At 58.2% G+C, this 57,671-nt stretch carries 45 protein-coding genes and 4 pseudogenes; 24 read left to right on the top strand and 25 right to left on the bottom strand.

Translation table 11 applies throughout. From position 1 onward, the window contains the following. Positions 1-64: 64 nt before the first annotated feature. The 4 genes and pseudogenes from ACP3TY_RS11635 to rfaH form a co-directional block, all read right to left on the bottom strand. Positions 65-2,377 (bottom strand): GumC family protein, encoded by a 2,313-nt coding sequence (locus ACP3TY_RS11635; protein WP_426620026.1) that lies wholly within the window; start codon positions 2,375-2,377, stop codon positions 65-67. A 2-nt stretch (positions 2,378-2,379) separates the two neighbouring features. Continuing rightward, positions 2,380-2,912 (bottom strand): annotated as a pseudogene (locus tag ACP3TY_RS11640) (polysaccharide biosynthesis/export family protein). 12 nt (positions 2,913-2,924) lie between these two features. After that, positions 2,925-4,085: an outer membrane beta-barrel protein gene (locus ACP3TY_RS11645; RefSeq protein ID WP_426620027.1), complete on the bottom strand. Its 1,161-nt coding sequence runs from the start codon at positions 4,083-4,085 to the stop codon at positions 2,925-2,927. Positions 4,086-4,122: 37 nt separating this feature from the next. Beyond that, positions 4,123-4,656, bottom strand: a complete 534-nt coding sequence (gene rfaH, locus ACP3TY_RS11650) for a transcription/translation regulatory transformer protein RfaH (RefSeq protein WP_426620464.1) — start codon at positions 4,654-4,656, stop codon at positions 4,123-4,125. A 604-nt stretch (positions 4,657-5,260) separates the two neighbouring features. Here rfaH and ACP3TY_RS11655 point away from each other — a divergent pair. Further along, the gene (locus ACP3TY_RS11655) at positions 5,261-6,238 is read left to right on the top strand and encodes an NAD-dependent epimerase/dehydratase family protein (RefSeq protein WP_426620028.1); all 978 of its coding nucleotides are present in this window, start codon (positions 5,261-5,263) and stop codon (positions 6,236-6,238) included. Between the two features lie 75 nt (positions 6,239-6,313). Here ACP3TY_RS11655 and ACP3TY_RS11660 read toward each other — a convergent pair whose 3' ends face one another. The 3 genes and pseudogenes from ACP3TY_RS11660 to ACP3TY_RS11670 all read right to left on the bottom strand — a co-directional run. Further along, positions 6,314-6,760 carry a potassium channel family protein gene (locus ACP3TY_RS11660; RefSeq protein ID WP_426620029.1) on the bottom strand — a complete coding sequence of 149 codons (447 nt, stop codon included), beginning with the start codon at positions 6,758-6,760 and terminating at the stop codon, positions 6,314-6,316. After that, positions 6,754-7,806, bottom strand: a complete 1,053-nt coding sequence (locus tag ACP3TY_RS11665; protein WP_426620030.1) for a DUF2955 domain-containing protein — start codon at positions 7,804-7,806, stop codon at positions 6,754-6,756. The genes ACP3TY_RS11660 and ACP3TY_RS11665 overlap by 7 nt, the downstream gene beginning before the upstream one ends. Then, positions 7,796-8,386 (bottom strand): annotated as a pseudogene (locus ACP3TY_RS11670) (HlyD family secretion protein); the annotation flags it as partial. The gene ACP3TY_RS11665 and the pseudogene ACP3TY_RS11670, both read right to left, overlap by 11 nt. Positions 8,387-8,401: 15 nt before the next feature. Between ACP3TY_RS11670 and ACP3TY_RS11675 the strand changes: the two are divergent. After that, a pseudogene (locus ACP3TY_RS11675) lies at positions 8,402-8,842 on the top strand (DJ-1/PfpI family protein); the annotation flags it as partial. Between the two features lie 63 nt (positions 8,843-8,905). Here ACP3TY_RS11675 and ACP3TY_RS11680 read toward each other — a convergent pair. Beyond that, positions 8,906-10,039 carry an aminotransferase class V-fold PLP-dependent enzyme gene (locus ACP3TY_RS11680; RefSeq protein WP_426620031.1) on the bottom strand — a complete coding sequence of 378 codons (1,134 nt, stop codon included), beginning with the start codon at positions 10,037-10,039 and terminating at the stop codon, positions 8,906-8,908. A 192-nt stretch (positions 10,040-10,231) separates the two neighbouring features. On the opposite strand from ACP3TY_RS11680, the gene ACP3TY_RS11685 reads away from it, so the two are divergent. Then, positions 10,232-10,858 carry a dTMP kinase gene (locus ACP3TY_RS11685; RefSeq protein ID WP_426620032.1) on the top strand — a complete coding sequence of 209 codons (627 nt, stop codon included), beginning with the start codon at positions 10,232-10,234 and terminating at the stop codon, positions 10,856-10,858. Here the strand turns inward: ACP3TY_RS11685 and ACP3TY_RS11690 are convergent. Both ACP3TY_RS11690 and ACP3TY_RS11695 read right to left on the bottom strand, forming a co-directional pair. Beyond that, positions 10,825-10,953 carry a DUF2256 domain-containing protein gene (locus tag ACP3TY_RS11690; protein ID WP_159811761.1) on the bottom strand — a complete coding sequence of 43 codons (129 nt, stop codon included), beginning with the start codon at positions 10,951-10,953 and terminating at the stop codon, positions 10,825-10,827. The two genes, ACP3TY_RS11685 and ACP3TY_RS11690, sit on opposite strands and share 34 nt — an antisense overlap. Next, positions 10,950-12,488 (bottom strand): cryptochrome/photolyase family protein, encoded by a 1,539-nt coding sequence (locus ACP3TY_RS11695; RefSeq protein WP_426620033.1) that lies wholly within the window; start codon positions 12,486-12,488, stop codon positions 10,950-10,952. The genes ACP3TY_RS11690 and ACP3TY_RS11695 overlap by 4 nt, the downstream gene beginning before the upstream one ends. Positions 12,489-12,731: 243 nt before the next feature. Between ACP3TY_RS11695 and ACP3TY_RS11700 the strand changes: the two genes are divergently transcribed. The 4 genes from ACP3TY_RS11700 (at position 12,732) to ACP3TY_RS11715 (ending at position 16,636) form a co-directional block, all read left to right on the top strand. Beyond that, entirely contained in the window at positions 12,732-12,980 is a 249-nt protein-coding gene (locus tag ACP3TY_RS11700; RefSeq protein ID WP_053120194.1) for a CsbD family protein, read from the top strand. Positions 12,981-13,067: 87 nt separating this feature from the next. Continuing rightward, positions 13,068-14,183, top strand: a complete 1,116-nt coding sequence (locus ACP3TY_RS11705) for a Rieske 2Fe-2S domain-containing protein (RefSeq protein ID WP_426620034.1) — start codon at positions 13,068-13,070, stop codon at positions 14,181-14,183. Between the two features lie 75 nt (positions 14,184-14,258). Further along, a complete protein-coding gene (locus ACP3TY_RS11710; protein ID WP_426620035.1) occupies positions 14,259-15,830 on the top strand; it encodes a gamma-glutamyltransferase family protein in 1,572 nt (523 codons plus the stop codon). Between the two features lie 113 nt (positions 15,831-15,943). Next, on the top strand, positions 15,944-16,636 hold the full coding sequence (locus tag ACP3TY_RS11715; protein WP_426620036.1) for a GntR family transcriptional regulator: 693 nt from the start codon (positions 15,944-15,946) through the stop codon (positions 16,634-16,636). Here the strand turns inward: ACP3TY_RS11715 and ACP3TY_RS11720 are convergent. The 4 genes from ACP3TY_RS11720 to ACP3TY_RS11735 are packed head-to-tail and all read right to left on the bottom strand — an operon-like array spanning position 16,633 to position 22,399. Beyond that, positions 16,633-17,859, bottom strand: coding sequence for an amidohydrolase family protein (locus ACP3TY_RS11720; protein ID WP_426620037.1), 1,227 nt, complete (start codon positions 17,857-17,859; stop codon positions 16,633-16,635). The two genes, ACP3TY_RS11715 and ACP3TY_RS11720, sit on opposite strands and share 4 nt — an antisense overlap. Then, positions 17,856-20,336, bottom strand: coding sequence for an ATP-binding cassette domain-containing protein (locus ACP3TY_RS11725; protein WP_426620038.1), 2,481 nt, complete (start codon positions 20,334-20,336; stop codon positions 17,856-17,858). The genes ACP3TY_RS11720 and ACP3TY_RS11725 overlap by 4 nt, the downstream gene beginning before the upstream one ends. Continuing rightward, positions 20,333-21,202 (bottom strand): branched-chain amino acid ABC transporter permease, encoded by an 870-nt coding sequence (locus ACP3TY_RS11730; protein ID WP_282351804.1) that lies wholly within the window; start codon positions 21,200-21,202, stop codon positions 20,333-20,335. Before ACP3TY_RS11730 ends, ACP3TY_RS11725 begins: the two co-directional genes overlap by 4 nt. Positions 21,203-21,205: 3 nt before the next feature. Further along, positions 21,206-22,399 carry an ABC transporter substrate-binding protein gene (locus ACP3TY_RS11735; protein ID WP_426620039.1) on the bottom strand — a complete coding sequence of 398 codons (1,194 nt, stop codon included), beginning with the start codon at positions 22,397-22,399 and terminating at the stop codon, positions 21,206-21,208. Positions 22,400-22,721: 322 nt separating this feature from the next. Between ACP3TY_RS11735 and treS the strand changes: the two genes are divergently transcribed. Next, positions 22,722-24,788 carry a maltose alpha-D-glucosyltransferase gene (gene treS, locus ACP3TY_RS11740; RefSeq protein WP_426620465.1) on the top strand — a complete coding sequence of 689 codons (2,067 nt, stop codon included), beginning with the start codon at positions 22,722-22,724 and terminating at the stop codon, positions 24,786-24,788. Between the two features lie 48 nt (positions 24,789-24,836). Here the strand turns inward: treS and umuC are convergent, their stop codons facing one another. From umuC to ACP3TY_RS11765, 5 genes are all read right to left on the bottom strand, one after another. Continuing rightward, the gene (umuC, locus tag ACP3TY_RS11745) at positions 24,837-26,117 is read right to left on the bottom strand and encodes a translesion error-prone DNA polymerase V subunit UmuC (protein WP_426620040.1); all 1,281 of its coding nucleotides are present in this window, start codon (positions 26,115-26,117) and stop codon (positions 24,837-24,839) included. Continuing rightward, on the bottom strand, positions 26,104-26,535 hold the full coding sequence (locus ACP3TY_RS11750; protein ID WP_053120212.1) for a LexA family protein: 432 nt from the start codon (positions 26,533-26,535) through the stop codon (positions 26,104-26,106). The genes umuC and ACP3TY_RS11750 overlap by 14 nt, the downstream gene beginning before the upstream one ends. A gap of 108 nt (positions 26,536-26,643) precedes the next feature. After that, positions 26,644-26,967, bottom strand: a complete 324-nt coding sequence (locus ACP3TY_RS11755) for a hypothetical protein (RefSeq protein WP_212549517.1) — start codon at positions 26,965-26,967, stop codon at positions 26,644-26,646. A gap of 87 nt (positions 26,968-27,054) precedes the next feature. Further along, the gene (locus ACP3TY_RS11760) at positions 27,055-27,867 is read right to left on the bottom strand and encodes a DUF1206 domain-containing protein (RefSeq protein ID WP_426620041.1); all 813 of its coding nucleotides are present in this window, start codon (positions 27,865-27,867) and stop codon (positions 27,055-27,057) included. A gap of 139 nt (positions 27,868-28,006) precedes the next feature. After that, the gene (locus ACP3TY_RS11765; protein WP_053120216.1) at positions 28,007-28,225 is read right to left on the bottom strand and encodes a hypothetical protein; all 219 of its coding nucleotides are present in this window, start codon (positions 28,223-28,225) and stop codon (positions 28,007-28,009) included. A 1,659-nt stretch (positions 28,226-29,884) separates the two neighbouring features. On the opposite strand from ACP3TY_RS11765, the gene ACP3TY_RS11770 reads away from it, so the two are divergent. Further along, the gene (locus ACP3TY_RS11770; RefSeq protein ID WP_426620042.1) at positions 29,885-30,415 is read left to right on the top strand and encodes a YkgB family protein; all 531 of its coding nucleotides are present in this window, start codon (positions 29,885-29,887) and stop codon (positions 30,413-30,415) included. A gap of 41 nt (positions 30,416-30,456) precedes the next feature. Here ACP3TY_RS11770 and ACP3TY_RS11775 read toward each other — a convergent pair whose 3' ends face one another. The 4 genes from ACP3TY_RS11775 to ACP3TY_RS11790 all read right to left on the bottom strand — a co-directional run bounded on the left by ACP3TY_RS11775 (position 30,457) and on the right by ACP3TY_RS11790 (position 35,376). Next, positions 30,457-32,859, bottom strand: coding sequence for a TonB-dependent siderophore receptor (locus ACP3TY_RS11775; RefSeq protein WP_426620043.1), 2,403 nt, complete (start codon positions 32,857-32,859; stop codon positions 30,457-30,459). Between the two features lie 67 nt (positions 32,860-32,926). Beyond that, complete coding sequence (locus ACP3TY_RS11780; protein WP_426620044.1) at positions 32,927-33,874, bottom strand: FecR domain-containing protein; 948 nt, start codon at positions 33,872-33,874, stop codon at positions 32,927-32,929. Continuing rightward, a complete protein-coding gene (locus ACP3TY_RS11785) occupies positions 33,874-34,383 on the bottom strand; it encodes a sigma-70 family RNA polymerase sigma factor (RefSeq protein WP_426620045.1) in 510 nt (169 codons plus the stop codon). The genes ACP3TY_RS11780 and ACP3TY_RS11785 overlap by 1 nt, the downstream gene beginning before the upstream one ends. A 96-nt stretch (positions 34,384-34,479) precedes the next feature. Then, positions 34,480-35,376: a helix-turn-helix domain-containing protein gene (locus ACP3TY_RS11790; RefSeq protein ID WP_426620046.1), complete on the bottom strand. Its 897-nt coding sequence runs from the start codon at positions 35,374-35,376 to the stop codon at positions 34,480-34,482. A 162-nt stretch (positions 35,377-35,538) separates the two neighbouring features. On the opposite strand from ACP3TY_RS11790, the gene ACP3TY_RS11795 reads away from it, so the two are divergent. From ACP3TY_RS11795 to ACP3TY_RS11815, 5 genes are all read left to right on the top strand, one after another. Then, on the top strand, positions 35,539-36,897 hold the full coding sequence (locus ACP3TY_RS11795) for a glutamine synthetase family protein (protein WP_053120225.1): 1,359 nt from the start codon (positions 35,539-35,541) through the stop codon (positions 36,895-36,897). A gap of 152 nt (positions 36,898-37,049) precedes the next feature. Beyond that, complete coding sequence (locus ACP3TY_RS11800; protein ID WP_282357739.1) at positions 37,050-38,138, top strand: polyamine ABC transporter substrate-binding protein; 1,089 nt, start codon at positions 37,050-37,052, stop codon at positions 38,136-38,138. Next, positions 38,135-39,436 carry an NAD(P)/FAD-dependent oxidoreductase gene (locus ACP3TY_RS11805; RefSeq protein ID WP_426620047.1) on the top strand — a complete coding sequence of 434 codons (1,302 nt, stop codon included), beginning with the start codon at positions 38,135-38,137 and terminating at the stop codon, positions 39,434-39,436. The genes ACP3TY_RS11800 and ACP3TY_RS11805 overlap by 4 nt, the downstream gene beginning before the upstream one ends. Positions 39,437-39,638: 202 nt before the next feature. Further along, positions 39,639-41,294 (top strand): intermembrane transport protein PqiB, encoded by a 1,656-nt coding sequence (locus ACP3TY_RS11810; RefSeq protein ID WP_426620048.1) that lies wholly within the window; start codon positions 39,639-39,641, stop codon positions 41,292-41,294. A gap of 17 nt (positions 41,295-41,311) precedes the next feature. After that, positions 41,312-41,863 carry a PqiC family protein gene (locus tag ACP3TY_RS11815; RefSeq protein WP_053120233.1) on the top strand — a complete coding sequence of 184 codons (552 nt, stop codon included), beginning with the start codon at positions 41,312-41,314 and terminating at the stop codon, positions 41,861-41,863. Between the two features lie 16 nt (positions 41,864-41,879). Here ACP3TY_RS11815 and ACP3TY_RS11820 read toward each other — a convergent pair whose 3' ends face one another. Then, on the bottom strand, positions 41,880-42,725 hold the full coding sequence (locus ACP3TY_RS11820) for a site-specific integrase (protein ID WP_426620467.1): 846 nt from the start codon (positions 42,723-42,725) through the stop codon (positions 41,880-41,882). Positions 42,726-43,171: 446 nt separating this feature from the next. On the opposite strand from ACP3TY_RS11820, the gene arnB reads away from it, so the two are divergent. The 9 genes and pseudogenes from arnB to ACP3TY_RS11865 form a co-directional block, all read left to right on the top strand. Further along, positions 43,172-44,320: a UDP-4-amino-4-deoxy-L-arabinose aminotransferase gene (gene arnB, locus ACP3TY_RS11825; RefSeq protein WP_426620049.1), complete on the top strand. Its 1,149-nt coding sequence runs from the start codon at positions 43,172-43,174 to the stop codon at positions 44,318-44,320. Beyond that, a complete protein-coding gene (gene arnC / locus ACP3TY_RS11830; RefSeq protein WP_212550999.1) occupies positions 44,317-45,339 on the top strand; it encodes an undecaprenyl-phosphate 4-deoxy-4-formamido-L-arabinose transferase in 1,023 nt (340 codons plus the stop codon). The genes arnB and arnC overlap by 4 nt, the downstream gene beginning before the upstream one ends. Further along, complete coding sequence (arnA, locus tag ACP3TY_RS11835) at positions 45,336-47,327, top strand: bifunctional UDP-4-amino-4-deoxy-L-arabinose formyltransferase/UDP-glucuronic acid oxidase ArnA (RefSeq protein WP_426620050.1); 1,992 nt, start codon at positions 45,336-45,338, stop codon at positions 47,325-47,327. The genes arnC and arnA overlap by 4 nt, the downstream gene beginning before the upstream one ends. After that, complete coding sequence (gene arnD, locus ACP3TY_RS11840; protein ID WP_426620051.1) at positions 47,327-48,211, top strand: 4-deoxy-4-formamido-L-arabinose-phosphoundecaprenol deformylase; 885 nt, start codon at positions 47,327-47,329, stop codon at positions 48,209-48,211. The genes arnA and arnD overlap by 1 nt, the downstream gene beginning before the upstream one ends. Then, a complete protein-coding gene (gene arnT / locus ACP3TY_RS11845; RefSeq protein WP_426620052.1) occupies positions 48,208-49,860 on the top strand; it encodes a lipid IV(A) 4-amino-4-deoxy-L-arabinosyltransferase in 1,653 nt (550 codons plus the stop codon). Before arnD ends, arnT begins: the two co-directional genes overlap by 4 nt. Continuing rightward, positions 49,857-50,201, top strand: a complete 345-nt coding sequence (gene arnE, locus ACP3TY_RS11850) for a 4-amino-4-deoxy-L-arabinose-phosphoundecaprenol flippase subunit ArnE (protein ID WP_426620053.1) — start codon at positions 49,857-49,859, stop codon at positions 50,199-50,201. Before arnT ends, arnE begins: the two co-directional genes overlap by 4 nt. After that, positions 50,198-50,602, top strand: coding sequence for a 4-amino-4-deoxy-L-arabinose-phosphoundecaprenol flippase subunit ArnF (arnF, locus tag ACP3TY_RS11855; RefSeq protein ID WP_159812238.1), 405 nt, complete (start codon positions 50,198-50,200; stop codon positions 50,600-50,602). Before arnE ends, arnF begins: the two co-directional genes overlap by 4 nt. Further along, positions 50,599-51,978: a UDP-glucose dehydrogenase family protein gene (locus ACP3TY_RS11860; protein ID WP_426620054.1), complete on the top strand. Its 1,380-nt coding sequence runs from the start codon at positions 50,599-50,601 to the stop codon at positions 51,976-51,978. The genes arnF and ACP3TY_RS11860 overlap by 4 nt, the downstream gene beginning before the upstream one ends. Next, positions 51,951-52,280, top strand: a pseudogene (locus ACP3TY_RS11865) (glycosyltransferase); the annotation flags it as partial. The gene ACP3TY_RS11860 and the pseudogene ACP3TY_RS11865, both read left to right, overlap by 28 nt. Positions 52,281-52,486: 206 nt before the next feature. Here ACP3TY_RS11865 and ACP3TY_RS11870 read toward each other — a convergent pair. Continuing rightward, positions 52,487-56,185 (bottom strand): hypothetical protein, encoded by a 3,699-nt coding sequence (locus ACP3TY_RS11870; protein WP_426620055.1) that lies wholly within the window; start codon positions 56,183-56,185, stop codon positions 52,487-52,489. A 268-nt stretch (positions 56,186-56,453) separates the two neighbouring features. Here ACP3TY_RS11870 and ACP3TY_RS11875 point away from each other — a divergent pair, with 268 nt between their 5' ends. Continuing rightward, complete coding sequence (locus ACP3TY_RS11875) at positions 56,454-57,632, top strand: MFS transporter (RefSeq protein ID WP_426620056.1); 1,179 nt, start codon at positions 56,454-56,456, stop codon at positions 57,630-57,632. The last annotated feature ends 39 nt before the right edge of the window (positions 57,633-57,671 follow it).

Genomic DNA, 57,671 nt, shown 5'->3' on the forward strand with positions numbered 1-57,671 from the left:
GGCAGAGGTGACGCGAATAAGTGATGGCGAAACGGGGCGTAGCGGCAGGCGTGTCAGCCCGCAATTATCTGGGCGCGAAGTCGTAGTCGTAGAACGCCCGGGAGTGGTGATAGCCGTACTTGCGTGCCTTGCGCAGATCCACCTGGTTGAGGACGGAGCCAAACACCGGCACCTGACTCTGCTGCAACATGGCGATTCCCCGCTGTACCTGGCTGACTGGCGTGCTGTCGGCCTTGACCACGTAGATCACGGCATCCGAATGCTTGGCCAGCAGCAACGCGTCGCTGATCATCTCGGCAGGTGGAGAATCGATAATGATGTGGCGATACCGCGACCGCAGCACCTCCAGCATCCGCGCCATGCGCGGCGAGCTGAGCAAATCCTGCGGTGGTGGCTGCAGCGCCGGGTTGAGCGCAGCGGCAGGGGATGGCAAGCGCGGCGCCGCGAGCATGTCCAGCGCAGGCGGGAGGACTTTTCCGGCCGGCAACATGTCCAGATTGCCCACCGAAACAATGCAGTCTTCAAGTCTGGCGGTGCCAGCTATGACGTTCGCCAGTCCCGGGCTGTCCGGTGGGAAATCAAAGTTCAGCGAGAGGGTGGGCTGACGCATGTCGGCGTCGATCAACAGCACACGCTCGAGCGACGTCAGGGAACTGGCCAGATTGGTGGCGATGGTGCTCTTACCTTCACCGGCAACCGTCGACGTCACCAGAACAACCTGCGAAGGCATTTCACTGCTTTGCAGCATTAGCCAGGTGCGCAGATTACGGATGGTCTCGGAAAAGCGCGGGTTGTCGTTGTCGGCAAACAAGCGTGCCAGTTGCCGGCGGGTTTTCTTGGTCACCAACGGCACGACGCTGAGCAACGGAATGTTCAGCATGCTCTCGATCGACTCGTCGGTTTTGAAGGTGTTGCTCAGACTGTCGAACAGCAGCGCCAACGCGACACCGATCACAGCCGCGATCAAACCGACGATGGCGACGATCAGCGTTTTACGCGGTTTGCTCGCGTCGACTGGAACGATGGCCGGGTCGACGATGCGGACTTTTGTCGAGTCCATGTCGGCGGTGGCAGTGGTTTCTTTCAAGCGGGTGACGAAGGTTTCATAGAGCGCTCGTGAGCTGTCGACCTCGCGCTGGAACTCGCGCAACTGAAACTCTTTGCGCGCGATGTCCTGAATTTGCGCCTTGTTGCTGTTAAAGGATTGGCGCAGTGACGCCTCGCTGGCCGTGGCGAGTTGGTATTGCCGCTCGATCCCGGCCACCACTTGTTGTACCTGTAATTGCAGGCTGGTGGTCGCGGTACGCAGTTCGGATTGCGCCGAGAGCAGGCTCGGATGTTTGGGGCCGTAGCGTCCCGCCAGTTCATCAACCTTGGCCTGGGCGAGGGCGCGATCCGCCTGGAATTTCTGTACCAACGGATTGCTCAAGACCGCCGGCACGCTGGACAGTCGGCTCAGATCGCCATTGCCCAACGCCTTCGCCTGGCGGTACTCGCTTTCCGCTTCTGCGCGGTTACGCCGGGCATCAACCATGCGATTACCGGTCATTTCCAGTTCATTGGCGCTGATGGTGGCCACCCCGCCAACGTCGACCAGACCTTGCTCTTCGCGATAGCCCTGAAGCTTTTTCTCGGCAGCACGCAAATTGTCGCGCAGCTTGACCAGCCGGGTGTTCATCCAGGCGGTGGTGGTTTGCGACGACTTCTCGCTGGTGTCGAGCTGGCTGTCGGTAAAACCCTGAGCCAGCGCATTGGCTGCCGCTGCTGCCAGAGCGGGATCGGGCATCTCGACCTCGATCTCGAGCAATTGGCTCTTGCCGACGAACTTGACGCTGGTGTGCAGCATGAGGTTTTGCGTGACCTCATTGAAGGCGTCTTCTTCAGTCGGTGCCTCGTTGGGCGGCAAAAAGCGGCTCCAGCCCGGGATCCATTGGTCAAGGTCAAGCCCGCCCAGCCAATCGCGCGGCGTAAACCAGGGCTTCGGTTGCTGACGCGGGTCGGTGATCGGGTTGGTGGTCAGGCCGAGTTTTTTCACCGCGCGCTCGGCTAGATCGCGCGATTGCAGCAGCGCTTGTTGGGTCTGCAGATAGTCAGTGGCGTTGCCGCTGGAATCCTTGACCTGCTGGAAGGACATCAGCGGCGGCGTTTTATCGTTGAACAGCAGGGTGGTGCTGCCGATGTATTGCGGGGTGATGGTGGAAACCACCGCGGCCGCGAGCAGCGCGCTGAGCACAACCCCCCAGCCGATGGCCCATTTGGCGCGCCAGATGACCCTCCAGAGTTTGAGAAGATCCAGGGTGTCCTTGTCTTCGCTGTACTGCTGATGCAGATGCGCTTGGAGAGGACGTTCGACGTAGGTGCTAGGGCTGTTGTCCATGATTAGAAAAAGCCTTGTGCAATGGAAATGGTGTCGCCGGGAGCAATCGTGGTGTTTCGCGTACGTTATCGGTGAGGGTCGAGCCACCGTCGCCGCGCATGATGGTCACGCGCTTGATCGAGGCCCGCTCGGTCAGGCCGCCGCCCAACGCGATGGCTTTCTCCAGTGTCAGGCCCGGTACGAAGGGGTAGCTGCCGGGTTTTTGCACTTCGCCATTGATGTAGAAAGCCCGGTATTCAATCTGGCTCAGGCTGACTTTCGGATCGATCAGGTAACCCTGTTTGAGCCCGTCCACGATGATTTTTTCAACCTGGCCCGGGGTCAGTCCTTTGGCGGAAATCTCGCCCAGAAACGGATAGGAAAAGGTGCCCGCATCGCTGAGGCGGATCTTTTTGAGGCTCAACTCCGGCTCACCGAACACAATGATGCGCAAGACATCGCCGGCAGCCAGTTTGTATTGAGTGCCCGGATCCGCAGCAAAAACGGAGGGTACGAACGCCAGCGCAAACAAAAAGAAAAGACCGTGCCTGTTCATGTCGATACCCTCTTAAAGGCTGACGTTGAAGCTGATCTGAAACACGTTGCGGGTGAAGCTTTCATCGTCGGCATCGGAATCGTTGTCGCGATATCGATAGCCGAGTTCGATGTCCAGCCATCGGCGCATCGCGTACACCACCGCCAGGTTGTAGTCCTGAAAGTTGTCGGTGCGGCTTTGGCCTTCGTAGACATAACGGCCGATCCCGGCCTGCGCCACCGTGGTGATCCGTTCCGTCCAGCCATGACGCCAACCGACCTGGGTGAACGTCGACTTCACTGCCTCCGCGCCATCGTCACCCTCGGCGAGTGCCTGGCGGGCGACAAAGGTAAACGTTGAATAAGTGCGCGGTTTCCATTGCAAATCCACCTGCCAGGTGGGGTTGTCGAGGTCTTTGGACTCGCTATTGTCGAAGTTCTTTTTTTCATAGCCCACACGCACTTTGCCGGTCGTGCGTGCCGTGAAATCCCAGACGGCACCGGCCAGTACGGCGTCGGAGTTACTGCTGCGCGGACTGTCGGCTTGCAGGTAATCAAAATGGGTGTGGTCATATTCCAGCAAGCCTCGGGTGTTACTACCGATACGGTGGTACCAGGTGCTGGTGAGTGCGGTGGTATTGCGTTCTTTGTCGTCGTTGATGCCGTCGCCATTGTCGTAACGAAGTTCGGCGTAATTGGCCCCGACATCGATCTGATTGTCCGCGCTCTTGGCGCCAAAGGTATAAAGCCCGCCGACGCGTTTGTTGTTGAGCTTATCGTTGATGCCTTCCACCGCCGTCGATTCGGTGCGCTCCCATTTGCGGTATTCCGCTTCGAGCTTCAGGCGATGGCGATCGGTGAACTCCATGACACTTTCCGCGCGCACGCGCTGTGCGGTGTTCGAGGCATCCGACTCGTCGTGATAAATGTAGCGAGTGGGCTGCCAGATCAATCGTGTGGCGCTGTTGCGATCTTCGGCCTTGAGTTCGAAGGTGGGCGCCAACTTGGTGATCATTGAGGACTTGTTGTTGTTTTCCACTTCGCGAAAGTTGTCGTCGTAACTTTCCGAGAACAGGAAAGATGGCGTGAAGTCGAACCCGTACACATCAATGGCTTGTGGATTAATGCTCCAGGCCATTCCGGGATAGAGAGAGGCCATAATCAGTGCGACAGGGCATCGTGACTTCAAGGCCATGTTTAAGCTCCTGAGCAAAGGCAGAAAAGACACGTCATCAGGGGTAGGGCTGAAAGGCGCGCGGTTGACGCCCGATAACGCTGCGTGGCAAGCAGACCGATTGCTCCCGGTTGAGAAACTGCAGAAGCAGCATCACGCGGTCGTTGCCGTGTAAAGCGAGGAAGACAGCCTCGAGTGGCGATAGCGGGCCACTGATGATTTGCAAAGGCTCGCCGGGCCGCAGGGCCTCGTCTGTCGCCATCTCCGACGCCAGGCAACGTCCACGCAGATGCTCGATGACGTGCTCTGCCACCGTCGCAGGATCATTATTGAATTCGACAACTCGACTGACGCCACGCGTGGAACGCAAGGGTGCCCAGTTGTCATTTCGACTGAGCTGGATAAACAAATATCCGGGGAACAGTGATTCCGACACCCGCTGTCGTTTCCCGCGAATAACGCGCTCACGGACGAGCCGGGGGTGGTAAACCACGTAATTCTGCTGAAGCAGATTCAGGTGGGCACGTTCATCCTGACGGGGTTTGCATTGCAACAAGTACCAATTAGGTCGATCCGGGCTGGTGACTGGCATGCTGGTAAACTCTGGAATGATCGAAAGTTTAAGCAGGCAGGCGCTCAATTGAGGGCGATGAAGAGACCATTGGCAAAAGATTGTTTTTATGATGTAACGCGAGAAGTGTTTCATTAATGAATCAATTAACGAGTCATTAAGGTGCATAGCGGATGAGTGTGACGCTATTGTGTGCGGTGTAGCAGGTATTGGGTCTAGCCCAACTTCTTTAGAGACAAAGCTACCGCACGGTCTGCATATTGCAGTACAGGGAAGGTGTCGCTAAGTCGTTGTCTCTATAATGCCGTTTGTCGAGTCAATATAAACTCGCGCCTTATACAGCGAGACCTCGGTAGTTATCGGCCAGTCTGTGCAATCTGTCAAACGTTAGCAGTCAAAAAACTCGCCATTTGTCAAATGGCGAGCTCGTTCGATCATAGGCTGTTGAATCTATTATTTATTTTTTTCTGGCATATCGAACAAAATTTTCTGTGTTTAAGGGGCGCGGCTATTGGAAGAATGCGATAGCTGGTTTCCCATAGTTGGGGATCAATATAAAGTCTGGACGTCATTTCCCTAACGACGTTATAACTAATCGTCTACCAGATTGATGGGAGCAGGGACTATGACCGTTCTTGTGACAGGTGCTGCGGGCTTCATCGGATATCACACGGTCAAACGATTGTCTCTGGAGGGCCATACAGTAATAGGCATCGATAACCTCAATGACTATTACAGCGTGGCGCTTAAACAGGCACGGCTCAACGAGTTGACCGACGTAAAAGGATTCCGTTTCCAAACGATGGATATTGTTGATAAACCGGCCTTGATGGCGCTGTTCGAGGAGGAAGGTTTTAGCGAGGTTATCCACCTCGCCGCACAGGCAGGTGTTCGTTACTCCCTGGATAATCCGGATGTGTATGGGCAATCGAATCTGGTGGGGTTTTTGAATGTACTGGAAGCCTGCCGACACTATCCGCCCGCGCATCTGATCTACGCGTCGAGCAGTTCCGTTTACGGTGCCAACAGCAATTTACCCTACCGGGTCGATGACGCAGTGGAACTGCCGGTTTCCCTGTATGCCGCGACCAAGCGCGCCAACGAGTTGCTTGCCGCCAGCTACTGCCATCTCTACGGCCTGAAGGCCAGCGGACTGCGGTTTTTTACCGTTTACGGGCCTTGGGGACGACCGGACATGGCGCTGTTCAAATTCACCGAAGCGATCCTCGGCGGCCTGCCGATTGATATTTACAACCATGGCCAGATGGCGCGGGACTTCACCTACGTCGATGACATTGTCGAAAGCATCGCCCGACTGTGTCCAAAGCCGCCGTTGCCAGCCAAGGACGCCGCGGGCGTCAACCGGATTTTCAATATCGGGCGCGGCAGCCCGGTCGCGTTGCTGGACTTTGTTGATTGCCTGGAGAGGGCCTTGGGCAGAAAAGCTCAGCGCAACTTTTTGCCGATGCAGGCGGGCGATGTCGTCAAGACCTGGGCTGACGTTTCGGCGCTGGCCGAGTGGATCGGCTTTTCTCCGCAGGTGGAAGTCGAGGCGGGCGTGGGGGAGTTCGTCAGGTGGTATCGCCAGTTTTATCAGGTTTGAGTCTTGGCGGTGATGCTGTTCATTAGCGGTCGTACGCTTAATGCAGCGACTGCTCTTCGAGGCAGGCGCAATGTTTCAAGGCGAACGCTCCGGTTCGCCAGTCGCGTTATGTTTGATGATGTCCATGACGGCAGCGGTCATGATTGCCGTGGAAACACCGAACATAAGAATGCCATTAGCCGCCTCCAGCGGGCTGAGCAAGCGCCATTGCGGGCTCAGAACCACATCGCCATAGCCCAACGTGGAGAAGGTCACGCCGGAAAAATACAGCGCGCTGGTGAAGTCTTTGAACTCGCCTAGCAGCAGGAACAGCAAGGCCCACAGGGCCATTTGCACATAGTTGCCGATGAGCATCACCACCATGACCATCGACAACAAACGCACGTCATCTGTCTTGGAGTGGCACGCCTTCATCTTGCGCCGCTGCGACGCATAACGCCGCGCACACAGGGCCAGGAACACCGCCTGCAAAACCACGCAGAGCACGATCACCGGCAGGCCCACGAGGAAATTGATCAGCATGTGCGATCCTCTGTAGAGGTTGGGTTAGAGGCGTTGCGACGTCGCCGGCGATTATCAAGCAGATAAACCATCGCACAGGCATACAGCGTGACCAGAATGAACAGCCCCATGCGGATCGCGAAGGCGGTATAGACATCCTTGCCGGCGGCGCTGTCCTGCACCGACTGGCCGAGCAGAATGATCATGGTCATCAGGCTGTTGAGCCAGAAACCCGGCGTGTAGCGGCCAGGGCTCAGCCCATAGAGTTTTCGGGCCACTAGCAGCCCGAACAGCAGCATCCACAGGAAGAACATCCACAGATTGACGAACAGGCCCAGGGCGAACCAGAAGATAATCGCCAGCAGGCCGCCGAGCAGGGTTGAGCCGAGCAGTTCCCGCCCGGCAGATCGCGCGCTGGTAACGGTGCTCTGTTGGCCGAGGTTGACCGACTTCATGATGATCGGCATGTAGCTGGCCGGATCGATCAGCGCCAACAGGAAGGCAGGCATCACCACCAGCGCGGCGCGCAACGCCAGCCAGTTGACCTCATCTGCCGACAGGGTCGGTGCGGGGGCGGGTGGTCGTGTATCGATGGGATCCGGGAACAGCCAGTGGCTGATCGACACCGCCGTGAGCGCCAGCAGCATGCCTTTGACCAACGAGACCACCACCTGCAGGGCCAGATCGAAGTCGGTGGCGCCGGCCGCGCTGATCATCGTCAAGCCAACCACCATGAAGGTGGCGACCAGCGCGCTGCCGCCTCGCATGCCATAGCGGAACACCAGAAACAGGCCCAGGCAAACCAGCATCACGCCGACCGCCGCGTAATACTGCAACAACGGTATCAGCAGCAAGCCGCTGCCGGTGGTGATCATCAGCACCAGGGCCAGGCCCAGGCTGGCCTTGAACGGCAGCGGTCGGTTCATCGCCGCCAGGATCGTCAGCGCCAGCATCGGTGCGATAAAAGGGATAGGCAGGGCCAGACCGAAGCTTGCGGCCAGGCAAAGCGCCGTGCCCGTGGCCAGGCGCAGGGCACGCCGGGCGCGGATCTGTTGCTCAGTAGGCATACGACATCCAGCTCATCACACGCAGAAACAGGCGACCGAGAACGTTCAGCGGATTGCCCTCGTTGGGAAACGCCATCACCTCGGCCTGGCCACCGACACGGATGCCACTGATATCGCTCAACTGGCCTGGCTCAAGCTCAATGATCACCGGAAAGCGCTGGGCCGGGCGCAGCCAGTCACGGCTGTTCTGCACCGTGGGCAAGGTGCCGGCTGGCGTGCTCTGACCCGTACTGACGCCATATCCGACGCTGCGCACATGGCCTTCGAATACGCTGCCGGGCAGTGCGTCCAGCACGATGCGCACCGGGGTGCCGGGCCTTACCTGCCCGAGGTTGTTCTCCGTCATATCCGCCGAGACCCACGCGTCGTGGATGGCGATCAAGGTCATCAAGGGCGCTCCAGCGGTGGCGAACTGGCCGACATCGGTGCGCAGGTCGGTGACCAGACCGTTGGAGCGGGCCCGCACGACGCTGTTGGCCAGATCCAGTTCTGCCTTGTCCACCGTGGCGATTGCGCTGAGCAACAGCGCATTTTTTTCGTCGCCGCCCCCTTGGGTTTCGCGCCGATTGCTAACTGTCGCAAATCATTGAAATCCAAGTCGCAGGGAGGGTTGGCTGTAACGGTCAAGAGCAGTTTGCAACATTGCCTGGACTGGACGCCCGACGTTGTCGTCTTCATTGGAGGCATGGCCTGGGAGCGATCAGACGCTCCGGACATTCGAAACTTTCTTCGTACCAGTCGCTCAAGTGGCGCAACAATTGCCGGTATCTGTGGGGGAACGTTGGCACTAGCGAGGGCTGGCCTTCTCGACACCGTTCCTCATACCTCGAACAGTGCCGATTTTTTGCAACAGAATGCCGTGGATTATGAAGCGAGCACCCTTTATAGAAACAGTCCGGTAGCTGTGGTGGCAGACCGAATCATAACGGCTCCCGGCCCTGCACCCATTTGCTTCACCTGCGCAGTGTTCGAAAGCGCCGGACTGTCCTCAGAGATTGTTTCTCAGTTCAGATCAATGTTGGCAGCGGAACATTGATGACCACTTCGGCCGGGTAATCGAAAGTCTGCAGTGGGCAGGCTTCGCGAGGCCGATGAAGTCTCAATCAACCATCACCTCATCCAGCGCCTGCTCAAGCGTGCTCACCGTACGCTCGATATTGTGCAGCTTCTCCAGCCCGAACAACCCGATGCGGAAGGTCTGGAAGTCGGCCGGCTCGTCGCATTGCAACGGCACGCCGGCGGCGATCTGCAGACCGTGGTTGGCAAATTTCTTGCCGTTTTTGATGTCGGCATCATCGGTGTAGCTCACCACCACACCTGGGGCCTGAAAGCCTTCAGCGGCCACGCTTTTGAAGCCTTTGCCGGTCAACATCGCGCGTACCCGATCGCCCAGAGCCTGTTGCTCGTCGCGAATCTTGGCGAAACCATAGGCCTGGGTTTCTTTCATCACGTCGTTAAACCGCGCGAGGGAATCGCTGGGCATGGTCGCGTGGTAGGCGTGGCCGCCCTGTTCGTAGGCTTGCATGATTTGCAGCCACTTTTTCAGGTCGCAGGCAAAGCTGCTGCTTTGCGTGTGTTCGATGCGCTCGAGGGCCAAAGGGCTGAACATCACCAGCGCGCAGCAAGGGGAGGCGCTCCAGCCTTTCTGTGGGGCGCTGATCAGCAGGTCGACGGCGCATTTGTGCATATCAACCCAAAGCGTGCCCGAGGCGATGCAGTCCAGCACGAACAGACCACCCACCGCATGTACGGCATCGCCGACGGCCCGCAGGTACTCGTCGGGCAGGATAATCCCGGAGGACGTTTCAACGTGGGGAGCGAAGACAATCCTCGGCTTTTGCGCGGCGATCGCTGCCAGCACTTCGTCCAGCGGCGGCGGGGTGTAGGCAGCCTGGTGACCGGCATCGACGGGGCGAGCTTTCAGCACCGTGGTGGCCGCCGGGATGTTGCCCATCTCAAGGATCTGGCTCCAGCGATAACTGAACCAGCCATTGCGTATCACCAGGCATTGCTGACCGGTCGCAAACTGCCGCGCCACCGCTTCCATACCAAAGGTGCCGCTGCCCGGCACCACGGCAACGCCTTGGGCGTTGTAGACCTGCTTGAGGGTCTGGGAAATGTTCTTCATCACCGCTTGAAAGGACTGCGACATGTGGTTCAGCGAGCGGTCGGTGTAGACCACGGAGTACTCGACCAACCCCTCGGGATCGATACTGGGATAGAGCTTCGACATGGCGTGATTCCTTTGGCAGAGATGTCAGTGGGTTCGACCGTGCCTCAAGTGTTGGCAAATGACAAGATTGCAGAGATTGAAATGCAGCTTCGGGTCAGGCAAAGAAGTGTAGGCAAGGTACAGCTATGAGCTGATTGAATGTCATCAATACGGTTAAAGTGCCCTCCAATATCTCAACACGCCGTGTGAACGATGAATCCCGCGCTGTTTATTTCTCTCGATGGCCCCAAAGGCACCGGCAAAACCACACTGTTGGAAGCCGTGACGGCAGCCCTGAGGGCCGACAACAAGAAAGTCATTCGCCTGTGCGAGAGAAAAAACGATCCCGACAGGGCTGGCACCATGGCCCTCGTCAATCAACTCGCAAGAGACCCATCCACAGATCTGGAGTGGGCTATTTGTCAGCGTCTGGCGGATAGCCGCAGCTGGATTTCACAGCATGTGCTGCCCAAGCAACCGCTGGACAGCATCATCCTGATCGACCGTTGGTACCCGTCAGACGCGGCGTTTCGCCGAACCGTCCCGTTTGCAGAGATTCTCCAACTGAACATGACGCGAGACGTGCGCGTGCCGGATCTGCATGTCGGCGTCGTGACCGATCCTGATATTTCCTGGGCGAGGGCGGCGGCACGCTCCCGGGGGTTGGGCAGCACGGTGATCCACAAGCGCGAAGAACACGTGGCGTGTACCGAGGCGTTCGCGCGCGCGGTGACGGATCAGGGTTGGGTGTTGTGCCGCAATGAAGGCACGATTGAAGAGGCCGTGGCGCAGGTGGTTGGCGAGATCTATCGGGTTCTTCGGCAGCGCTCCGAGCAGTAGCGTACTTGCTCCCAGCAGCGCGCCCATTTCTTTCTCCAAGTGAACGGAAGGCCGCAGGTCACGCAGGTTTTGACGGGCAGCTCGCTCTTTTTCACACCGACTCACCGTGATCCAGTTTGGCGAGCAGGAACTGCCCGCGTTGCCACAGCGCCTGCTGCTTGGCTTCAGGCATGCGGTCGAGGTTTTTATAGAGCATGCTCATGCGCTGATTGCCACGCAGAAGGTCGCCGTGGCGCATGAGGAAGTGCCAATACAAAGAATTGAAAGGGCAGGCGTCGTCGGTGGTGCTTTCGCTGACTTTGTAGGCGCAGTCACGACAATAGTCAGACATGCGCTTGATGTACTGGCCACTCGCGCAATAGGGTTTTGAACCCAGATAACCACCATCGGCGTGCATGACCATGCCCAGCGTATTGGGCAGTTCCACCCAGTCGAAGGCATCCATGTAGATCGCCAGATACCAGTCGCATATCTGGCTGGGTGCGATACCCGCGAGCAGGGCGAAATTGCCGGTGACCATCAGCCTTTGGATGTGGTGCGCGTAGGCATGTTCCAGGCTTTGACCGATGGCCTGGCGCATGCAGTTCATCTGCGTTTTGCCTGTCCAGTAAAACTCTGGAAGCGCGCGGGTGTTGCCGAAGACATTGCCTTGCGCGTAGTCGGGCATCTTCAGCCAGTAGACGCCATGGACGTACTCGCGCCAGCCGATCAGTTGCCGAATAAAACCTTCAGCCGCGTTGAGCGGAATGCCGCCCGACCAATAGACTGATTCGACATCGCTGCAAATCTGCCGAAGATCCAGCAGACCAATATTGAGCGCCGCGCTGATCCGCGCATGGAACAGAAAGGGTTCGTTGCTGGCCATGGCGTCTTGATAATCGCCGAACGCGGCCAGCCCCCAATCGAGAAAGTACTCCCACAATGCCTGTGCGTCGGCGTGCGTCACCGGGTAGTCGAACGTCTCGAGCGCGCCGTAGTGGCTGGCGAAGTGTTCGGCCACCAACGCAAGCACCTCTTGGGTGATGGCGTCGGGTTTGAAGCGCACGGGAGGAGGGGGCCGCACGCCCTTGGGCAAGGCTTTGCGATTGTCGGCGTCGAAGTTCCAGGCGCCTCCGACCGGGCTGCCGTCACCGTTGAGTAACAGCCTGCTTTTGCGGCGCATCTCACGGTAAAAGAACTCCATGCGCAGTTGCTTTTTGCCCTGCGCCCAGTCGGAAAATTCGTTACGTGTGCAAAGAAAGCGAGCATCGCTATGCCACTTGATGGGCAAGCCGCAATCCTTGATCGATTGCTCCAGGCGCCAGTCACCGCACTCTGTCAGGTGAATCTCACTGGGATTAAGCAGTGCGTGCCAGCGCTGTAATTCGTTCGGCACCGATCCGCTGTTGTCCGGATCCGTCAGCGTGACGTAGTGCACGCGAACGCCACGCTGACGCAAAGCCTCGGCGAAATGCCGCATGGCACTGAAGATCAGCACGATTTTTTGTGGATGGTGGGGGACATGGCTGGCTTCCTCCATCACCTCGACCAGCAGCACGGCATCGTGATCCTGATCGAGGCCTTGCAGGGAGGCGAGGTCGAAAGATAATTGGTCGCCCAAGACCAGGCACAAGCGCCGCGTCGCATTCATCAATCGGAATCCGTTAAGTTCGAGGTCATCGCCAGGCCGGCAATAAGTTATACAAGAGTAGTCTTCTGTATAGGTTTTTGCGAGTTTAGGCGGACGTCAGCAAACAGTGGTTTTCGGCTGCTGAAGCTCATTTCGATGGAACCAATCACCACGCCCGTTCCCCTAATGCTGTGCAGATAGCCTCTCGGCACACGCTCAGGTCGATTCTGAACTCTCCACTTACAGACGAAGGTTTGATGAATTATGAAAAGTGAACAAGTTGAAGGCGTTGCAGAAAAACTTGCTGGCAAGGCGCAGAGCGCAGTCGGGAAATTGATCGGTGATTCAAGGCTGGACGCTGAAGGCGCTGCACGTCAGGCCTCGGGCCAACTGACCAAAACCTACGGCGACACGTTGGACAACGTCTCGACGTTTGTTAAAGAAAAACCAGTGGCTGCACTGGCCATCGGCGCGGCAGTGCTGCTGTTGGTCAACCGCTTTCTGCGTCGTTGAATCACGAAAGGCAGACATAGCGGCTCTTCGGAGCCGCTTTCGTTTTATGATCTCAGCTAACCGAATTGACGGAATCACCCGCGCCCCATGCTCACGAACCTCTGGTATGTCGTTCTGCCCTCGTCGCAATTGATTGAAGGATTGATGCCGGTGCAATTGCTCGGGCAACCGTTTGTGGCGTTCCGTGATGAGGCGGGCGTCGCGCATGTGCTTTCAGATGTGTGCGTGCATCGCGGCGGTTCGCTGTCGGCCGGCAGCAAGGTTGGCAACAGCGTGCAGTGTCCGTATCACGGCTGGCGGTTTGGTGCGGATGGCGTCTGCACGCACATACCCGCGCAGCCAGACCAGCGGATTCCGGCGAAGGCTCGCGTCGACGCCTATCCAACGCTGGAACGCTATGGCTGGATCTGGGCGTTTTTAGGTGATCTTCCAGAAGCGGAACGTCCGCCTCTACCAACGCTCGACTGGATCGACGATCCGGCCATTCGGGTGGTCAGTGGTCATTTCGATTGGCAGGCCAGTTGGGATCGGATTATCGAAAACGGCCTCGATTTCGCCCACGCTCCCTTTGTGCATGGTTCAACCTTCGGCGATCCGGATCATCCCGAGATTGAAGCGTTCGATGTGGAAAGCGATGCGTGGAGCGGCAGCGCACAAATGCTCATGCGCAGGCCCGCGCGCAAAGGGCTGTTGAGACGCAAATCTTCCACCGAGTTTGTCAGTGTGGTCACTGTTCCGGGTTTTCATTTGTCCGGCCCGTGTACAACGCTGGAGCTCGAATTACCCAATGGCTGGCGGATCTACATCGTCTCGGCGCACGTGCCGATTGACGCCAACCGCACGCGAACTTGGTGGATGATGGGCAGAACATTCCTGCGCTCACGGCTGCTGGATCGCCGGTTCATTGCCAGCAACATTCGTATCTTCGAACAGGATCACGCCGTGCTGAAAAACGTACGACCCGAGCGCGTGCCGGACTCCTTTCAGCAAGAGGTCTCGTTGAAATCCGACGCGCTGCAAATCGCCTTCCGCAAAGACGTGCAGGCACTGGAACAGCGTGGCTGGCGCATTGATGAAGAACGTCTCGCTCGAATATTTACCGGGCGCAAGGCTTGTGCGGTACCGAGCCCCGAGCGTCGTCAAATCCGCGCCCGGGCAATTGAACCGATCCCGCTGGTGGACGTTACCTACGAGCAGGAATAGCGGCTCCTGAAGGCATACATCTTGCTTTGCTAGCAATCAACATAACGATCACTAGCAAAGAGAGAGCCCGCCACCATGATCGCAACCTCCAGCCGTGCGGTGATCTGTACGCCTCATGCCGATGCCAGCGCCGCCGGCCTGCGTATTCTCGACGCGGGCGGCACGGCCATTGACGCCATGCTCGCCGCCAGTGCGATGCTCGCTGCGGTTTTTCCGCACATGACCGGTCTGGGCGGCGATGCCCTATGGATGATCCACGACAGTCAGGTGCGCACCATCGTGGGGATTGGCCAGGCCGGGCAACGTTTGCCCGAGGGCGGAATCATCACCGTGCGCGGCCCAGCGTCGGTTGCCAGCACGGCGGGCGCGATGGCCAGTTGGCAGACGGCGGCGAACATCAGTCGGCATGAATGGGGCTCGCGGCTCGGCTGGGCTGATCTGTTAAGTGACGCCGCGAGCGTGGCCGATGCCGGTGTGCAGGTGTCGCGCTCGCAGCTGTTCTGGCAAACCCTGCGCCAACCTCTGATCGAGCAATTGCAGGATCTGCATCGTCTGTGCAAACACGAAGGGCATTGGTTACGCGAGGGCGATACGTTGCGCCAGCCCGAGTTGGCCAACACCCTGCGGCATCTGGCGAAACACGGCGTCAAGGATTTCTACCACGGCGAACTGGCCGAGGCGTTCGGAGCCGCGTTCGATCGCTTGGGTTGCGGTTTGACGGCGGCCGATCTGGCGGCAACTCGCGCACCCGAAGTCGCACCGATTTCGGTACGTTATCGCGATGGTCGGCTCTACAACGTCGCGCCACCAAGTCAAGGTTTGTACACGCTGCAAGCCATGGCCGCGCTGCAACACAAACCGCTGGCGGACGTCGGTAATGGCAGCGCGCTTTACTATCACTATCTCGTCGAAGCGATCAAACAGGGCCTGCTGCGACGCAATGCGCAGTTGTGCGATCCGCTGAGCCAGCCGTGGGATTTCGCCGCCAGTCTTGAAGATGCGCAGATTAAAGCTTATGCCGATGCCATCGACGATCAGCGCGCGGCGCCGTGGAACGAGCCGGGACGCCCGGCCGATACCATCTGGATGGCCGCGACCGATGCGCAGGGCCGTACGGCTTGCCTGATCCAGAGCCTGTTCCATGACTTCGGGTCGGGCTGCATCCTCGGTGACACCGGCGTGTTGTGGCAAAACCGCGCGGCCGGATTTAACGCCAATCCCCAACACGTCAACGGCTGGGCACCGGGCAAGCGTCCGGCGCACACGCTCAACCCGTCCTGCTATCTGGCTGACGATGGTCGCCGCTGGTTCTTCGGCACGCAGGGTGGCGATGGTCAACCGCAAACGCAGATGGTGCTGGCGACGCAACTGATCGACTATCAACAACCGATTGATCAGGCGTTGCACGCGCCGCGTTTTCTGTTGGGTCGCAGCTTTTTCGACAGCACGGACAACCTCAAACTCGAAGGCGATATGGCTGTGACCACGATTGAAGGCCTCGGCATGTTGGGCCATGAGGTGGAAATCATTCCAGTGCGCAGCCCCATGACCGGCCACGCCGGGATTATTGCGATTGACGCCGAGGGTCGGCGCAGCGCCATGCACGATCCACGGGGGGAGGGCACCGGGCTCGGTCAACCGGACTGATCCTTGCAGCGCACATTTGCCGGGCTCGGGCGGCTGGCGGATAATGCCGCCGATTGCCCGCCAGACACATTGTTGTGGATTGGCCTGCGGCGTTCTGAAAAACAGAGGAAAGGATGGGCTTGAGCACTGTCACCGCCAAACAGCTTGAGGTGCAACGGATCGTCGATGCGCTGTTCAAGGCTATCGCCCAGCATCGCCTGCCGCCCGGCACGCGATTGATCGAAGCGCATATCGTCGAAACCCTGCAAGCCAACCGCAATCATGTGCAGGTGGCGTTGCAGCGTCTGGCGATGCAAAAAGTGGTGACCATCGAAGCCAATCGCGGCGCCATGGTTGCCCAGCCGACGGCACGCGAAGCGCGGGATATTTTCAGCGCCCGGCGCGCCATCGAGCGCGCAATTGTCGAGGCGATCACGCCGGACACCATGCGCACGCAGCGTCAGCGTATCGCCCAACACATGAACAATGAACGCAAAGCCACCAACGACACCGATCGCCGCGCCATCGTTCGCGAGCTGAGCGAATTTCACCTGCTGCTCGGCGAGATCAGTGGCAACACGGTGCTCAGCGACATCCTCGCCAACCTGATGGTGCGCAGCTCATTGATCGTCGCGCTGTATCAGCGTAATGACGTGCCGTCGTGTGCGTCCGACGAGCATCAGGAAATCATCACCGCGCTGGAAAAGGGCGATAACGCCAAAGCCGTGGCGGTGATGATCGAGCATCTGGATGAACTGGAAGCACAGTTAGCGCTGGAAGAAACTGCGCCCGCCGAGTTCAACCTCAAGCAGGCGCTGATTGATTAACGCGGTTTGATCAACGTTGCTGCCGGCCGACTAAACGTTTGGCGCCCGCCCTTGAAGCCCATCAGCGGTGCGCTGATTTCAGCGATGACTGCCGCCGGCGAAGGCGCGTCGAACACGATGAAATCGGCGCGGCACCCTGGTCGCAATCCGTAATCCTTCAATCGCAGCATCACCGCCGACTCGCTGGAGACCCACGCCAGGCATTGCAGCAGTTCCGCCACCGTGCCCATCTGACTGACGTTGGCGAACAGGTTGGCCTGACGGATCAGCGACGCATCGCCATACGGCGTAAACGGGTTACCGATGTTGTTGGTCGAGACCGAGCAGGTCACGCCGCACGCATGCAAATGCGCGAGTGGCGCCAAGCCTCTGGGTTTGTTGTGGAACGCCTCGCGGCCGAGCAAAAACAGATCGGTGCTCGGCAGACAAGTCACCTGCACGCCTGCTTTGGCCAGATGCAGAGCCAGCACCGTCAGTGGCTCACGGGGCAGCGTCGACAACTTGGTCGCGTGCCCGATGGTGACGCGTCCGCCCCAGCCGTGCAGCTGCGTGCAGCGTGCGACTTCCATGACCGTCATGCCTTCGGTGTTCAGGTCGAAATCCAGGTGCAGATCGAGGTCGCAGTCGTAGCGCACCGCCAGTTCAAACAGACGCTGGATCTGCCCATGAGGGTCGCTGTCCATGTACGGGCAGCCGCCAAGCACGGTTGCGCCGCTTTCCAGTGCCTGACACAACAGCGCCTCAGTCCCGAGATTATTCAGCAGACCCTCCTGGGGAAACACGCAGATTTCCAGACTGATGGCCCAGGCGTAATCAGCCTGCAAACGGCGAATCGCGTTGAACCCGGTCAGACCGATCTGCGGATCCAGTTCGACGTGGGTGCGCATGTGCGTCGTGCCTTGCACGATTGCTTTTTCCAGCGCCTGCGCGCCACGCTGATAAACATCGTCTTCAGTGAATTCCGCCTTTGCCGCGCGGGTTTGTGTGACGGCTTCAGCCAGGGTGCCTTCCTGCAAATGACAGCGCTGCATGATGCAGGCCTTGTCCAGATGGATATGGGTTTCGATCAGCCCCGGCATCATCAATTGACCGTGCAGATCAAGGGTTTGCCAGTGGCTGGCATTCGGGCTGAAGCCGTCGACGAAGCAGCCGTTCTCAACGTAGAACTCACTTACTTGGTGATCGCTTCCGAGCCGTGCATTGATGATTTTCAGGGTGCTCATACATTGGCCCCTTCACCCAGATAAGCGGCGGCCAGCGCTTTGTCGGCGCGCAGTTCTGCGGAGCCGGCGGCTTTGACGATGATGCCGGTTTCGAGAACATAAGCGCGATCCGCCACTTGCAGCGCGAGGTTGGCCATTTGATCCACGAGCAGGATGGTCACGCCTTCGTCGCGCAGCGCCGCCAGTGCGTCGTACAACTCGCCGATCATCGCGGGCGAAAGACCCAGCGACGGCTCATCGAGCAAGAGGATTTTTGGCTTGGCCATCAGGCCGCGGCCCACGGCGACCATTTGTTGTTCGCCGCCGGAAAGTAGCCCGGCCGGGTTGTCGATGCGATCTCGCAGGCGCGGGAAGCGCTTGAGGATGGCCTCGATTTCAGCCTCGGCATCGAAGCTGTCGCGACGCGAATAGCCGCCGAGCAACAGGTTGTCGCGCACACTCAGATACGGGAAAACCTGACGGCCCTCCGGCACCAGGGCCAGACCTTTAGCGGCGATGGTGCTGGCGTTGGCCAGTTCGATGTTTTCGTTGTCCAGCAAAATACTGCCGCCGCTGGCGCGATGCAGGCCGGCCAGACATTGCAGGATGCTCGATTTGCCCGCGCCGTTCGCACCGAGAATCGCCACCAGTTCGCCGGGATTGACCAGCAGATTGACCTTGTCGACCACGGCTGACGCGCCGTAATCGATGACCAGATCCTTGACGTACAAACGCGCATCGCGGCTGCCATTCCACACCTGCTCGCGAGGCGTGGCTTGATACTCGGTACCGCCCAGATACGCGGCGATGACTTGCGGGTTTTGCCGAATTTCCGCCGGCGGCCCCGAGGCAATAGGTTTGCCGGCGTCGAGCACCAGCAAGTGCTCGGACACCGACATGACCAGCGCCATGTCGTGCTCGACCAGAATCACTGTCAGGCCGAAATTCGCCAGTTTGCGCAGCAGAATGGCCAGGTCATCCGTGTCACGACGACTGAGGCCCGCTGCCGGTTCATCCAGCAATAACACTGCAGGCGCCGTCGCCAATGCACGGGCGATTTCCACCAGACGCCGATCCACATGCGGCAGATCTTCGGCGGCAATATTTACTTCACCGCGATAGCCGACCAGTGCCAACAGATCCAGCGCCAGACTGCGCTGCTCGACTGTGGAAAGGCTGAACGGCAGGCCCATGCGACCCTGCTGCATCGCCACCAGAAGGTTGTCCAACACCGACATTTCGCCGAACAGCAGGGTGGTCTGATACGTACGGGCAATCCCGGCCCGAGCGCTTTTCCAGGCAGGCAGCCCGGCCAGCGGTTGTTGCAGTTCAATCTGGCCACTGTCCGGTACATAGAAGCCGCTGATCATATTGAGCACGGTGGTTTTGCCCGCACCGTTAGGGCCGATGATGCTGGTGATGCTGCCGGCGGGGGCATGCAAACTGACGTGTTGCGCGGCCTGCACGCCGCCGAAACGAATGCCGATATCAGTTACCCGCAAGCCTGAGTTCACGCCACGGCTGCGCAGATGCGCGGCGATACGCCGCTCATTGAAGTGAGTGGGCGGCTGCAAACGCGTGGGTTTGATCCAGCGTCGGGCGAGGGCGCCCAGCAGGCCATTCGGTGCGATCCACAGCACCAACAGCAGCAGCGTGGAAAAAATCAGCAAACGATATTCGGCAAAATCCGAGAGCAGTTCCGGCACCAGCACAATCAACAGCGCGCCAATCAGCGGCCCGAAGAGCATGCCGCTGCCACCGACGATCACTGCCAGCACAAACAAAATCGACTGCGAAAACGGGAAAGATTCCGGGTTGATGAACATCAGCAACGGCGCGAGCAAGCCACCCGCGAGTCCGGTCAACGCCGCCGACAAAGCAAAGGCGAGGGTTTTGCTGATGACCGGATTGAAGCCCAGCGAGCGCGCAGCGATTTCTGAAGCTTTCACCGCGCGCATGGCTTTGCCCCAGCGGCTTTGGCTGAGGCGCTGATAGAAGAGCAGGGCGCCAATCATCAACGCGGCGGCCAACAGCGCGAGGAAAATCGACGGATCAAGCCCGGCAAATTCCGGCATCGGGATGCCCATCAAACCGTTGGAACCGCCCGTGACGTCACGCCATTCGATCAGGCTGTGATGCACGACAAAGGCGAAGGCAATGGTGATCATCGCAAGATACGGGCCGCTAACCCGCAGGGCCGGAATCGCTAACAGCGCGCCGATGACTCCCGCCGCGACACCGGCGATCGGCAGGGCCAGCCACAACGGCCAACCCGCCAAGGTCAGCAGCGCCGACACATAGGCACCGATCGCGTAAAAAGCGATATGACCAAAGGAAATCTGCCCGCTCAGGCCGATCAGAATATTCAGGCTCACGCCAACCACTGTCGCCAGCGCGCACAGGGTGAAAACCAGCAGCGAGTAGCTGTCCAGCGTGAACGCCATGACCCCGGAAACGACCGCGAGGAGGGCGATCAGCAAGGAGGGAAGGTTCTTCATACTTTCACCAATGCCTGGCTGCCGAACAGACCGTTGGGACGAATCGCCAATGCGACAATCACCAGCGCAAACGTGAATATCTGGGTAAACGCCGAGCCGAAATACATGGTGATCAGCGCTTCCGTCAGACCAAACAGCAACCCCGCCGTGAACACGCCGCCAGCGCTGGTGATGCCGCCAAGAATCGCCACCGCAAAGGCTTTCAGGCCAAACAACATGCCCATTTCCGCGTTGACGCTGAACAGCGGCGCAATCAACAAACCGGCGACGGCGGCGAACACCGTCGAGATCGCAAAAGCGATGGCGACCACACGATTGACGTTGATGCCCATCAGCATCGCCGCGCGAGGATTCTGCACGCAGGCTTCCAGCACTTTGCCCAGCCGGGTGTAACGCCGCACCAGATACAACGCCAGCGCAATCGCCGCCCCGGCCAGCGGAATCAGCAATTGCAGGGCACCGACGTTGCTGCCGAACATCTCGACATTCAGGTTGGCCAGGCTGCTTTCAAACTGCCGAGGCTCCTTGCCGAAGGTGAACAACGCCAGGTTATCGACCAGAATCCCGCCGGCCACCGTCGCCATCAGCCACGCCTGTGAGCCGCGACTGTGAAACGGCCGCACCAGCCAGCGCTCGATGGCCAAGCCATACAGCGCACAGAGCAGCAACGTCAGCGGCAGCGCAAACCACAGCGACCAGCCCCAGTTGATGCAAAAGGTGTAGCCCAACACCGCGCCGACCATCATGGCGCTGCCCTGGGCAAAGTTGACGGTGCGCGAGACGACGTAGGTCAGGTGAAACCCTAACGCCAGCAACGCGTACATGCTGCCGAGGCCCAGCCCGGAGATGATGGCGGCGGTGTACATGGCTTACTCCTTAGGCGCGAGCGGGACGATTTGATCGTTGACGAAGTGCGTGAACAGGTAATCGTCCGGCCCTAACGCGTCATGCTTGGTCGGGGTAAACGGTTGCTTGTAGTCCTTGATCAAACCGTCGTATTCGCTGATGGCGTAAAAGCCGTCGCGGATCGCTTTGCCGTCGGTGCTACCGGCTTTTTTGATCGCTTCAACGGCGAGGTGCAGCCCGTCATAAGCATTGGCAATGCCCACCGCCGGGGTGACGTCAGCCAGGGTTTTGATCTGCGGGTAGGCGGTTTTCAATGCGGCCAACAAGGCATCGCCCTTGGCGCTGTTGTGCTCGGTGAACACGTAGGTCTGGATGAAATGCACGCGCCCGGCGTTCGGCCCCGCGAGTTCGCCGAAGCGGCCACCGGCCGGGCCCCAGTGCGAAACGACCGGCACGTCCCAGCCCATACGATCCAGAGATTTCACGACTTGCGCAGAGGGGCTGACATTACCGACGAGGAGGAGGGTGTCGGCACCGGCGTTTTTCAAGCGAGTGAGTTGCGGAACGACGTCGAGATCGCTGTCCTGAATCCGCTCGACACCGGCGTTGGCCATGCCGCGTTTTTCCAGCGCACGCTTGAAGCCCGCCTCGTTGGACTCGCCCCACGGATTGTTGATGAGGATCATCCCCGGCTTCTTCATGCCGTGGTCGACACCGTATTTCACCAGCGCCTCATCCACCAATTCATCGACAGCGGAAACACGGAACACGTAGTTGTCAGCCGCGCCGTTTTCGGTGATTTTCGTACCCGCTGCCCAGATGCCCATGAACGGCACTTTCATCTGATTGACCAGCGGCACGATAGCCAGAGAAACCGGCGTATCGAGACCACCAAACAGTACGGCGACTTTCTCGCGTTGCACCAGTTCGCGCGCGGCGAGGATTCCCTTCGACGGATTGCTTTCATCGTCGCGACGCACCAATTCCAGAGGACGACCGAGCACACCGCCACTGGCGTTGACCTCATTAATCGCCATGGTCAAACCCCGCGTCAGGGCTTCACCGGATTTGGCCGACTGCCCGGAAAGGGCCGCGACCAGACCAACCTTGATCGGCGGCTCAGCCGCTTGCGCGCCACCGAACATTGCCAGGTTGAGCGTGACTGCCGCAGCCACGGGAAACAGCAGACGTTGCAGGTTTTGAAACCGAGTTGCCATGGGTGATTCTCCTGATTGCTAGCAGTTACAGATTTATTGCTAGCAAGGAGGGTGCCACTCGGATTTGCCGTGAAACCTACAGTGTTTACGGGGTGCTCACGGAGAGATTGCGCTCCAAATAAAGGCGAATTGCACCATGGCGAGGCGCCGGGCCATTTGGCTATTTGATTTTCCGCCCTGTCTACCGGGTCGAGGCGCCTTCGCCAAGACCAATGCAACGAAATCCACCTCCGGGCCTCATACATAAATGAATCGGGCGGTGTCGCTGTGCTGGATGCAAGGCCCGATCGCAGGCTCACTCCAACGAGAGGCAATGGTTTTCATGACGACGGCTGAACAGAACCAAGTGGCGTGGTTGGTCGAACAATCCATGCTGCATGCCGCAAGGCAGCGGGCCAAACTCTATTCGGGACAGGGCCGCTTGTGGCAGCAGCCCTACGCCCATACCCGGCCTCGGGACGCTTCGGCTTTGGCCTCGGTCTGGTTTACCGCGTATCCCGCTTCCATTGTTACCCGTGAAAACGGCACCGTGCTGGAGGCCTTGGGCGATGAAGGTTTGTGGCACCTGCTCTCGAAAATCGGCATTCAGGGTATTCATAACGGGCCGCTGAAAAAGTCCGGGGGCCTGCGGGGCACTGAGCACACGCCGACCATCGACGGCAATTTCGACCGCATCAGTTTCGACATCGACCCGCAACTGGGCACCGAGGCGCAGCTGCAGGCGTTGACCCGCATGGCCGCTGCGCACAACGCTGTCGTCATTGATGATGTGATTCCGTCGCACACCGGCAAGGGCGCGGATTTTCGTCTGGCCGAGATGGCCTATGAAGATTATCCGGGCCTCTATCACATGGTCGAAATCCGTGAGGAGGACTGGCCGCTGCTGCCTGATGTGGCAGAGGGGCGTGACGCGCAAAACCTCAGCCCGCAGCAGGTTGATGCGCTGCGCGACAAGCATTACATCGTTGGCCAGCTGCAACGGGTGATCTTCTTCGAGCCGGGGGTCAAAGAAACCGACTGGAGCGCGACGTCGATCGTCATGGGTGTCGATGGCAAGCCGCGCCGCTGGGTGTATTTGCATTATTTCAAGGAAGGCCAGCCGTCGTTGAACTGGCTGGATCCGACCTTTGCCGCGCAGCAGATGATCATCGGCGATGCGCTGCACGCCATCGACGTCATGGGCGCAAAAATCCTCCGTCTCGATGCCAACGGTTTTCTCGGTGTGGAGCGCAAGCTCGACGGCACTGCGTGGTCGGAAAGCCATCCGCTGTCGATCACCGGCAACCAATTGCTGGGCGGGGCGATTCGCAAGGCCGGCGGCTTCAGCTTTCAGGAATTGAATTTGACGGTTGACGACATCGCTGCCATGTCCCACGGCGGCGCCGATCTCTCCTACGACTTCATCACCCGGCCGGCCTACCAGCATGCGTTGCTGATGGGCGATACCGAATTCCTGCGGCTGATGCTGCGCCAGATGCACACGCTCGGCATCGACCCGGGCTCGCTGATCCATGCCTTGCAGAACCATGACGAATTGACGCTGGAACTGGTGCATTTCTGGACGTTGCATGCCCACGACACCTACATGTTCCAGGGCCAGACGTTCCCCGGCAACATCTTGCGCGAACACATCCGTGAACAGATGTACGAGCGCCTGACCGGTGAACACGCACCCTACAATCTCAAGTTCGTGACCAACGGCGTGTCCTGCACCACCGCCAGTATCATCACCGCCGCCCTCGGAATTCGCGACCTCGATGCAATTACCCCTGCGGATATTCAGCAGATCAAACAGATCCATTTGCTGCTGGTGATGTACAACGCGATGCAACCCGGGGTGTTCGCGTTGTCGGGGTGGGATCTTGTCGGCGCACTGCCTTTGCCGGCAGAGCAAGTCGAGCATCTGATGGGCGATGGCGATACCCGCTGGATTCATCGTGGTGCCTACGATCTGGTGGATCTGAACCCGGAGGCGTCGCTGTCAGCGGGCCTCATGCCCCGTTCGAAATCCTTGTACGGCAGCCTGCCTGTGCAAATGCAGGATCCGGATTCGTTTGCCTCGCAACTGCAGCGAATTCTCTCGGCGCGTCGGGCTTACGATATTGCCGCCAGTCGGCAGATTCTGGTTCCGGACGTTGAACACCCGGGGTTGCTGATCATGGTTCACGAACTGCCTGCGGGCAAAGGCACGCAGATCACCGCCCTGAACTTCGGCGCGACACCGATTACTGAAACCCTGCACTTGCCCAACATTGCCCCGGGGCCGGTGGTCGACATCATCAACGAGCGGGTCGAAGGTGACCTTACGCCGGAGGGTGAATTCACCATTGTTCTCGATGCCTATGAAGGCCTCGCGCTGCGGGTAGTCAGCAGTTCGCCGATGATCTAGGGCTTTGCCGCTAGCGGGTGTTGTCGGATGTTCGGCAACACCCGCCGGCTATCGGGCCTTGACCGTCCACAGCTGATTGACCTTGGTCGTGTAGCTTTGGCTCATCAGGTCTCGACGCATCCCCCAGTCAGGCGCGGCGGGCACACTGGCCACCCGAAGAACGCCCTTGCCCCAGCGGCCATTGATCTCATCGAGAACGCTCATGACCTTGTCAGCCATCGCCGGTTGCGAATGGGCGAACAGGTCATCCGTGAATTCACCTGGCTGCCGCAAATCCATCAGCAGCACTTCGGCCTTGCTGTATCTGAAGCCCGGGCGAAACAGCCGATTGACCGCTTCCGTGGCTGCTTTCGTCATCAGGCGCACATCGTTGGTTGGGTAGGGCATTTCCACCAGTGCACCATTGGCATATTTCGCTTCTTCCGGATTGAACATGCCGGTGCGAATGCTCACGCGCATCTTCTTGCACAGCGAGTTTTGCGCGCGGAGTTTTTCGGCCGCACGCTGGGTGTAGGTCGCGACGGCTTCCTTGATCGGCTCGATCTGCGTGAGTCGGGTGCCGAACATTCGGCTGCAGCAGATTTCCTGCTTCGGCGGGTCAGCCTCTCCCAGTTCGAGGCATGACGTGCCGGCGAGCTCGCGCGCGGTCTTCTCGATCACCACGCTGAATTTCTGCCGAAGCATCCACGGGTCGGCCTTCGCCAAGTCCATGGCAGTGATGATGCCCATGACTTCCAGGTGAGCTTTCATACGCCTGCCGATGCCCCAGACCTCGCCGACATCGGTGTTGCGTAGCGTCCAGTCGCGTTTGAACGGATCGCAGAGATCGACCACGCCGCCGGTGATGTCCAGCAGCCTTTTGGCGGTATGGTTGGCGAGCTTGGCCAAGGTTTTGGTGCGGGCAATGCCCACTCCGACAGGGATGCCCGTGCGTTTGAGCAATGCAGAGCGCATCTGCCGACCAAACGCGGACAAGTCACCGGCAATGCCCGTCAGATCGGCAAACGCCTCGTCGATGCTGTAGACCTCAAGCGCAGGCACCAGCGATTCGATGATGGTCATGACGCGTTCGCTCATGTCGCCATACAGCGCGTAATTACTGCTGAACGCGACGATGCCGTTACGGCGCAGATGATCCTTGATCTGGAAGTACGGCTGGCCCATTTTCACAAACGGTTTGGCGTCGTAGCTGCGCGCAATCACACAGCCATCGTTGTTGGACAGCACCACGATGGGCGTCTTCGCCAGGTCGGGCCGGAAAACCCGCTCGCAACTCGCATAAAACGAGTTGCAGTCAATCAGGGCGAAGACCGGTTCAGGTGTTGTCATGATCGCGCACGCTGTATTTCACCACACCCCAGATCACCAGCTCATCGCCCTCCATGACATGTCTTGCCGGGTATTTCGGGTTCTCCGATAAAAGCATCACGGCGTTCTCGCGCAGCAGCAGACGCTTGCAGAAGGGTTCGGAGTTCAGCGCAGCGATGACGATATCGCCACTGACCGCATCAATACTTCGATCAACGACCACCAGATCCCCTGAATAAATGCCGGCGCCCTGCATGCTGTCGCCGTCAATTCTCACCAGGTACACGTGCGGCGCTCGGATGTCGAACAGCTCATCGAGGGAAATGTGCTTCTCGATGTGATCAGCCGCCGGGGAGGGGAAGCCCGCCGGCACCCGGGATGAGTAGAGGGGCAGCTTCTGGCCGCCGGTCGCAAGTGGGCCGAGGAGGGTGATGCTCATGATGCAAGCCTTATCAGATTAACTGTACATGCATACAGTTAACGATTTGCTTGGCTTTTGGTCAATCTCAGGGCTCGGCAATTCGACGGGTGACCGTATTGGCGGGGGCTAGTCAGTTCCTTTGCAGAGCGTTTCATACCATTGCGCGTAAGGCGTATTGGAAACTTGATGCCTGTTTAGATCAGGACTGCCATCGTCCCACCACACCGGGCCTCGTTCTCCGAGTGCAACTTTTGCAGCATGGACGCGTGCTCTTACTGCTTTCAATTGCTGCGGGTCACTGGCGGCTTTTGCAACTTTTACGTCCCGTCGGGCGGCCATGAGTTCGTTTACAAGTTGCTGTCGCAGATCTTCTTGCAGCGAGGGATTGGTGCATCGCCATAGCTGCCCTTTGACAACAAAATAGCGACCGTCAGGCGTCACTGGGTGCATTGCTCATCTCCGATCGTCCAAAGAATGCTCGATGGACGATTGTCGAAGTATCGGGAACAGGAGGGCGGTTCGTTAATTCCTGAGGATCTACTGACTGGAAACGCCCGGCACGTCCATGTTGATCTTGCGCCAGCACGCTTCAGAAAAACTGTAGACCGAAAAGGCAATCAGCCCCAAGGCCATCACCATCAAAATCAGCCATCCTGCGGGCAGATTTTGCAGCGCGTCCAAGGCCTCTTTCATTCCGGGAGGATCCATCGCCTGGTAAGCGGAACCGCTGACGGCCAGCAGCAATGCGATCTCTATAAACACCACGCCACGGGCGATCAGACCGAATCGGGACACCGGGCGGACATAGCGCATGACGTCTTCGTCGGCCTCGAAATACTTTTCAAACGAGGCCTTCCAGCCCTTGATGATGTGAGCAATGCCAACGCCCAACGGAATAAGCGCAATCAGGTAAACCAATAAATTCGAGTATTCCCACGACAACAGATGCGCCAGCCAGTCTTTGGTTTGCCCTCCGGAACTGCCCGAACTTTTGATCCCGCTCACAAGCAGGCTCAAGGCAAATAACGCGAGCGCGCCATTGACCAAACCGCCCGCCAAAAGACCCGCGCGAATCACCAAACCTTTGAGTTGTGTGCCGTGATGATCAACATCACGCGTGGCTTGAAGCACACGCCAGGCTGCGAACGCGAGCAGACCTGCGACCACAAGTCCTACTAAAAAATAGCCGAATGGCTGGGCCAACAAAGCTTCGAGACTTTTGTGACTGTCTTTGGGTTTGGTTGAGTCATGGGCGGCGAGTAACGCGAAGATACCGATGATCAAATAGAGCACGCCTCGAGCGGCGTATCCACCTCGAGCGAGTATCACAAGACTGCGGTGCGCGGACATCGGATCAATTCCTTAGAGTAATAAGGAACAGACCGTTGCGGTTCGGAGGGGTTCTACTGCAATTTACTGGGTGGGGAATCCAGGTTTAGAGGCGCTAGTTGCCCAGAGAGGCGGAGCACTAAGGCTCCGCACAGACACTTCAGACTTTATTAGCGTTGAGCTTGCGCAGCTCTTCGTAAGTCGCCGACTGGACGAACCAGAAACCGGAAACGATGCACCAAACCAACGTGCCGGCCACGAAAATCCCCAGCGCAGGCAAAAAACCGGCGGTGAACAGGGACACGATTGCGACCAGCCAGATAACGGCCAGGGAAACGTAGAGGACGAGGTTGTTGACGCTGATGACGAAGTCTTTCACAGGGCGTGTTCCTTACGGGAAGTGATAAAGCCCCCAATCCGGGGGGTGCGCATGCTATCACCAGCCGTCATGACTTTGAACAACAAGGCCCATTGAAAGAGCGTGATCATCTGAAACGATTTTTTCGAAGTCGTGATACAGGGCGGTAGTGAACAGCATTCCGTAATACATGATTTAACATAATATACATTACACGTAACAAAGTATTACGAGGTTGGGGTGGTTGCGCACAGCATTTCAATCTCCAGCATCGCTAGCGCTCTGAAGTAAAAGTTTGAAATTTTGGGAAGTAAATGTTTGAAACGATGGTTTCGTCTCCATTAAAAAAAATTACTTCCTCGTGGTCTAGCCCGCGCATTTAGCATTCTATCTGATGAGTTTAGGATCAGTACGATCGCCCGATGATCTGCACTGGTTCTCCATACCGTGTTCATTTTTGTCTCCATTAATACTCGCGGTCTCCGTTTAAAGGTTTTACTTGCTGGGCCCGCGCGGGTCTATTTCCCCAAAACGACGCTGCGTGAAATCTGAAGCCTGCAGCGCAGAGTTGATGCTCGGATTTCACCGGTTGTCTCTCGTGGTAAGGATCAACGGCTGAGACATTCCATTCAGTTAAGGTCATAGAGCTAGTGCGATTACCTGGCAGCCTAGGGGCTGCAATGCTTACGACACATCCCCACCTGCAATCACGTCGCTGTGTGAAATCTGTAGCGTTCAGCATGGAGTTGGTGCGCTGGTTTCAAGGGCAGCCACTACCGGTATGGGGAAAAGGCAAACGTCGGCCGAATTACATGCAGATACGGAGGGTTTTGCGGTGTTCACCTTGCGCTTGAGGGTTGTGCAGCTTTCCTGCCACCAAATATCCTGGAAGCTCGCCAGAATTCGGCAGATTCAAAAGCTCAGCAAATTGATAGTCCCGTACCGCTGTAAACCACAATTTTGACTTGTTAACTACCGTAGTTAACAAGTCAAAAAACGAGTTAACAGAATGGTACTGAGCCTGCGTACAAGCGTTGATTTGCCTAGCGCCGCTGGGGTTTCAATGCTCTGTATCGCTGCTCGAACTTTTGGGGTTCGCGTTGAGATGGTTAGATCTATTATTGCTTTTGATGCACTGTCGATGATGACCGTAATCATCGGTTTCGGTAGGTGTTGTCCCTCTTCATCGACCATTAAAATATCAAGGAGAAACGTATCAATCACTACGGATTTTTCCAGTTTTGCTACTCCGCAAGATTAGGTTGATGCCACATCAGAGCACATAGCGCAAGTTGCCTGATGGGTGATTTTTGCTCTTGAAGCTAGACTATGTACTACCAGTCGTGATGCCTTCCTAACAACCTCAATGGTAAAGTCATTTGCCAACTCAACTAAACGGTCATTTAGTGTAGTTAAGTATATCGCCATCCCCAGACGCTCTCTCCAACTAAATTCAGGCAAAAAAAACCTCCCAAACGGGAGGCGAAGAATGAGAAGAGCCACAAGTCAACGTCCAATAGACTGGCTGCACACGCTAAGCGTACGCAGTGCCCGAATCTGTAGGCCATTTCCGTAACTGTTTGTATTTCTCAACCCTGCACCCTCACTGAGGTGATGTGTAATTTTCGGCGTTGATCCTTCTCTATGGGTTGTCATCTACCTTAAAGACAAGGATTTACCATGAACTCTCCCGCCCTCCTTCGCCTGCTCTCCAACGACTTTGAAATCAAGTTGATGCGCTGGGCCTTGATACTGATCTTCGCGATATTTGGCTATGCCAAATGGTTTCCCTATGAAGCTGAGGGTTTGGTGCCTTTGCTCAGTAACAGCGCAATCCTCGGCTGGATGCACAGTGCGTTCGGGATACAAGGTGCCAGCTACGCCTTGGGTGTGGCGGAATGGACCATCGGCTTGGGTCTGATTCTGGGTATCTGGTTCCCACGCATTTCCGTGTTGGCGTCCGCCGGTTCGGTGATCACTTACCTGACCACCCTCACCCTGATTTTCACCACACCGGGCGCCTGGGAAGCGTCGGCTGGCGGCTTTCCGGCGATGGGCGGTGCGACCAGTTTTCTGATCAAGGATGCGGTGTTGCTGGCCGGCTCGGTGGTGTTGCTCAAGCACAGCCTGCTGACGGTGTTGAGAAACTCAAAAGGCAACTTCGCCTGCCAGAACCCGCTGGCCCCGGTTGAAGAGCACAGCGGACTCTGATCAGAACATACATGCGCCCGGTTATACCGGGCGTTTTCATATCAGAAATCCACAGTGGCCGAGAGCAAATAAGTCCGTGGCGTCGACAGCGTCAACCCCGGTTCACTGTCATCTGACGCCCCTGCCGAACTCCAATAACGCTTATCCAGCACGTTCTCGATATTGCCGCGCAAGGTGATGGTCTTTTCATCCAGCTTGAACGTGTATCGCGTGCCGACATCGAAGCGCTCCCAGGAGTCGATCTCCTTCTGGTTTGACTGATCCAGATACTGCGAGCTCGAATAGATCCCGCGTCCAGTCAGCGTCAGCCCCTCCAAGTTTGGCACATCCCACTCTGCCCCAAGATTGACGTTGTACTTCGGCGTCGCCGGCGCACGATTGCCGTCAAACGTGCCGTTGGTGGTTTCAGTCAACTCGCTGTCGATGTACATCACACCGCCGAGCAAGCGGAAGCCTTTCAGCGGTTCGCCAAACACGCTGAGCTCAACACCATTGTTCTCGCGTTTGCCATTGGGCCCGAACACGCGCGTGGTGGCGTTGGTTTCATACGCTGGTTGCTTGATGCGGAAAACCGCAGCGGTCAGCGCATAGGCGCCGGCATCGTACTTGGCGCCGACTTCGACCTGACGGCTAATGAACGGCGGGAAAATCTCATCCTCGTTCACCGACGTCGACGGCGCGATCTTGCCCTGGCTCAGGCCTTCCATATAGTTGGCGTACAGCGACAGTTTGTCGGTCGCCTTGAACAGAATGCCGCCGGATGGCGACATTTTTTGCTCGTCATAAGCGGTGTCGCCCTTCACGTCATCGCTCCAGTCATCGACTTTGACCCGCTGCCAGCGCGCACCGAGGGTCAGCAGTAAACGATCCTCGAAGAAACCCAAGGTGTCCGAGAGCGCCACGCCGCTGAAACGGTTTTCGGTATAAACCTTGGCGTCGTAGCGCGTCGGCGTGCCGGGTTTTGCCGTTTCCACCGGGTCATACAGATTGCTGCGCCCTGCCGCATAACGCGCGCCGCCGTTCTCGAAATCCATGTAGAAATAGCTGGCCGCGAGGTTAACCTCGTGGCTCACCGGCCCGGTGTGAAACCAGTTGCGCACACCGGCCGTGGCCGTACGCACGTTTTCGTCGCGGGTGAAGTCGCGCGGCAGAACGCTGAAATCACCGGCATCGTTGGTGACGGAAACCGCATGACGCAGGAAGTCATGATTGCTTTTGCGCGCGCCGACGCCGCCGTACAGCATCACAGAATCATTCACATCAAATTCGGCGTTGACCGTACCGAAGGTGTCCTCGGTTTTCGCCTGGCTCCACGGTTGCGCGTAGTTGCGATGCACGTCGTTGGCGCTCGGCACCTTGGCATTGGCCGCGACCTGCACGCGTTCCTGCGGCGCATCGGTGTCGCGTTCGGTGTGGCCGACATCGGTGGAAAGCCGCAAGCGCTCACCGCGATAGTCCAGCCCCAGTACCGCCATGTCACGGTCAACACTTTGGTGATCCCATTCAGTGTCGCCGGACTGTTTGACGCCGTTGAAGCGCAGACCGAATTTATTGTCCTCACCGAAACGCCGGCCGACATCCACCGCGCCGCCAAGCTGATTGTTCGAGGCGTAATTGGCGGTCAGCGAAGTGATCGGTTGGTCGGTGGCATGCTTGGGCACGATGTTGATCCCGCCGCCGACACTGCCCCGTGGCGAGATCCCGTTGATCAGTTGGCTCGGGCCTTTGAGGATGTCGACGCGATCGGCCATTTCCATGTCGATGGTGTACGTCGGCAACACGCCGTAGAGGCCGTTGTATGACACGTCGCTGTTGAACAAGCTGAAACCGCGAATGGTGAATTGCTCATAGCGACCGCCCGCCGGATTGGTCGCGCGCACCGAGGGGTCGCTGGAAATCAGATCGCCCAAGGTGCGCGCCTGCTGATTCTTCACCGCCTCGCTGGTATAGGTGGTCATGCTGAACGGCGTTTCCATAAAGTCTTTCGACCCCAGCAAGCCCTGCGAGCCACGCCGCGCAACCTGGCCGCCAGCAAACACATCGGCATCGCTCGATCCGGTGGCGCCGAGAATCGAGGTCGGCGCCAGTTGCAGGCTGCTGCCATCGGCCGCCGGAATCAGCGTATAAGCGTGATCGCCCACCGGTTGCAGTTGCAGACCGGAGCCCAGCAACAAGCGGGTGAAGCCCTCCTCCACGTCAAATTCGCCGGACAAACCGTTGCTGTTGCGGCCACTGACCAGCGCCGGATCCACCGACAGATTGACCCCGGCCAACCCGGCAAAGCGAGTCAGCGCGGCACTCAAACTGCCGGCTGGGACCGAATAACTGCGGCGGGCCGCGTCATCGGCCCAGCTTGATTGAATCAACACAGGGCTGGCACTCAGGCTCAGCAGGAGGCTCAACTGCAACAACGGACGCAAACGACTTGGGAATACTGCGGGCATTGGAAGAAGCTCTCGATTTTGTTCACTTACCTGCAATGACCGGTGAGGCGAAAAAAAGGGACAGGCTTCAGACGATATTTTTTCGCGGCATCAACGTGACCCAGAAACGCGTGCGCGAATGCACCTCCAGCGGCAGGCTCGCTGCAAGCAATGCGAGGACTTTATCGGTGTTGTCGAGGCGGAAACTGCCGGTAATGCGCAGATTTTCCAGGGCCGGATCCCAGCGCAGCAAACCCGGGCGATAACGGCTTAACTCGCGCAGGAAATCGCCCAAAGGTTGGTTCTGGGCCATCAACACACCGTCGCGCCAGCCTGGCATTTTGGCGTCGAACGGCGTGACGAAACCGGCGCCGGAGGCTTGCAGATTGATCTGTTGTCCGGCATCCAGCATCAGCGCCAGGCCGTGTAACGGCTGCAATTGTACGGAACCGCTGAGCACCGATACGTTGCAATCACGCTCGTTAAGACGCACGCAGACTTCGCTGCGGCTGACGATGATCCGGCCGTAAGGCGCATTGATCGTCAACGCCGCGCCGCCACGGACGTTGAGCGCCATTTCGCCGCGTACCAAGGTCAGTTCACGGCTGGTGAGATCGACATTCACCGCACTCGCCGTGTTCAGCTGCAAGGTGCTGCCATCGGCCAAAAGCGTCTGTTTGTGTTCGCCGGTGCTGGTGTGCAAATCGGCGCGCCAGACGTCCAACGGTAATTGGCGACTGATCAGCCACGCCGTCGGCACCAATGCGGCCAGAGCCAGCGCCCGTTTCAGTGCCGCACGCCGCGCCAGATCCGGTCGATCGAGGGTGGCCATGGCCAACTCTGTGGGCAGACTGGAAAATCGCTGGCGTAATAACTGAATCTTCTGCCAGGCGTTTTCGTGGCGGCTGTCGCTCTCGCGCCAGGTCTTAAGCCGTGAGTAATCGGCTTCGCTGGCCTCACCGGACTCGAGCAACGCCAGCCATTGCGCGGCAGCCCGCGCCACTTCCCGCGCTTCATTACCGGGCGCTATTCTCATCATAGATCTAGCATCAAACAATGCTCGTAAGCCGTTGCCATATAACGTTTTATGGTTCGCTCAGAGACTTGCAAGCGTTCGGCAATCTCGCGATAACCCAGGCCTTCGAGCTGACTCCATAAAAACGCCTTACGCACCGCTCGCGGCAAGCCATCGAGTAATTCGTCCAGCGCTTGCAGGGTTTCCAGCAGCAGCCAACGCTGCTCGGGCGACGGCACGCACTCTTCGGGCAATTGCGCGAGGGCTTCGAGGTAGGCTTTTTCGAGACTGCGGCGAGTGTAGAAATTGCTCAGCAGACGTTTGCCGACCGTAAGCAAATAGGCCCGCGGCTCACGCATGTCGACGATGGGTTGCGCGCTGCACAGCACGCGCATGAAGGTGTCCTGACTGAGATCCGCCGCATCCCAGGCATTGCCCATGCGCCGCCGCAACCAGGTTTCGAGAAAGCCACGATGATCGCGGTACAGCTCGTGCAGGCTCTGCTGCGATGGCGACGCTGCTTCAGTCATCTCGAGAGGCCCTGCGCGAAGTAAGAATTCAAATGAGACTGATTCTAATTAACTTCACTCAGGAGACAAAGGTCTTTTTCGCCGCTGCAGTATTCATTAACGCTTGAGCGTCTCGCTCGGCAACTCGTTAAACAACGCCCGATAACTGCTGGAAAACCGCCCCAAATGCCAGAACGACCACTGCATCGCCACCTCGGCCACCGTGGTTTCCGTAGGTCTACGCTTGAGCAGTTCGCGGTGGGCACTGTTCAATCGGCGCAAACGCAACCAGTGGCTGGGCGTCATCCCGGTGTAGGCCTTGAACGCCTGTTGCAACTGACGCAACGACACGCCGGCAACGTTGGAAAGCTCGAGCAGATTGAGCGTGTCTTCCGGCGAATCTGCGGCCCACTCCCCTACTCGTTTCATGATGCTTCGCTCTTCGGCGCGGCGCTGCAATCCGCCGCCGTCGAGACACACGCGTGCGTTGTCGAGGATGAACAAGCAGTCCTCAAGCAGCTGTTTTGTCAGGGCATCTTTTTCATCTATATCAAGCGGTTGCGTCAACCTCGTGAGAGTTGAGCTTAACCAGCGACTGAACAGGGCGTTCTGTCCGCAGTTGAGCTGGGTCATGAACAAACCTTCGAGTTTCGCCACGTCCAGACCGTGCTGACGGACGAACTGCGGGCCGAACACCACGGCAATTTCCTGATAGTTCTCCGGGGTGATCCAGATGTTGCGGCTGTCTTCGTTGAGCAGGTACAGCGCGTTATCACTGCGATCAAAACAAAACGCCAAAGCACCCGACGGTGCGCTGAAATTCTGCTCGACCCTAGTGTTCATCTGCTCTTCGTACACCTCGACACCCTGCAGATCCAGATAGCGAATCTGCCCGGCGAAATGGCCCGGCGACATCTGTTGGTAATGCTGTACCCAGCCCGGTGTGGCGCGGACTTGCTCGGCCACATCGGCGGTGTTGAAAGCTTGTACCTGGAGCGGATTGCACGTTGTCATGGGGTGACCCTGCGCACTCTTTTGGTGCGCTTTGGTGCTGCTTAAAGTGGATAGATGGAACTGCAAGGCTCGCCCAAGATAGTCGTCAACGCGCCACAGGGGAAGGGGCGGAAGATGAAACCCGCCCTCCCCGGCGTCTATAAAACCAATAACGAGGTCTTTATGAATGCCCCTTTCGATCAGCTGTTCACGTGGCTGAAAGATCACAAGATTACCGAAGTTGAATGTGTGGTCAGTGACCTGACCGGCATTGCCCGCGGCAAGATCGCACCGACCAACAAGTTCCTGCATGAGCGAGGCATGCGCCTGCCGGAGAGTGTGCTGCTGCAAACGGTAACCGGGGATTTTGTCGACGACGACATCTACTACGACCTGCTCGATCCTGCCGATATCGACATGGTCTGCAAGCCAGTGGCTGACGCGGTCTACGTGATTCCATGGGCGATCGAACCGACCGCCATCGTCATCCACGACACCTTCGACAAGTTCGGCAACCCGATCGAACTGTCGCCGCGCAACGTCCTCAAGAAAGTCTTGCAGCTCTACACCGACAAAGGCTGGAAGCCGATCGTTGCGCCGGAAATGGAGTTCTACCTGACTCAACGCTGCGAAGACCCGGACTTGCCGCTCAAGGCGCCGCTGGGCCGTTCGGGCCGTGCTGAAAGTGGTCGTCAGTCATTCTCGATTGATGCCGCCAACGAATTCGATCCGTTATTCGAAGACGTCTACGACTGGTGCGAACTGCAAGGTCTGGATCTCGACACGCTGATCCATGAGGACGGCCCGGCACAGATGGAAATCAACTTCCGTCACGGCGACGCACTGGATCTGGCTGACCAGATCACCGTGTTCAAACGCACCATGCGTGAGGCTGCGCTCAAGCACAACGTCGCCGCGACGTTCATGGCCAAGCCGATCGGCGATGAGCCCGGCAGCGCCATGCACATTCACCAGAGCGTGGTTGAAATCGCCACCGGCAAACCGATCTTCGCCAATGAAGACGGGCAGATGAGCGAGCTGTTCCTCAATTACATCGGCGGTTTGCAGAAGTACATCCCGAAAGTGCTGCCGATGTTCGCACCCAACGTGAACTCGTTCCGCCGTTTCCTGCCGGACACCTCGGCACCGGTCAACGTCGAATGGGGCGAAGAAAACCGCACCGTCGGCCTGCGCGTGCCGACCTCCAGCCCTGAAGCGATGCGTGTGGAAAACCGTTTGCCGGGCGCCGATGCCAACCCGTATCTGGCGATCGCCGCGAGTTTACTCTGCGGTTATATCGGCATGGTCGACAAGGTGCAGCCGAGCGCTGCCGTGGAAGGTCGGGCTTATGAACGCCGCAACCTGCGCCTGCCGATCACCATCGAGGAAGCGCTGACGCAAATGGAAGAGTGCGAAACCGTTGCGCAATACCTCGGCGACAAATTCGTGCGTGGCTACGTCGCGGTGAAACGCGCCGAGCATGAGAACTTCAAGCGCGTGATCAGCTCGTGGGAGCGCGAGTTCCTGCTGCTGAGCGTTTAACCCCTTCATTGTCTGTACCACCGCTATCGCGAGCAGGCTCACTCCTACAGGGGAATGCATTCCAAAATGTAGGAGTGAGCCTGCTCGCGATGGCGGCAGCTCAAACACCAAAGAACCACCTGAAAAATCCAATAAATTTAAGAGGTGTCGATATGCGTTTGTTGAAAACCATGGTTCCCGCCGCGCTGGCCCTGATGTGCAGCGTCGCAGCGCAAGCCCAGCCCACCGTCAGCGTCTACAACTGGACCGACTACATCGGCGAAACCACCCTCGCCGACTTCCAGGCCAAAACCGGGATCAAGGTGATCTACGACGTTTTCGACTCCAACGAAACCCTCGAAGGCAAACTCCTCGCCGGCCGCACCGGCTATGACGTGGTCGTGCCGTCCAACCATTTCCTCGCCCGACAGGTAAAGGCCGGCGCGTTCCTCAAACTGGATCGCGAGCAACTGCCGAACTTCAAGAACCTCGACCCGAAACTGCTTGAACTGCTGCAGAAAAACGACCCGGGCAACGAGCACTCGGTGCCGTACCTGTGGGGCACCAACGGCATCGGTTACAACGTCGACAAGGTCAAGCAAGTGCTGGGCATTGATCACATCGATTCCTGGGCCGTGCTGTTCGAGCCTGAAAACCTGAAAAAACTCACCCAGTGCGGCGTGTCGATGATGGACTCCGCCGACGAAGTCTTTCCCGCGGTGCTCAACTACATGGGCATGGACCCGCGCAGCGAAAACCCGGAAGACTATAAGAAGGCAGAAGCCAAACTGCTGAGCATCCGTCCGTACATCACCTATTTCCATTCCTCGAAATACGTGTCGGATCTGGCCAACGGCGACATCTGCGTAGCCTTCGGTTATTCCGGCGACGTGTTCCAGGCCGCCAACCGCGCCAAGGAAGCGAAAAACGGTGTGAACATCGCTTACGCCATCCCGAAAGAAGGCGCCAACCTCTGGTTCGACCTGCTGGCTATTCCGGCCGATGCGAGCAACACCAAAGAAGCCCACGCCTTCATTAATTACCTGCTCGATCCGCAAGTGATCGCCAAGGTCAGCGCGTCGGTCGGTTACGCCAACCCGAACCCGGCCGCCAAGCAGTTCATGGATCCGGAGCTGGTCAACAATCCTGAGGTTTACCCGCCACAGGAAGTGCTCGACAAGCTCTACATTTCTACCACCCCACCCCAAGCGATCATGCGTCTGATGACCCGCTCCTGGAGCAAAGTGAAGTCGAACAAATGAATCAGTACACCGAAGAACACGCCCGATCCTATTACGCCGCTTCGGCTCGGGCGACTGCACCTTATCCGCAACTGGAAGGTGATCTGAGCGCCGATGTCTGTGTGATCGGCGGCGGGTTCACCGGGGTGAACACCGCCATTGAACTGGCGCAGCGCGGGCTCTCGGTGATTCTGATCGAGGGCCGGCGAATCGGCTGGGGCGCCAGCGGGCGCAATGGCGGCCAGTTGATCCGTGGCATCGGCCATGACGTCGACGGGTTCACCAAATACGTCGGTCAGGAAGGCGTGCGTTATTTACAGCGCGCCGGCATCGATTCGGTGGAGCTGGTGCGCAATCGCATCGGCGACAACGGCATCGAGTGCGACCTGCGCTGGGGTTTCTGTGATCTGGCCAACACGACCGCGCAGTTCGATGCCTTCAAGGACGAACTGCTCGACCTCGCCGAACTGGGCTATGCCCACGAAACCCGTCTGATCGGCCCGGAGCAGATTCGCCAGCAAGTGGTTAACTCCGACATCTATGCCGGCGGGTTGGTGGACATGGGCTCAGGCCACCTGCATCCGTTGGATCTGGTGCAAGGCGAAGCACGGCTGGCGGCTTCGCTCGGTGTGCAAATTTTCGAGCAAAGCCAGGTGCTGGAGATCATCCACGGCGCCACCGTTCAAGTGCGTTGCGCCAACGGCAGCGTGCGTGCGGGCAGTCTGGTACTGGGATGCAACGCGCATCTGGATGAACTCGAACAGCAGCTCAGTGGCAAAGTATTGCCGGCCGGCAGTTACATCATCGCCACCGAGCCGTTGTCCGAGGAACGCGCCGCGCAATTGATCCCGCAGAATCTGGCGGTGTGCGACCAGAAAGTCGGCCTCGATTATTACCGGCTCTCGGCGGATCGGCGTTTGCTGTTTGGCGGTGCCTGTCACTACTCCGGACGCGATCCGGCAGATATCGCCGCTTATATGCGACCGAAAATGCTCAAAGTCTTCCCACAACTGGCCGATGTGAAAATCGATTACCAGTGGGGCGGCAAGATCGGCATCACGGCCAACCGTTTCCCGCAGGTCGGGCGCCTCAAGCAGCATCCAAACGTGTTCTATGCGCAGGGTTATTCCGGCCATGGCCTGAACGTCACGCATTGGTGCGCAAAACTGCTCGGCGAAGCGATTCACGCCGGCCACAGCCAAGGCATGGACGTGTTCAGCGGTGTGCCGCACATGACCTTCCCCGGCGGCCCGGCGCTGCGCTCGCCGTTATTGGCTCTGGGCATGTTCTGGTATCGCCTGCGCGAACTCATCGGCTAACATCCCTCCCCTGTAGGAGCTGCCGAAGGCTGCGATCTTTTGATCTTAAAAACAGAATCAACAGATCGCAGCCTTGGGCAGCTCCTACATTTTCAATGACATATGGGTTGTTCACATTTGCTCTATCGCGAAGCACCTCTATATTAATGAGGTGCTTTTGCGTTACTGACGCTCAGTGCCCAATAAACCGAGGAGGACATGGATGAAGTCGTCAGCCGTCGACGAGCCGCGAGCACCAGGCCAGGCACCGATCAAGACCCGCCGTTTTGGCGTGTCATTGGTCTGGATTGTGCCGATTGTTGCTGTATTGGTGGGTATTTCGCTGGTCGTGCACAACATCATGCAGGAAGGCCCGACCATTACGGTCACCTTCAAGACCGGTGACGGTCTCACCGCCAACAAGACTGAAGTTCGCTACCGCAATGTGGTCATCGGCCATGTATCGGACGTGGAGCTGAGTGACGATCAGAAGAACGTCAACGCCACCATCAAACTGGCCAAACAGGCCGAAACCTTTACCCGCGAAGACTCGCAATTCTGGGTCGTGCGTCCGCGTATCGGTGCGGGCGGCGTGTCGGGCATCGATACCCTGTTGTCCGGCGATTACATCGGTGCCGACATCGGCCAGTCGAACACCCGTGCAAAGAATTTCAAAGGCCTGGAGAACCCGCCGCCAATCACCTATGGCGAGCCGGGCAAGCGCTTCAGCCTGCACACCCAAGACCTCGGTTCGCTGGACATCGGTTCACCGGTCTACTACCGCAAGATTCCGGTAGGCCAAGTGGTTGCCTATGAGCTGGACAAGGATGGCAAAGGCGTGAACATCGAAGTGTTCATCCATGCCCCCAACGATGCTTACGTGACCGAAAACACCCGTTTCTGGAACGCCAGCGGCATTGACGTCAACGTCGGCGCCAACGGTTTTGCGGTGAAAACCGAATCGCTGTCGACCCTGTTGGTCGGCGGTATCGCGTTCCGTGCCCCGGAATACAGTCCCAACGACACGGTCGCCGCTGATGACCGTAATTTCGAACTGTTCGACGATCAACAGTCCGCCCTCGCCCCGCCCAACGGCAAGGCGCAATACCTGAGTCTGCGTTTCGAACAGCCCATGCGCGGCCTCAAGGTCGATGCGCCGGTGGAGTTTTCCGGCATTGAGATCGGGAAAGTCGTGGCGATCAATCTCGACTTCGATGCGAAGAAACAAATCTTTCCGGTCAATGTCGGCATCGTCATCTACCCGCAGCGTCTTGGCCAGGCTCACGCCAAAGTGCTGAAAGCCTTCAACCACAACCCCGACGACGAAGCCGCCGGCGTGCGCCTGATCGGCACCTTCGTCGAGAATGGTTTGCGCGCGCAGGCACGCAGCGGCAACTTGCTCACCGGGCAGTTGTACATCGGTCTGGATTTCTACCCGAAAGCGCCGAAAGTACCGTTCGACGTCAGTGCACGACCGGTCAGCATCCCGACCATTCCGGGCAGCCTCGAACAGTTGCAGGAAAAACTCGAAGCGATGCTCAACAAGATCAATGCACTGCCAGTCGAACGCATTGCCGGCAATCTCGATGGCAACCTGATCGAGTTGCGCAAAGGCCTGACGCAGTTCAATGCGAAGACTTTGCCGGGCGTGCAAAAAACCCTCGGCGATGTCAGCAAAACGCTGGAGTCGGCCAATTCAACGTTGGCCGAAGATTCACCACAACGCGAAAAACTCGGCGAAACCCTCGAAGAACTCGGACGCATGTCACGCTCGCTGCGTGAGTTGTCGGATTACCTGGGCCGTCATCCCGAATCGCTGATTCGCGGTCGCCCCGATAATGCCGCACCACTGGACCTTAAAGGCCCGCCACGCAATTGAGCACAGGAGCTGAAACCATGGCATTACCGTTGAAGATCACCGTGCTCGCTGCGTGCTTGTTGCTCGGCGCCTGTCGCAGCGACCCGATCAGCTTTCATACCCTGACGCCGGTGCAACCCGGCACCGGCCGCAGCGGCGCAGACATCGCCATCGAAGGCATTTCCGTACCGCCGCAAGTCGATCGAGCGCAAATCGTCATTCGCGAAGGCAACAGTGGTCTGGCAATTCTGGAAACCGAATGGTGGGGCGCCAGCCTCGCCGATGAATTGCGCAGCGCGCTGGTCGATCAACTGAGCAGCGCGGCCGGGCAACAGCGGTCATCGGTGCGGATTGAAGTGCAACGTTTCGATTCGATTCCGGGCCAGTACGGCTTGATCGACGTGAAATGGCGCTTGCGTCCGCTGGGGGCAACCGACAGTGGCTTGCTGACGTGCCGTTCAGTTCTGCAAACGCCATCCGGGCCGAGCATCGACGAACTGGTGGCGGCGCAGCAAAACAACGTCAAACGCCTCGCGGCGCAAATCACCCAGGCTGCCGGCAGCTCACGCGGCTGCCCACCCTCCTCCTGACCCCCACTCGCCCTGATTAGAGGTCGAAGCGATCCACGGCGCGGCGACGTTCATTGTCGTCGCGCACGTCGTAATTGGCGGTGGTTTGAATGTTGCTGTGATGCGCCAGTTTCTGCGCGATCGACAGATCATGCTCCTCGATCACCCGCGTAATGAACGAGCGACGGAAGTCGTGGGGCATGATCTTCACCCCAACCTGTGTGCCGCGCTGACGGGCGATGTAATAGATCGCGTGTTTGGTGATGCGCTCGCGGGTGATGTGGCTACCACGACGGATGCGATTGAACAGAAACGCATCATCGCTCTCGCCTTCCTTGAGCTGCTCGCGACGGAATTCCAGCCAGGCATTGAGCTTGGCGAACGCCCACGCCGGCGCGTACTTGATCAGTTGTTTATTGCCCTTGCCGGTGACGGTCAGGCTGCGCTCGCGGAAATCGACCTGGTTCAAATCCAGATCCACGGACTCCGACTTGCGCATGCCGGTGCCATACAACAAGGCAATCACGGCAGCATCACGCAGACCCTGCGGGCGTGGATCCGCAGCGCAGACTTCCATCAACTCGTGAATCAATGTGCGTTTGAGATTGCGGCCCTGCGATAACCGCGTGCCAGCGATGCCTTTGACCGAACGCATCTTCAACAGATGATCCTGCGTGATCAGGCTCATGCGCCACGCTTCGTTCATCACGCCGCGCACGGCATTCACATACAGCGAAGACGTGTTCGGCGCGTAGTTGTCGGCGCGCAATGCTGCCACCAGCGCGATGACATCCTCAGGCTGCAGTGCATGCCAAGGGATTTCCTCAATGTTCACTTCTTCGAAACCGAGGCGGTCAGCCGCATCTTGCAAAACATAACGCATGGTCAATTGGCTGGAAGGCGCCAGTCGTGCCAGATACAGCGTCAGCGGATTAGTCTTGGACGGGGTGGATTCAATACTCGACAAGTCAATCAAACGAAACGGCCTTGAATAGAAAACGGTTCAACAAAACAACTTAAAAGTGCAAAGAAACTTATATAAGGAACGACTCTTCCGTAGGACTCTTCTATTAAAAGTGCCGATGAATGGAAGAAGTCTGAACGGCGGCTGTACGGCTCAAAGATAGACGATTTGCCGACCGCTTTTTGATGTTCCTTTCACAAAAACCGGCATAACCTTAATTACAACAGGTTGCCCCGAAAGGCCTACAACCTGCCGTCCGTGGGCATAAAAGTCAATCAGGCATTCCCCGGACGGTCTTCCAAACCATTGAAATCCCGTGTTTTTCAGACAATTGGCTGAAGGATGGCTGTCGCCTCGAGGTTCTTATGAGTCAAGCGTTTCTGCCGTTTTCGCGTCCGAGTATCGGTGAAGAAGAAATAGCCGCCGTCGAACAAGTATTACGTTCGGGCTGGATAACCACCGGGCCTGAAAACCAGGCTTTGGAAGAACAGTTCGCAGACTATGTCGGTTGCCGTCACGCCGTTGCACTTTCCTCGGCCACGGGTGGTATGCACATCGCTTTACTCGCGTTAGGCATCGGCCCCGGTGATGAGGTGATTACGCCGTCGCAAACCTGGGTGTCTACCGCCAACATGATTTCGTTGCTCGGCGCCAAACCGGTGTTCGTCGACATCGACCGTGACACGCTGATGACCGACGCGGCGCGCATCGAAGCCGCGATCACCCCGCGCACAAAAGCGATCATCCCGGTGCATTACGCCGGCGCGGCATTTGATCTCGATCCGCTGTACGCCCTGGCCGAAAAGCATGGCATCGCGGTCATTGAAGACGCCGCCCACGCCGCCGGCACTCGCTACAAAGGTCGTCATGTCGGCTCGCACGGCACAGCGATTTTCTCCTTTCACGCGATCAAGAACATGACCTGTGCCGAAGGCGCGATGTTCGTCACCGACGACGAAGCGTTGGCCAGCCGCGTGCGCATGCTCAAATTCCACGGTCTGGGCGTTGACGCCTACGATCGCCTCACCGGTGGCCGCAAGCCACAGGCGCAAGTGATGGAGCCGGGTTTCAAATACAACCTCGCCGACATCAACGCCGCGATTGCGCTGGTACAGCTGCAACGTCTGGACGAGATCAATGCGCGCCGCACTGAACTCGCCGCCGCTTACCAGCAAAAACTCGAAGGCCTGCCGGTGCAGCCACTGGCCCTGCCCATTTACGCGCAACAGCACGCCTGGCACCTGTTCATCCTGCGCATCGACAGCGAGCGCTGCGGCATGGATCGCGAAGCCTTTATGAAGGGCTTGCAGGATCAGGGCATCGGCACCGGCATCCATTTTATCGCCACCCACCTGCACACCTGGTATCGCCAGCGTGACCCTGATTTGTACCTGCCCAACACCGAGTGGAACTCGGCACGGTTGTGCTCGATTCCGCTGTTCCCCGACATGAGCGATCAAGACCTTGATCGCGTGGTCGGGGCCATCGCCACCCTCATGGATAAACGCCTGTGAAACCCTATCCGATTCGCTGCGTGTCGATCGTCATCCCGGTCTACAACGAACAGGACAGCCTCCCGGAACTGCTGCGCCGCACCGAAGCGGCGTGCCGGATGCTGCGTCACGACTACGAAATCGTTCTCGTCGACGACGGTAGCCGAGACGAATCCGCGAACATTCTTGAAGAAGCCGCCACCCGCGAAGACAGCCCGTTCGTGGCGGTCATTCTCAACCGCAACTACGGCCAGCACGCGGCAATCATGGCTGGCTTCGAACAATGCAAAGGTGATGTGGTGATCACCCTCGACGCCGACCTGCAGAACCCGCCGGAAGAAATTCCGCGTCTGGTCGCCGAGGCGGAAAAAGGTTACGACGTGGTCGGCACCGTGCGCGGCAATCGTCAGGATTCGGCATTGCGCCGCTACCCCTCGAAGCTGATCAACCTCGCCGTGCAGCGCTCCACCGGTGTCGCCATGAGCGACTACGGCTGCATGCTCCGCGCTTACCGCCGCACGATCATCGACGCGATGCTCGCCTGCCGTGAGCGCAGCACGTTCATCCCGATTCTGGCCAACAGCTTCGCCCGCCACACCACCGAAATCGTCGTCGCCCACGCCGAGCGTGAACACGGTGATTCGAAATACAGCCCGATGCGTTTGATCAATCTGATGTTCGACTTGATCACCTGCATGACCACCACGCCGCTGCGCCTGTTGAGCATCGTCGGTTTCGCCATGGCCGGTCTCGGCGTGGCGTTCGCTGCGGCGTTGATCGTGTTGCGTCTGGTGTTCGGGGCCGGATGGGCCGGTGACGGCATGTTCGTGCTGTTCGCGGTGCTGTTCGTGTTCACCGGCGGCCAGTTCATCGGCATGGGCCTGCTTGGCGAATACCTGGGGCGCATGTACAGCGACGTGCGAGCCCGCCCGCGTTTCTTCATTGAAAAAGTGTTGCGCAGCCACCCTTCCCACCCGGCGCCTGCGATCACGGTTGATGGTCTTTCTTCTACTTCTACTACCGGTCAGGTTCTCTCATGAGCGCAAAAACTGTTGTCTTCGCTTACCACGATATTGGCTGCGCCGGCATTCAAGCCCTGCTCGACAGCGGCTACGACATTGCCGCCGTGTTCACTCACGCCGATGACCCGAAAGAAAACGCTTTCTACGCCTCGGTCGCGCAACTGTGCGCCAGCAAAGGCATCCCGGTGCATGCGCCGGAAGACGTTAACCACCCGCTGTGGATCGAGCGGATTGCCAAGCTCAGCCCTGAGTACATTTTCTCCTTCTACTACCGCAACCTGCTGAGCGAGCAGCTGCTGACCACCGCGAAAAAAGGTGCGTTCAACCTGCACGGTTCGTTGCTGCCAGGCTACCGTGGCCGCGCGCCGGCGAACTGGGTGCTGGTCAACGGTGAAAGCGAAACCGGTGTGACCCTGCACCGCATGGTCAAACGTGCCGATGCCGGTGCGATCGTCGCGCAACAACGCGTGGCCATCGAGCGCAGCGACACCGCGCTGAGCCTGCACGGCAAACTGCGTATCGCCGCGACCGATCTGTTGCGTGACACCCTGCCAGCAATGCTGCAAGGCAAGACCAGCGAAACCGCGCAGGACGAATCGCAAGCCACGGTATTCGGTCGTCGCACGGCGGCGGACGGCAAACTGGTCTGGGCCAAACCTGCTGAGCAACTGTTCAATCTGGTGCGCGCCGTCACCCAGCCTTATCCGGGCGCGTTCTGCGCTGTGGGCGAGCACAAGCTGATCGTGTGGAGTGCCGAAGTCGTCAAAGGCAACGACGGTCAGGCGCCGGGCCGGGTGATCAGTGTCGATCCGCTGCGCATTGCCTGCGGTGAAGATTCGCTGGTGATTCTCTCCGGCCAGCGCAACGACAACGGCCTGTTCCTCAGCGGCCCGCAACTGGCCAGTGAGTTGGGTCTGGTCGACGGTTCGCTGCTGCGCGGCGCTGAATCCGGTCGTGCCCCACGTCGCACGCGCGTGCTGATCCTTGGCGTCAACGGCTTTATCGGCAATCACTTGTCCGAGCGTCTGCTGCGTGATGATCGCTACGAAGTCTATGGTCTGGACATCGGTTCCGACGCCATCGACCGTCTGCGCAGCCACCCGCATTTCCACTACGTCGAAGGCGACATCAGCATTCACTCCGAGTGGATCGAATACCACATCAAGAAGTGCGACGTGGTTCTGCCGCTGGTGGCTATCGCCACGCCGATCGAATACACCCGCAACCCGCTGCGCGTGTTCGAGCTCGACTTCGAAGAAAACCTGAAACTGGTGCGTTACTGCGTCAAGTACAACAAGCGCGTGATCTTCCCGTCGACCTCGGAAGTCTATGGCATGAGCCAGGACAAGCATTTCGACGAAGACACCTCGAACCTGGTGGTCGGCCCGATCAACAAGCAGCGCTGGATCTACTCCGTGTCCAAGCAACTGCTGGATCGGGTGATCTGGGCGTACGGCGCCAAGGGTTTGAATTTCACTCTGTTCCGTCCTTTCAACTGGATGGGCCCGCGCCTTGATCGTCTGGACTCGGCACGTATCGGCAGCTCCCGCGCCATCACCCAATTGATCCTCAACCTGGTCGAAGGCACGCCGATTCGTCTGTTCGACGGTGGCGAGCAAAAACGCTGCTTCACCGACATCGCTGACGGCGTCGAAGCACTGGCGCGGATCATCGATAACGACAACGACGTCTGCAACGGCCAGATCATCAACATCGGCAACCCGGACAACGAAGCGAGTATTCGCCAGTTGGGTGAAGAGTTGTTGCGCCAGTTTGAAGCGCATCCGCTGCGTGACAACTTCCCGCCGTTCGCCGGTTTCCGCGACGTCGAGAGCAAGGCGTTCTACGGTGCCGGTTATCAGGACGTCGAGCACCGCAAACCAAGTATCGCCAACGCCAAGCGCCTGCTCGACTGGACGCCAACCGTGGAAATGCGCGAGACCATCGGCAATACGCTGGATTTCTTCTTGCGTGAAGCCATGCTCGAAATCGCGGACAAGCATTGATGCAGGCCGGTCTACGCATCGACGTCGACACCTTTCGCGGCACCCGTGAAGGTGTGCCGCGTTTGCTGGAAATGCTCGACGAGGCGCAGATCAAGGCGACGTTTTTCTTCAGTGTCGGCCCGGACAACATGGGCCGGCATCTGTGGCGCCTGATCCGCCCGCAGTTCCTCTGGAAGATGCTGCGTTCCAATGCCGCCGGCCTGTATGGCTGGGACATTCTGCTGGCCGGCACCGCGTGGCCGGGCAAACCGATTGGCCGCGAACTCGGGCACCTGATGCGTCAGGCCCGCGACGCAGGGCATGAAGTTGGTCTGCATGCGTGGGATCACCACGGCTGGCAAGCGAATGCCGGGCGCTGGAGCGACGCGCAACTGGCCGAGCAGATTCGTCAGGGCGTCGACACGTTGAGCGACATCCTTGGCGAGAAAGTCACCTGTTCGGCCGCCGCCGGTTGGCGCGCCGACGAGCGCGTGATCGAAGCCAAGCAAGCCTTCGGCTTTCGCTACAACAGCGATTGTCGGGGTTCGCAGCTGTTCCGTCCGTTGTTGGCGGATGGCACGCCCGGCACGCCGCAGATACCGGTGGATCTGCCGACCTTTGATGAGGTGGTCGGTTCTGCTGTCGCCGCGCAGGATTTCAACGCGTTCATCCTTGAGCGGTTTCGCCCGGAAAAGCTCAACGTCTACACCATTCATGCCGAAGTGGAAGGGATTCTGATGGCTGAGGATTTTCGTCAATTGCTCGCCGCTGCACGCCAGCGAGGTATCGACTTCAAACCGCTGGGCGACTTGCTGCCCGAGTTTTTCAACACTTTGCCCGTGGGTCGCGTACAGCGCGGCGCTCTCGATGGCCGTGAAGGCTGGCTGGGAGTGCAAGGCGCATGATTAAACGCTGGGCTTTGCCGCTGCTGTTGTTGGGCATCTGTCTGCTGGCTTACCTGCTGCCATTGGGCACGCATGGCTTGTGGATTCCTGATGAGACGCGCTATGCGCAAATCAGTCAGGACATGCTGCTGAGCGGCAACTGGGTGTCGCCGCACTTTATGAGCCTGCGCTATTTCGAGAAGCCGATTGCCGGCTACTGGATGATCGCGCTCGCGCAGAATGTGTTCGGACAGAACCTGTTCGGCGTGCGCTTCGTTTCGGCGCTGAGCACCGGGTTGAGCGTGTTGCTCTGTTATCTGATCGCTCGGCGTTTGTGGAATGAACCACGCAAAAGCTTCGCCTGCGCCCTGCTCTACATGAGTTTCACCATCGTTGCCGGCCAGGCGGGATACGCCAACCTCGATCCGCAGTTCACCTTTTGGGTCAACCTGAGTCTGGTGGCGCTGTGGTTTGCCGTCGACAGTCACACCAGCGGTAAACGCATGCTGGCCTGGGCAGTGCTGGGGCTGGCGTGCGGCATGGGTTTTATGACCAAAGGATTTCTCGCGTGGTTATTGCCGGTGTTGATCGCCCTACCGTGGATGCTCTGGCAAAAGCGCTGGCGGGAACTGCTGACATACGGCCCGGTGGCGATTGCCATCGCGATCCTCATCAGTTTGCCGTGGGTGCTCTCGGTGCATGCGCAAGAGCCCGACTTCTGGCGGTTCTTCTTCTGGCATGAGCACATTCGCCGTTTTGCCAGTGACGACGCCCAGCACGATGCGCCGTGGTGGTTTTACCTGCCGCTGCTGCTGGCGTTCAGTCTGCCGTGGGCCGGGTTGATCCCGACAGCGTTCAAGCAGGCATGGCACGCGCGCGCCCAGCCCCACGTGGTGTATCTGCTGCTGTGGCTGCTGATGCCGCTGCTGTTTTTCAGCCTGAGCAACGGCAAGTTGCCGACCTACATTCTGCCGTGCCTGCTGCCGATGGCGCTGTTGTTGGGCAATGCGTTGGCCGACCGTTTGCGGCTGGAACAGGGTCGAGCGCTGGGCTTGAACGGCCTGCTCAATCTGCTATTGGGCATCGTCACGCTGATTGCGCTGGTGTACCTGCAACTGAACCGGCCGCTGTACGACCACGAACTGCACAGTCTGGTGCTGGTGTTTATCGGGCTGATCGGCTGGATCATCGCCAACCTGCTGCAAGCCTTTCTGCCGCTGCAATGCTGGGCCGCGCCGGCGTTTGGCAGCCTGTTGCTGATCGCGGTACTGCCGGCGGCGCTGCCGAAATCGGTGGTCGCCAACAAGATGCCCGATCAATTCATCAAACATCACGTCGCTGAACTGGCACAGACCGATCATCTGCTGAGCAATGATCTGGGTGCCGCCGCTGCACTGGCCTGGCGTCTGAAAACCCCGCAAGTCGCGTTGTACAACACGATAGGCGAATTGAAATATGGCCTTGCCTATCCTGACGGCATTCAACAACGGGTCGATCCCGATCAAGTGCAACAGTGGATGCGCGAGGCGCGCCGTAGCGGTTCGGTCGGCGTGGTGATGCGCGTCAAGGGGCAGGACGAACTGGACGAAATCGACAGATTGCCAAAGGACGGCGTCCACTACGAACAGGGCAACCTGGTGATCATGATTCTGCCCAGGGAGGCGTCATGAGCCTGTTGCTGCTGTTGGCCGCGTGCCTGCTGACCTGTCTGGGACAGGTCGCGCAAAAGTACGCCGTGGAGAGTTGGCGCGGCGGCGATTCTTCGTTGACCGCCAAACTGCGTTCGCCGTGGTTATGGCTGGCCCTGCTCGCCCTCGGCTCGGGCCTGCTGGTCTGGCTGCTGGTGTTGCAGCGCATTGAAGTCGGCATCGCTTATCCGATGCTCAGCCTCAACTTCGTGCTGATCACTTTGATTGCGCGCTTCGTCTTCCGTGAACCGATCGACCGCCAGCATTGGCTTGGTGTCGCGCTGGTGATCGGCGGCGTGGTTCTGCTGGGGCAACAGTCATGAATCAACGTCGTGGCATCACCTTCGCCCTCGGCAGCGTTTTGCTGGTCAGCGCCGCGCAACTGGCAATGCGCTGGAGCATGACGCGCCTGCCCGCACCGGAACAATGGCTGGCATTCGACAGCCTCGACCTGCGTGCCCTGGCCGTAGTTGTCGCAGCGATTTTTGCCTACGCCTTATCAATGTTGTGCTGGCTGCTCGCCTTGCGCGACTTGCCGCTGGGCCGCGCCTATTCGCTGCTGAGCATCAGCTACGCGCTGGTGTACCTGCTGGCGGCCAGTCTGCCGCTGTTCAACGAATCCTTCAGTTTCACTAAATCGCTGGGCGTGGCGTTGGTCATGCTCGGGGTCATCACCATCAACACGCGTCCGGCTCGTGCGCCTGCACTCAGGAGTGCTCCATGAAAATCACAGTATTTGGCAGCGGTTACGTCGGTCTGGTGCAAGCGGCGGTATTGGCCGAGGTTGGCCATGATGTCGTGTGCATGGACGTCGACCAGAAGAAGGTCGACCTGTTGCGTCAGGGCCACGTGAGTATTTTCGAACCGGGGCTGGCCAGCCTGGTGCGCGAAGGCCTCGATTCCAAACGCCTGTTGTTCACCACCGATGAAAAACTCGCGGTGCAGCATGGTCGAGTAGCGTTCATTGCGGTGGGAACGCCATCCCGCGAGGACGGTTCGGCGGATCTGCGTTACGTGCTCTCGGTGGGCGATGCGATTGCCCGGCACCGTGAGCAGCCGCTGATTCTGGTGGAGAAATCCACAGTACCGGTGGGCACCGGCGATACCTTGCGCGCGCACATCGAGAAAGCGCTGATCAAGGTCGGTCGGCTGCTGCAGTTCGATATCGTTTCCAACCCTGAGTTTTTGAAGGAAGGCTCGGCGGTCGCTGACTGCCGCCGCCCCGATCGCATCGTCATCGGCTGTGACGGTGATGACGTACGCGACGTGATGCGCGATCTGTACTCACCGTTCAACCGCAACCATGACCGCATCATGTTCATGGATCTGCGCAGCGCTGAACTGACCAAATACGCCGCCAACTGCATGCTGGCGACCAAGATCAGCTTCATCAATCAGATCGCTGAACTCGCCGAACACTTGGGCGCCGACATTGAGTCTGTGCGCCAAGGCATCGGTGCCGACACGCGCATCGGTTATCACTTCATCTATCCGGGTTGCGGTTATGGCGGTTCGTGCTTCCCGAAAGACATGCGCGCGCTGATCCACAGCGCCGAAGAGGCGCATTGCTCCAGCGATTTGCTGCAAGCGGTCGAGGCGATCAATCAGCGGCAAAAACACAAGCTGTTCGAGCGCATCAATGCGTTCTATCAAGGCGAACTGCGCGGCAAGACCTTCGCCCTGTGGGGCCTGGCGTTCAAACCGAACACCGACGACATGCGCGATGCGCCGAGCCGTGTGTTGCTGGAGGAATTGTGGGCCGCCGGCGCCAGCGTGCGCGCGTTCGATCCGGAAGCCATGCAGGAAACCCAGAACCTTTATCCGGACGAATCGAAACTGATGCTGATGGGCACCCCGGAATCGGTATTGCCGGGCGCCGACGCACTGATCATCTGTACCGAATGGCAGCAGTTCAAGGCACCGGATTTCGACCTGATCAAACAGCGTCTGAACAATCCGGTGATCTTCGATGGCCGCAACCTGTACGACGCCGAGCGCTTGGAGCGCAACGGTATCCAGTACTTCCCGATGGGCCGTGGCGAATCGCGCAAATTGCCGATCCCGCTGCAACAATGGCCGCACGCATCCGACGTCGCTTGATCACCTTATTGCCTGACATTCGCCGGCAGTCCCTGATCGCAAGGCTGCTGGCGTTTTTAGTGCTGATGGCCGGGGTCTATGGGCAGGCGCCGATTGGTTTTGACTCGCGGTTTGTGTTGTTTGCGCAGGAAATGCTGCGCCATGGGCCGACGGTGTTTCCGACCACGTATGGTCAGCCGTATGCCGATTATTCGGTGCTGTCGACGTTGTTTATCTGGCTGTTGTCGTTACCGTTTGGCACGGTCAACGCTTTCACTGCCTGGGCGCCGAGTGCGATTGCCGGGGCGGTGATTGTGTCAATTCCACAGGCGAAGAAAGCGCGATATCTGCTGCCAATGCTGCCGATGGCGGCGATCATTGCCGCGTATCCGTTTCAGGTGATTCACGGCAGGGTGTTCAGGTGGTTGCGCGGTTTGATGCTGGGCGTGTGGCTGCTGCGTTTTGATCCGCGTAGGCGATGCCGAAGGCGGCCGTTGTTTCGCAGCCTTCGGCTTTTCCCGTGAACCCCTTACCCCGCGTTCACTACGGTAAACGCACGCTGGGGCATCCATCCACTGTTAAGCGTTCCTTTCACCTGTTTCGCTGTCATCGTGAAAGGCCCCAGTGGCAAGGATTTTGTCCAGATCGCCCAGTAGCCCTTGGCATTAACTTCACCCTCGCCCCAAACGGTAGAAGCATCACCGGATTTGTGCAGGACGACTTTTGCACCTGGGAACCCGGTCCCATAGATTCGGGTTACGGGTGCAATCTGCGAACCGACGGGGGTGTTGTCGAAAAACGGAACTGGAAGTGCGTCGTTGACAGTGACCACGACGTCATCGCAAAACGCAGAACTTTTTCCGTCTAGAAGTTGCCGGACCGTCAGGCTGAATATTCCGACAGGTATCGCCTGATTTACGCATGCACGCCAGTTTCCGAAAGCATCAACCAAGACGCTGGCGTATACCGTCGCACCGTGTAGTGATTTGTGCACGTTGATTATTGCCCCTGGCATGCCTTTGCCACTGAGCCAGAAACGAGCGTCAACGGTAGAACCAGGCGTCGGGAATTCAACCGTGGGTGCGGCGAAGTTATCCTTGACTTGAATGACATCCACGGTGACATCTGGCGTCAATGGTGCAGACCAGAAATTGAGGCGAGCCTGAATGATCGCAAACGTGAACTTACCCACCGCAAGCTCAGGAAGACGTGCAGACCAGCATCCCTGCGCATTGACATGCGTCAGTGATTCTGTCTTGCCATTGTGGAGTAAAAAGAGTTCCGCGCCAGCCACACCGCGCCCGGCCAGCATAGGCTCAAGCCCAACCTGAGCACCCGGCAAAGGCCTATCGAGCGTAGGCGCCATAAACCCTGTGGGCGGAGCCTCAATAATGAATCGTCCACTGCGCACCCAAGGCGATTTCTTCTCGCCCAACGTCTGTTGCACGATCACCCAGTGGGGACCGGCGACAAAAGTGGTATTGCCTTTTACTGACCATTCACCAAACTCATCAACTGTTGTCACCGGAGCGAGTGGAATTTCCGGGTTGAATAGATCCGCCACCTGAATCTTCGCACCGGGCAGCCCTTGGCCGCTGAATACCAGTCGTGAGACGAGCACGTCACCGGGTGATGGGTGTTCGATGAAAGGGGTATCGAGATCCTGCAGATTGACGACGGCTGCGTCACTGATATCACCGCCGAGACCATCTCTGGTGCTCCATGTTTCAAGGCTGTAGGGACTGGCCCCATTGAGCGTACTGGTCAACGTGCCTGACCACTGGCCGACGGCATTCACAACATAATTGCCAATGACTTCGGTATAGCCTTTGCGGCGAACTTTAACGTTGTCACCGGGAAAGCCGTGACCGGAGAGCACCACCGCCGCAGGATTGACTGATTCCCCCGCGTTTGGGCTTTCGATCATTGGTGCGTTGGGAACCGTGAGAAACGTGCGTGTAACACTGGATCGTGTTCCGCCGGCATATGCCTGCTTGATCCGCAGGTTTTTCGAGCCTACCTGCTCAAAAAACACGTTAGCCTTCCAGTTGCCATTGACGTCTACAACAACGCCGCCGGGCGGTAGATACTCGATCTCCGTCTCATTGGGCAGGCCTGGATTCTCGACGAGATATAACGTGACCTTGGCACCGGGCAGGGCTGTACCTGAAAACTCGCTGCGTCGTGCGTAATAACGGTTATTGACGGGAACAACGATCGATGGGACTGGCACCATCACGTTAAACAGTACAAAGGCACTGGGCTGGGACGCCTGCTTTTCAAAGGTCTGCAGGGCAAAAATATCGTGTTCGCCCACGGTCAGGTCTTTGCTCAGATTTACCGTCCATGCACCCGATGCAGGCACGATAGTTTGGCCCAGCGCCGGGCCTTCCACCTTGTTGTCGAACACTGCGACGGTGGCGCCATCGTATCCGTTTGTCCCTTTGATTTCGGGTCGGAAGCCTGTTTCCTGTTGATTGCCCGGGAATGTGATCACGGGTTTAGGTGTAGCAATGTTGAATGCAATCGGGCCGGCAGGAGGAGATGTTTGTTCAGAAACAGTCTGTGTGACCGTAAAGGTGTAGTCACCTGGCACAAATGTCATTGGCAATAACGTCCATTTGCCGTCTGGAGCGCCTATTGCCGGAATCGGAATCTCTTCGCCTCCGACTTTGAAAAGGAGTATGAGTGAAGCGCGTGGCCAGCAACTACCGGTAACCGTTGCGGACAGACCATCGGGAACCACGAGAATGTCTGCGGGTGCCAGTGGTTTGATAATCAAGGGCGCTGGGGCGGTAACCGGTAGTGAGTAAACGCCATTCATCAACTGCCGTACCGACACGGTATAGCTGCCCGGTGCAACCGCTGTAGCGGTTGTCGCCGTCCAGTCGCCGGTGGCTGTAACGGCTGCCGGCGACAAAGTAACCGTCGTTGTGCCGATGAGCTGGACCTCGATAGTTGCAGCCTCCTGCCCGTGCCAGACACTGCCCCGTCCGGTAACGGTGGGAATTTGCCCGATCAAGGTCGGTGTGTTGACGGTCGGGTCTGGGGTTGGCACGTCAAATTTGATTTCACTTGAAGAATAGGGAGAAAAAATCCAACCTGCGCCATCTTGGATCTTTTGCCTGATTTTCCAGCCCTTATAAGTGCCAGGCAGCACGACAATATTACGCTCGAAAACACCCTGTGTATTGACAACAGTCGTGGAAATCGGCTCTCCGCTCTCAGGATATATCTCGACTGTAGCGCCGCTGTATCCGTTGCCCTTGAATATCATGGCCAGATTCGACCAACGGATTTCGCTAATAATAGGTGCGTCTGGATGTACCCGAAGAGTGTAAAGGGGACTTGGCTCTGATAAAACTCCACGGTCGTCTTGTTGTGCCCTGACATTCACTACGCCGGGTTTCATGGCGCTGGTGAAATACCCTTGCCATCGCTGTATCAGATGCGGTAACCCAATACATAATTTTTCGTTACTGAGATCACGGTAAACATTTACTTTAGTTCCGCTCGAGGCACCGGTTGCAGTGCCGGAAATGGATGCAAGCAAGCCGATACTTCCAGCTGGAATCTCCACGGTTGGTGGTGCTAACAGTTTGAACTTGACGGCTGGGGCCCATTGCGAATGCACATCACCCCAGGATTGCCGGCAGGTAAAATCCATTACGCTTGCCGGCGAAACACCCGTGACGCGTATCGACCAAGTCCCAAATACTGAAGCATTGGTGCTCCCATAAACCGTATTTCCATCCCCATTTCGATAGAGCTTCACTGGCGCCAGAGGGTAAGCATTAGTTCCTGAAATAGTGGGGAAAGCACCAACCCAGTCTTTTGCAGGCTGGTTAATAGTCAGTACCTTCAGTGGAGCCGTATACATCAAACTACTAAAATCAAAGTAGGCAGACCCTTTAACCAGCTTGGCAGCATAGAAAGGTTTACCGTCGACGGTATCCAGTGTGGCCGTCCACCTTCCATCGCTTGAAAGGGGAACAGATGCAACAAGTTTTGTCTTCGATTCCCAGATTTCCACTATACGGTCGCCGGCGGGTATCTGACTCAGGTTCGGTACAGATCCGGTAAACGTCGTTTTGCCAGGAAACGGGCCCGCGAACCGGTCGCTATCCGGAACAGGTTTGGGGTAATCCGCTTGAACCTGCGACGATTCCGTACCTGGATTCTCGCCACTGCTATCGCCAATGATTGATTGATCAGTTTCGTCCGTCATATCGGGCACACTCTAAAGAGAGAGGGGTACTCGTGTTCGATTGCTTGCCATTACCCTAATCTGCTCTCTTTGCTCTCAACACCTGTAAGATCTGACAGTCCCGACAAACGGTCATATGCTTTTTTCTGACGATTTTAGAAAGCGCCGAGGTGGAGATTCAGCTTGTCCCTTGTTCCTGCAGTCGCCCGAGCTCGCAGCCCACCTTGAATCGTGGGTCCCGGACACGATAACTACCCGCCAAGCCCCCAAAAAGGACGTTGACCTCCCCGTGGCCATCTACTCCCCCCTCATCCGCCGGCTAATGGTCGCCTCCCTGACCGTCGTCATCAGCCGCGCCCTTATCAGTCCGTTACTCACACTCTTCCTCAGCAACAAACTCGGCCTCAACCCCCAGGACGTCGGACTGCTGCTGGGCATCGCCGTATTCAGCGCCACACTTTTATCGCTCTACGGCGGCTACATCATCGACCGCCTCGACAAGCGTCAGCTGCTGATCCTGACCATGCTCTCCAGCGGCATCGGTCTGATGCTTTTGACCTTCGCGCAAAACCTGTATCTGGTCACTTTGGTGCTGATCATCAGCGAAACCGCGTCAGCACTTTTCCTGATTTGCTCGAAGGCGATTCTCAGTGAAAACCTGCCGGTGGGCCAACGGGTCAAGGCGTTTTCGCTGAACTACACGCTGACCAATATCGGCTACGCGGTTGGCCCGATGATTGGCGTGGTGATTGCCGGCGTTCAGCCGTCGGCGCCGTTCATCGTGGCGGGGGCGATTGCCATAGGCAGTATTTTTCTGCTGCTGGGCGCCAGGAAGGAGGCAAGCACGGAGACTTCGAGCAGCCCGCCGCAAAGTTTTCTTAATACCCTGATGATCCTGAAAAACGACCGGACGATGATCCTCTTCACCCTTGGCTGCCTGCTCAGCACATTGGTGCACGGGCGCTTCACCCTGTACCTGTCGCAATACCTGTTGGTCACGCACACCCAACAGCAGACGCTCGATACGATGGCCGCCCTGCTCGCCTGCAATGCGATCACGGTGATTTTGCTGCAGTACCAGATCGGCCGATTCCTCAAGCGCGAACACCTGCGTCACTGGATAGCCGGCGGCACGGCGTTGTTCATCGTCGGGTTGATCGGTTTCAGCCTCGCCGACAGCCTGGTGGGCTGGTGCATGGCGATGTTTATCTTCACTTTGGGCGAGATGATTATCTACCCGGCAGATTTCCTCTTCGTCGATACCCTCGCCCCGGAAGAACTGCGCGGCAGCTACTACGGCGCGCAGAATCTGGCGGCACTCGGTGGCGCGGCGAGTCCAGTGATGTGCGGATTTCTGTTGATGCACACGCCAGCGCCGAGCATGTTCTACGCGTTGAGCGCATTGGCGGCGGTGGGTGGTTATTTGTGTGTAATCAGCGGACGTCGTGTCGCTTCAGTTCAAAAGTAATGCACTGAAACTGCATTTATATGAATTTGTCAGCATCGA

It is taken from the genome of Pseudomonas rustica, from assembly GCF_049959085.1.
Classification (GTDB): domain Bacteria; phylum Pseudomonadota; class Gammaproteobacteria; order Pseudomonadales; family Pseudomonadaceae; genus Aquipseudomonas; species Aquipseudomonas rustica.

Bases quoted from the DNA above. Each gene is read 5' to 3' on its own strand.
- ACP3TY_RS11685 (WP_426620032.1), top strand. From the start codon at position 10,232: ATGAATCCCGCGCTGTTTATTTCTCTCGATGGCCCCAAAGGCACCGGC.
- ACP3TY_RS11680 (WP_426620031.1), bottom strand. From the start codon at position 10,039: ATGTCGAAGCTCTATCCCAGTATCGATCCCGAGGGGTTGGTCGAGTAC.
- ACP3TY_RS11635 (WP_426620026.1), bottom strand. From the start codon at position 2,377: ATGGACAACAGCCCTAGCACCTACGTCGAACGTCCTCTCCAAGCGCAT.
- ACP3TY_RS11810 (WP_426620048.1), top strand. From the start codon at position 39,639: ATGAAGTCGTCAGCCGTCGACGAGCCGCGAGCACCAGGCCAGGCACCG.
- arnD (WP_426620051.1), top strand. From the start codon at position 47,327: ATGCAGGCCGGTCTACGCATCGACGTCGACACCTTTCGCGGCACCCGT.
- ACP3TY_RS11870 (WP_426620055.1), bottom strand. From the start codon at position 56,185: ATGACGGACGAAACTGATCAATCAATCATTGGCGATAGCAGTGGCGAG.
- ACP3TY_RS11660 (WP_426620029.1), bottom strand. From the start codon at position 6,760: ATGCTGATCAATTTCCTCGTGGGCCTGCCGGTGATCGTGCTCTGCGTG.
- ACP3TY_RS11760 (WP_426620041.1), bottom strand. From the start codon at position 27,867: ATGTCCGCGCACCGCAGTCTTGTGATACTCGCTCGAGGTGGATACGCC.
- ACP3TY_RS11705 (WP_426620034.1), top strand. From the start codon at position 13,068: ATGCTCACGAACCTCTGGTATGTCGTTCTGCCCTCGTCGCAATTGATT.
- ACP3TY_RS11805 (WP_426620047.1), top strand. From the start codon at position 38,135: ATGAATCAGTACACCGAAGAACACGCCCGATCCTATTACGCCGCTTCG.
- umuC (WP_426620040.1), bottom strand. From the start codon at position 26,117: ATGACAACACCTGAACCGGTCTTCGCCCTGATTGACTGCAACTCGTTT.
- arnA (WP_426620050.1), top strand. From the start codon at position 45,336: ATGAGCGCAAAAACTGTTGTCTTCGCTTACCACGATATTGGCTGCGCC.
- ACP3TY_RS11770 (WP_426620042.1), top strand. From the start codon at position 29,885: ATGAACTCTCCCGCCCTCCTTCGCCTGCTCTCCAACGACTTTGAAATC.
- ACP3TY_RS11750 (WP_053120212.1), bottom strand. From the start codon at position 26,535: ATGAGCATCACCCTCCTCGGCCCACTTGCGACCGGCGGCCAGAAGCTG.
- arnT (WP_426620052.1), top strand. From the start codon at position 48,208: ATGATTAAACGCTGGGCTTTGCCGCTGCTGTTGTTGGGCATCTGTCTG.
- ACP3TY_RS11815 (WP_053120233.1), top strand. From the start codon at position 41,312: ATGGCATTACCGTTGAAGATCACCGTGCTCGCTGCGTGCTTGTTGCTC.
- ACP3TY_RS11820 (WP_426620467.1), bottom strand. From the start codon at position 42,725: ATGCGTTATGTTTTGCAAGATGCGGCTGACCGCCTCGGTTTCGAAGAA.
- ACP3TY_RS11785 (WP_426620045.1), bottom strand. From the start codon at position 34,383: ATGACTGAAGCAGCGTCGCCATCGCAGCAGAGCCTGCACGAGCTGTAC.
- ACP3TY_RS11700 (WP_053120194.1), top strand. From the start codon at position 12,732: ATGAAAAGTGAACAAGTTGAAGGCGTTGCAGAAAAACTTGCTGGCAAG.
- ACP3TY_RS11730 (WP_282351804.1), bottom strand. From the start codon at position 21,202: ATGTACACCGCCGCCATCATCTCCGGGCTGGGCCTCGGCAGCATGTAC.
- ACP3TY_RS11720 (WP_426620037.1), bottom strand. From the start codon at position 17,859: ATGAGCACCCTGAAAATCATCAATGCACGGCTCGGAAGCGATCACCAA.
- ACP3TY_RS11695 (WP_426620033.1), bottom strand. From the start codon at position 12,488: ATGAATGCGACGCGGCGCTTGTGCCTGGTCTTGGGCGACCAATTATCT.
- ACP3TY_RS11795 (WP_053120225.1), top strand. From the start codon at position 35,539: ATGAATGCCCCTTTCGATCAGCTGTTCACGTGGCTGAAAGATCACAAG.
- ACP3TY_RS11800 (WP_282357739.1), top strand. From the start codon at position 37,050: ATGCGTTTGTTGAAAACCATGGTTCCCGCCGCGCTGGCCCTGATGTGC.
- ACP3TY_RS11665 (WP_426620030.1), bottom strand. From the start codon at position 7,806: ATGCCTACTGAGCAACAGATCCGCGCCCGGCGTGCCCTGCGCCTGGCC.
- arnB (WP_426620049.1), top strand. From the start codon at position 43,172: ATGAGTCAAGCGTTTCTGCCGTTTTCGCGTCCGAGTATCGGTGAAGAA.
- ACP3TY_RS11790 (WP_426620046.1), bottom strand. From the start codon at position 35,376: ATGACAACGTGCAATCCGCTCCAGGTACAAGCTTTCAACACCGCCGAT.
- arnF (WP_159812238.1), top strand. From the start codon at position 50,198: ATGAATCAACGTCGTGGCATCACCTTCGCCCTCGGCAGCGTTTTGCTG.
- arnE (WP_426620053.1), top strand. From the start codon at position 49,857: ATGAGCCTGTTGCTGCTGTTGGCCGCGTGCCTGCTGACCTGTCTGGGA.
- rfaH (WP_426620464.1), bottom strand. From the start codon at position 4,656: ATGCCAGTCACCAGCCCGGATCGACCTAATTGGTACTTGTTGCAATGC.
- ACP3TY_RS11755 (WP_212549517.1), bottom strand. From the start codon at position 26,967: ATGCACCCAGTGACGCCTGACGGTCGCTATTTTGTTGTCAAAGGGCAG.
- ACP3TY_RS11780 (WP_426620044.1), bottom strand. From the start codon at position 33,874: ATGAGAATAGCGCCCGGTAATGAAGCGCGGGAAGTGGCGCGGGCTGCC.
- ACP3TY_RS11710 (WP_426620035.1), top strand. From the start codon at position 14,259: ATGATCGCAACCTCCAGCCGTGCGGTGATCTGTACGCCTCATGCCGAT.
- treS (WP_426620465.1), top strand. From the start codon at position 22,722: ATGACGACGGCTGAACAGAACCAAGTGGCGTGGTTGGTCGAACAATCC.
- ACP3TY_RS11725 (WP_426620038.1), bottom strand. From the start codon at position 20,336: ATGAAGAACCTTCCCTCCTTGCTGATCGCCCTCCTCGCGGTCGTTTCC.
- ACP3TY_RS11775 (WP_426620043.1), bottom strand. From the start codon at position 32,859: ATGCCCGCAGTATTCCCAAGTCGTTTGCGTCCGTTGTTGCAGTTGAGC.
- ACP3TY_RS11715 (WP_426620036.1), top strand. From the start codon at position 15,944: ATGGGCTTGAGCACTGTCACCGCCAAACAGCTTGAGGTGCAACGGATC.
- ACP3TY_RS11655 (WP_426620028.1), top strand. From the start codon at position 5,261: ATGACCGTTCTTGTGACAGGTGCTGCGGGCTTCATCGGATATCACACG.
- ACP3TY_RS11860 (WP_426620054.1), top strand. From the start codon at position 50,599: ATGAAAATCACAGTATTTGGCAGCGGTTACGTCGGTCTGGTGCAAGCG.
- ACP3TY_RS11735 (WP_426620039.1), bottom strand. From the start codon at position 22,399: ATGGCAACTCGGTTTCAAAACCTGCAACGTCTGCTGTTTCCCGTGGCT.
- ACP3TY_RS11645 (WP_426620027.1), bottom strand. From the start codon at position 4,085: ATGGCCTTGAAGTCACGATGCCCTGTCGCACTGATTATGGCCTCTCTC.